Below are 57,671 nucleotides of genomic sequence, written 5' to 3' on the forward strand. Positions count from 1 at the left end.
CTGCGGCGTTCCTCGGACACGCCGGGCACGATGACGCTGAAGCCGGGTGAGGACACGGCGGCGGTGTCGATGAACGTTCTGCCGGTGCCGCGGGACCTCAAGGACACCAAGCCGTTCCTGGTGAGCAAGGTGGTCGTCACCCCGCCCGACGAGACCAGCCACGTCACCCTGGAGTGGCCCTACGGCGGTGCGGTCCTGGACCAGTCCGGCGCCACCCGCCCCGGCACCTTCGTCAACCCGGTCGGCATCGGCTGAGACCAGTACGCACCCGCCCGCGGTGCACAGAGGCGGTTCCGCCCGCGCAGGGGCGATCCGGACGTACTCCGGCGCAGACGGGTCCGGCGGGACCCGACAGGGACAATCCGTAGCAGCCCGTCCGGCGAGTGCTCCGTACCGGACAAGCGGCGGGCGGGCTCGTAGGTCCTACGGTGGACGCGGTAACCGAGCTACTCATCCGCATCCGGAAGGCGATCCGCAGTGACAGCGACTTCTCCTCACGCATTCTGGCTCGCCGGCCGCGAGGTCACCGGCGAGCACACGCTCGATGTCACCTCGCCCTGGGACGGCAGGCACGTCGGCACCGTCAGCATCCCCACGGCGGAGCAGGTGGAGGAGGCCGTGGCCGCAGCTGCCGCGGTCACCGACGAGTTCTCCGCCACGCCCGCCCACGTCCGGGCCGCTGCGCTCGACCACGTCACGCGCCGCCTGCAGGAGCGGACCGACGAGATCGCCGAGCTGATCTCGGCGGAGAACGGCAAGCCCATGAAGTGGGCCCGCGGCGAGGTCGGCCGCTGTGTCTCCGTCTTCCGCTGGGCCGCGGAGGAGGCGCGCCGCTTCAACGGCGGCGAGGCGCAGCGCCTCGACTCGGACGCGGGCGGCACGGGCCGGCTGGCCTTCACCCGCCGCTTCCCGTACGGCCCGGTCCTGGGAATCGCGCCGTTCAACTTCCCGCTGAACCTGTGCGCCCACAAGGTGGCCCCGGCGATCGCCGTGGGCACGCCGATCGTCCTCAAGCCGGCGCCGGCCACACCGCTGTCCGGGCTGCTGCTGGGTGAGCTGCTGGCCGAGACGGACCTGCCGGCCGGTTCCTGGTCGGTGCTGCCGGTGCCGAACGACCAGATGCCGGACCTGGTCCAGGACGAGCGGCTGCCGATCATCTCGTTCACGGGGTCGGCACCGGTCGGCTGGTCCATCCTGGACTCGGTGCCGCGCAAGCGGGTCACGCTGGAGCTGGGCGGCAACGGCGCGGCCGTCGTGCTGTCCGACTACGCCTCCGAGGCGGATCTCGACCACGCCGCGCAGCGCATCGCGACCTTCTCCAACTACCAGGCGGGGCAGTCCTGCATCTCGGTGCAGCGCGTCATCGCCGACGCCTCCGTCTACGACCGCCTGGTGCCCAAGGTCGTGGCCGCCGTCGAGGGGCTTACCACCGGTGACCCCGCGGACGAGGCCACGGACGTCGGTCCGCTGGTGAGCGAGGAGGCGGCACGGCGGGTCGAGTCGTGGGTCGGTGAGGCCGTCTCCCGCGGTGCGAAGGTGCTCACCGGCGGCAAGCGGGACGGTGCCAGCGTCGAGCCGACCGTGCTGGAGAACGTACCCGCGGACACACAGATCGGCTGCGAGGAGGTCTTCGGCCCCGTCATGTCGCTCGTGAAGGTGAACGGCGAGGACGAGGCGTTCGCCGCGGTCAACGACTCGCGGTACGGCCTGCAGGCGGGCCTGTTCACGCACGACGTGCAGGCCGCCTTCCGGGCGCACCGTGCGCTGGAGGTGGGCGGCGTCGTCGTCGGCGACGTGCCGTCCTACCGTGCCGACCAGATGCCGTACGGCGGCGTCAAGGACTCGGGCGTCGGCCGCGAGGGCGTGCGGTTCGCCATGGAGGACTACACCTACGAGCGGGTCATGGTGCTCACGGGGCTCGCCCTTTGAGGCACCTTCTCCCTCCCGGGCCCGAGGCCTCCCGGCCTCGGGCCCGTCCGTTTCCGGGGCGCTCACGGCCTCGGGGAATGTCCCTGCGGCCGTCGGGTCCCGGAGGTCGGCTGCCGGAGTGATCCGCTGCTGGACAGCTCCGGGGGCCGTTCCGACCGAGATCCCGTCGGCCGTGTTGCAGCGCTTTCGTGCCGTGGCGCCACTGCGTCGGACCGCGCGGAGTCATCCGGACCCGCCGGTCGTCCCCGCAGCGTCTGCGGCGGCAGCGACGAAGGAGGCAACCAGGCGGCGGCGGTCGTCCTGCGCCCAGGCGAGAACGAGTGCGCTGTGGGGGGCGTCGCTCACGGGCCGGTAGACGAGGTCGGGGTGCGGGGGATGGGCGAGCGAGCGGGGCAGTATCGCGACGGTGCGTCCGAGCCTGATCATGTGCAGGGCTTCGGCCGCGTCGGTGACCTCGGGCCCCTGCCCGGCCTCGGGCGCTCCGGTCCAGCGCACGCCCTTCCAGCGTGGCAGGGTCTCCTGGGCGAGGTCGGCAAGAGTGACCTGCGCACGTGAGGCGAGCCGGTGGCCCGGTGGCAGGATCGCGACACGCCCTTCGACCGCGAGGGTTTCGTGGTCCAGACCGGTCATGTCGTCGAACGGCGCGTACAGCAGGGCGACATCGGCGCGGCCTGCGCGGACGTAGTCGGCGCGGTCGGTGGCTCCGCCGAAGAGGATGTCCACCTGGCGGGCGTCGGGCCGGTCGGCGTAGGCGGCCAGGATGCCGGACAGAAGGTTCGCGTCACCGCCGGGTTTGATCACCAGGCGCAGGTGGGCTTGCTGATCGCCGGCCCGGCGCGCTTTCTCGGCAGCCGCGCCGACGGCGTTGAGGGCGTGCCGGCCATGGTGCAGGAGTGCTTCCCCGGCCGGGGTGAGAGCGACGCTCCTGCTGGAGCGCTCCAGCAGTTTGGCGCCGAGCCGGGATTCCAGACGCCGCACCGCCTTGGACAGGGCCGGCTGTGCGATCGCCAGGCGGGCCGCGGCGTGGCCGAAGTGGAGCTCCTCGGCGACGGCGACGAAGTACTCCAGTTCGCGGGTCTCCAGATCGGCCATGCCACAAGCCTACGGGGCCACCGATTCCTGTCAGGCATTGAACGAGAACGGACGGATCTTGGACGGATGCGGTAAATGCCTGTTCGCTGGAGGCATGTTGCACCACACGATGATCGTAGCGTTCGACAATCCGATTCCCGCGAGTGAGTTGGACCGGTACCTCAAGGAGTTCGAGGAGCTCGTGACGGGCTCCGGTCTGGTCGAGTCGTTCGCGGCCCGGCACCACATCCGCGTCCCGGGCGACGACCACGCCCCGGTAGCCGTCGCCAGCGCCGTTCTGCAGCTGCGCCTGGCCGACCTCGATGCCCTCGATGCGACCTTCACCATGCCCGGGGCCGTCGAGCTCATCAGGCGGTGGCAGAGCCGTCACCCGTACAAGGCGATCTGGGTCAACCACGAGCCGCTCGCATGAGCGGCTACGCGGACAGGGCCGGTCTGGTCACCGGCGCAGGCAGCGGAATCGGGCGCGCAGCCGCGCTCGGGTTCGCCCGGCGCGGAGCCGCGGTCGCTGTGCTCGACTTGGACGAGGACAGCGCCCGTCAGACCGTCGAGCTGATCGTCAAGGAGGGCGGCCGGGCTGAAGCCGTGGCCGTCGACATCGGTGACGAGCAGTCCGTGCAGCGGGCCGTGGCTCAGGTCGTGGCAGCGTTCGGCGGGCTCGACTTCGCGGTCAACAACGCCGGAACCCCGTCGTACAACCAGGTGCTGACGGAGATGTCGGTCCAGGAGTGGGAGCGGGTGCTGCGGGTCAACGTGATCGGCACCTGGCTGTGCATGAAGTACGAACTGCCCGCGATGAAGCAGCGCGGCGGCGGGGCGGTCGTCAACGTCGCCTCCAACGGCGGCCTGTACGCGATCCCCGGCGCCCCGGCGTACGTGGCCGGCAAGCACGGCGTCGTCGGCCTGTCCAAGGTGGCCGCCGTGGACTGCGGGTCGGACGGCATCCGGGTCAACGCACTGTGCCCGGCGCTGACGAAGACGGCCATGTTCGACGGCGTCGTCGCCTCGGCCGGTGCGCAGCTGGCCGAGCAGCAGGCAGCCGTGACCCCGCTGCGCAGACTCGCGGAGCCCGAGGAGGTGGCGGCCGCGGCCGTGTGGCTGTGCTCGCCGGATGCCTCTTACGTCACCGGCACCGCTTTGTCGGTCGACGGTGGCCGCCGGGCCTGAGCGCTGCAGGCGGACGGTGCGCGGGTCGGGTTCCTCGGCGCACTTCCGGAGGATCGTGCGCACCGGTGCCGTACGTACCAGTAGGTACAATGCTCTAGAGTGACCCCCATGAGCGGTGTCGACACGTCCCGGCGGTTGATCGAGGCCACCCAGGAGCTGCTGTGGGAGCGCGGCTACGTGGGGACCAGCCCTCGCGCCATCCAGCAGCGGGCCGGGGCCGGGCAGGGGAGTATGTACCACCACTTCGGCGGCAAGCCCGACCTGGCGCGGGCAGCGGTGCGCAGGAGTGCGGAGGAGCTGAAGGCGCTCGCGGACGCGGACCTGGCGCGCGAGGGGAGCGCACGGGAGCGCGTTGCGGCGTACTTGCGGCGCGAACGCGAGGTGCTGCGCGGGTGCCGCCTCGGCGGGCTGGCGCAGGACCCCGAGGTGGTGTCCGACCCCGGGTTGCGCGCTCCGCTCGACGAGACCTTCGCCTGGCTGCGCTCCCGCCTGACCGGCGTACTCGAACAGGGGCAGGAAGCGGGGGAGTTCGGAGCAGAATTCGACTCCGCAGGTACCGCCGCGGTGATCGTCGCCGTCGTCCAGGGCGGCTACGTCCTCGCCCGCTCGGCGGGCGGGCCGGAACCCTTCCGCGAGGCGACGGACGGCCTGCTGCACCTCCTGGACGTCCACGCCACCGGTCCGGCCGGTACCTCCGGCCCGACCTCCTCGGCAGCTCAGGGCGCCCGAGAAGCCGCCTCGTGATCCCCGAAGAGGGGGCGCTTGCGGGAGCCACCGGGAGCGCCCGCGCCGCCCCTGCCGTCCGCACCGTCCAAGGTGACGTACCCGGCGCGGAGTTGGGTGTCTGCGACAGTCATGACCACCTCTTCCTGCGCAGCCCGCGGTTGCCCGGTGAGGAGCTGGCCGACGCCGAGGCTGCCGAACGTCAACTGCGCGAGTACGCCGCGCACGGCGGGCGCAGCCTCGTGCAGTGGACGCCGTACGGGATGGGCCGCCGCGCGGGGGCACTGGTGGAGCTGGCCCGGCGTACCGGTGTCCGCCTCGTGGCCGCGACGGGCCTGCACCAGTCCGTGCACTACGCCGAGGAGCCGCCCGCCGACCTTGCGGAGCTCTTCGTCGAGGAGCTCACCCAGGGGGTGCGTGGCGGGGTGTGCGGCGAGGCGCCCCGGGCCGGGCTGATCAAGGTCGCGGGGGACTTCCACGGGGTCGGCGCCCACGCGCGCCGCACCATGACGGCGGCGGCCGAGGCACACCACGCGACGGGTGCCCCGGTCGCCGTCCACCTCGACATGGGAACCGGAGCGGCTGATGTGCTGACGCTGTTGTGCGAGCGTCTGGAAGTGCCGCCAGGGAGTGTGCTGCTGGGGCACCTGGGGCGTTGCCCGGACCTGCGGATGCAGGCGGAGGCGGCACGGTCCGGTGCCTGGCTGGTGTTCGACGGTCCCTCGCGTACGCACCATGCCACGGACTGGCGGCTGTTCGACAGCCTCGCCGACCTGGCCCGAAAGGGGTTCGGCGACCGCGTCCTCCTGGGAGGCGACACGGTCACCGCCACGGCACGCGCGGAGACCGGGGTGCCGTACGTCTCCCGTGTGCTGCGGCGGCGCGTGGCAGCCGAGCTCGGGGAGGACCTGGCGCGGAAGATCTTCCTGGCCAACCCCGCCCGCGCCTTCGCCGCCTTCTGGCGGATGTGACCGGAGCTCTCGGCGGGCGCGGGTCCGTGCTTCCGCGGCCGTGCCCCGAGGGCTTCGACGCGCCAGGTCGGACCCTGGCCCCCGATGACGACGACTGCACCCGGTCAGGAGCGCCCCGCATGTTCGCCTTCGCACAGATCAGCGACATCCACCTCGGCCAGGACAGGAACGACGAGGGGGCGCGAGCCCGCGCCCGCACAGAACGCGTGCTCGCCTACCTGGCCGGCCTCCCCGGGCAGCTCGATGCTGTCCTGCTCACCGGGGACGTCGCCGACCACGGAACGGAGCCCGAATACCGGCTGGCGCAGCAGTTGTTCGCCGACCACGGTGTCCTCCCGTTGGACTGCCCCGGCAACCACGATGTGCGCGGCCCCTACCGTTCGGTGCTGCTCGGTGGCGACGCGGCGGACGGTTCCCCCGTCGACCAGGTCCACCGGCTGCCCGGCGCGACCTTCCTGATGTGCGACTCCAGCGTGCCCGGCAAAGGCCACGGCTACCTCGACGACGCCACGCTCGCCTGGCTCGACGAAACCCTCGGAGCCGCTTCCGACGACGTCCCCGCGTTCGTCTGCTTCCACCATCCGCCCGTCCCGCTGCACGGCCAGTACGTCGACCCGATCCGGCAGTTCGGCGAGGACCGCCTCGCCGAGGTCGTCGGCAGGCACCGCCAGGTGGCCGGGCTGCTGTGCGGGCACAGCCACACCCCCGCGGTCACCACCTTCGCCGGGCTGCCGCTGGTTGCGGCGCCGGGCGTGGTCTCCACTCTGCGGATGACCTGGGAGGGTGAGGAGAACGGCCCGCTCGACTACGAGCTGCCGCCGATGATCGCCTTCCACATCCTCGACGACGAGGGCAGGCTGACGACGCACTTCCGCGTCGTCCCGTAGGAGGGAGCGCCCCCTGTCCGCTTGCCCGGCAGGCGGTCCTCGCCGTCCGGTAAGGAGCCAGGACGCATGCCTCCCCTTTCCTTTCCCGGCTACAGTGCTCAACAGCGCCCCGGGAACGCAGTTCCGCAGCACTCGCGTGCGAGAGGGCTCGCAGCCACAGGGGAGATGGAGACCGATGTCCTTGCGCCGACAGTGGCAGCGGCGGCGGATCGGCAGCACCCTGACCACCGCCGTGGCAGGCCTGGCCTTGCTGCTGTTGATCGTCGTCGTCGTCCTGATGCTGACGGGACACTACACGCCTCCGCACGACACGACGCCCTGAGCACCCCGTGGGGGAGCGGAGGCTCCGTCCGCCATCGCTGCGGTGGCCGAGGGGGACACCCTCTTCTCGCCGAGCGTCACCCGGCGCCTCATCGAGGTGTACGCGCCGCGGAGGGACGCGGCCACCCCGCCGCCCGGGACCCTGAACGTGCTCACCGGCCGGGAACTGGACGTCCTGCGTCTGGTCGCGGGCGGTCCGTCCAACCCTCAGATCGCCGAGACACTGGTGATCAGCGAGTCCACCGTCAAGACGCACCTCAACCGGACCATGGCCAAGCTGGACCTGGGCAGCCGTGCGCAGGCCGTCGTACTGGCGTACGAGTCCGGTCTGGTCGCCCCCGGTGGCGGTCACGCGGACGGCGGCCACCCGGCAGGTGCGGGGGCCTGACGCGGCGCGCGCGAGGCCGCGAGGCCACGAGGTCTGGTAGGGACAGAACGAAACGGGTACATACGACCGAGTAGCCCCGGCGCCCGGCGGGGTACCCGGAAGCAGCCGGCCCGCCCGTCACCCGTTCTCGTCGACCACCGCCACTCCTCATCACGCCACCACGCCACCACGGCGTCCGTCCGCCGTCACCTGTCAGCCATCCCCGTCACGCACCGCGAATCCGCTTCCCACACCGTTCCGAGGTGAGCGAGAGATGACCGTCTCCGAGCGTGAGGCCCGCGAAGTTGCCGAGGCGGCCCGGGAGAAGGACTGGCGCAAGCCCAGCTGCGCCAAGGAACTGTTCCTCGGCCGTTTCCGCCTCGACCTCATCCACCCGCACCCCGAACCGGCGGCCGGCGACGTCGCACGCGGTGAGGAATTCCTCGCCGGGCTCCGCGAGTTCGCCCGGACGACGATCGACGGGCCCCGCATCGAGCGTGAGTCCCGCATCCCCGACGAGGTGATCAGCGGGCTGAAGGAACTCGGCGCACTCGGCATGAAGGTGGGCACGGAGTACGGGGGCCTCGGGCTGACCCAGGTCTACTACAACAAGGCCCTCGCCCTGGTCAGCTCGGCCAGTCCCGCAGTGGGCGCGCTGCTGTCCGCGCACCAGTCCATCGGCGTACCGCAGCCGGTGAAGATGTTCGGTTCCCAGGAGCAGAAGGACACCTTCCTGCCGCGCTGCGCCCGCAGCGACATCTCCGCGTTCCTGCTGACCGAGCCCGACGTCGGTTCCGACCCCGCACGGCTGGCCACCACCGCCGAACCGGACGGCGACGGCTACCTCCTGGACGGGGTCAAGCTGTGGACCACCAACGGCGTGGTGGCCGACCTGCTGGTCGTCATGGCCCGGGTGCCCGAGCCCGCCGCCGACGACCCGCGCCGCGCCGAGGGCCACAAGGGAGGCATCTCCGCGTTCATCGTGGAGGGCGACTCCGAGGGCATCACCGTCGAGAACCGCAACGCCTTCATGGGGCTGCGCGGCATCGAGAACGGTGTCACCCGCTTCCACCGGGTGCGGGTACCGGCCGCCCACCGCATCGGCCCCGAGGGAGCCGGCCTCAAGATTGCGCTGACCACCCTCAACACCGGCCGCCTGTCCCTGCCCGCGACCTGCGTCGGCTCCGGGAAATGGTGCCTGAAGATCGCCCGGGAGTGGTCGAAGGAACGGGTCCAGTGGGGGCGGCCGGTCGCCGAGCACGAGGCCGTCGGCAGCAAGATCGCGTTCATCGCCGCGACGACGTTCGCGCTGGAGGCCGTCCTGGACCTCTCCTCGCAGATGGCCGACGAGGAGCGCAACGACATCCGGATCGAGGCGGCGCTGGCCAAGCTGTACGGCAGCGAGATGGCCTGGAAGATGGCCGACGAACTGGTGCAGATCCGCGGCGGCCGCGGCTTCGAGACCGCCGAGTCCCTCGCCGCCCGCGGCGAGCGCGGTGTCCCCGCCGAGCAGCTCCTGCGCGATCTGCGGATCAACCGCATCTTCGAGGGCTCGACGGAGATCATGCACCTGCTGATCGCCCGCGAGGCCGTGGACGCCCACCTCTCGGTCGCCGGCGACCTGATCGATCCGGACAAGACGCTGGCCGACAAGCGCAAGGCGGCCATCGCTGCGGGGACCTTCTACGCGAAGTGGCTGCCCCAGCTCGTCGCCGGTTCCGGCCAGTTGCCCGGCTCCTACGCGGAGTTCGGCACCCTCGCGCCGCACCTGCGCCACGTCGAGCGCACCTCGCGCAAGCTGGCCCGCTCGACGTTCTACGCCATGTCGCGCTGGCAGGGGCGCATGGAGACCAAGCAGGGCTTCCTCGGCCGGATCGTGGACATCGGTGCCGAGCTGTTCGCGATGAGCGCCGCCTGCGTGCGGGCCGAGAAGCTGCGCCGGGACGGCACCGCCGGCACCGACGGGCAGGCCGCGTACCAGTTGGCGGACGCGTTCTGCCGGCAGGCCCGCATCCGTGTCGACGAACTGTTCGGCCGCCTGTGGGCCAACACCGACGACCTCGACCGCAAGGTGGTGCGCGAAGCGCTCGAAGGCTCCTACGCCTGGCTGGAGGAGGGCGTCGTCGACCCCTCCACGGACGGGCCGTGGATCGCCGAGGCCGCCCCCGGGCCGTCGACCAAGGAGAACGTCCACCGGCGCATCCGGTGAGGCACGCGCCCGGCCCCCTCACCTGCCCGCTGCTCATCGCCGTGCCGGCCCCGGAGTTGAGGCGTGAGCGAGCGACAGACGCGCGCCGCCCCGGGCAGGCGGCCAGCCCGGGTGCCGCGCCCTCGTACGGCGACGGGAACGCTCGCAGCCGTGTGCAGCGTCGCCGCGTCGGCGCTGCACACCGCGCCCGGTATGAGGGCGACCTGCGGCCGTGTGCGCCGGTCACCGGCCGGTGCGGGAGCGGCGTCCGGCAGCCGGTGCACGGCCGTCGCCGTCCGCACCGCGAGGAGCACGCCCCCTCACCGACTCCGACGCCACCGGCGTTCCGGCGCAATGATGCGCGCCAGGTCTCCTCGCCGATCCTGTCCGCGGGTTCGCCCTTCGTTCGCCGGTTCGGGTGGCGTCCCGGAGCACTCGTGCGCCGGGAGGACCGTGCTCGTACCGGTACGGGTGGGGCGTCCGGGGCTTCGTGGGGCGGGCGAGGCGCTCCGCGGACGTGCCCCCGCGTACGCCCGCTCATCCGGGTGTGGGCTGTGAAACGCGGTGCGCTGTCCGGGTGTGCCCACGGAGCGGACACAATAGGGGCATGACCGACTCCCTCGCTGATCCGCATCTGCGCTACACCGGCACCGCGCCGGAGGCGGGCGCACCGCGTGACGTCGTGATCCTCGGCTCGACCGGGTCGATCGGCACCCAGGCCGTCGACGTGGTGCTGCAGCATCCGGGCCGGTTCCGGGTCACCGCGCTGGCGGCCTCGGGCGGCCGGGTGGAGCTGCTGGCCGAGCAGGCGCGGCAACTCGGCGTCCGGACCGTGGCCGTGGCCCGCACAGAGGCGGTGCCCGCGCTGCGGGAGGCGTTGCGCGAGGCATACGGGGCCGGGGAGCCGGTGCCCCAGGTGCTGGCGGGCCCGGACGCCGCGACAGAGCTGGCCGCCTCCCCCTGCCACACCGTGCTCAACGGCATCACCGGCTCCATCGGTCTGGCCCCCACCCTGGCGGCGCTGAAGGCCGGCAGAGTGCTGGCGCTGGCCAACAAGGAGTCCCTCATCGTCGGCGGGCCGCTGGTCAAGGAGCTCGCCGCGCCGGGACAGATCGTGCCCGTGGACTCGGAGCACTCGGCGCTCTTCCAGGCGCTGATGGGCGGCACCCGCGCGGAGGTGCGCAAGCTGCTGGTCACCGCTTCGGGCGGCCCGTTCCGGGGCCGGAGCAGGGCCGAGCTCGCCGAGGTGACGCCGCAGGAGGCGATGGCCCACCCCACCTGGGACATGGGGCCGGTCATCACCGTGAACTCGGCCACCCTGGTCAACAAGGGCCTGGAGGTCATCGAGGCTCATCTGCTCTACGACATCCCGTTCGAAAGCATCCAGGTGGTGGTGCACCCCCAGTCGGCGGTCCACTCCATGGTGGAGTTCACCGACGGCTCGACCCTCGCCCAGTGCGGCCCTCCGGACATGCGGCTGCCGATCGCGCTGGGCCTGGGATGGCCCGAACGGGTGCCCGACGCCGGTCCGGTCTTCTCCTGGACGGAGAAGATGTCCTGGGACTTCTACCCGCTGGATGCACAGGCGTTCCCTTCCGTCCCGCTGGCCTGCCACGTGGGCGCGCTGGGCGGTACGGCGCCGGCCGTCTTCAACGCGGCGAACGAGGAGTGCGTCGAGGCGTTTCTGGCGGGAAGGCTGCCGTTCACAGGCATCGTGGATACGGTGGCGGCTGTGGTCGAGGAGCACGGCACTCCGGACGGAACCGGTCTGAGCCTTCCCGATGTCCTCGCCGCAGAGACCTGGGCGCGCGCCCGCGCCCGTGAACTGGCGGCACGGTCCGCCACAGCACCAGCGGAGGCCCGCGCATGACGACGTTCATGACCATCCTCGGCATAGTCGTCTTCGTCGTCGGCCTGCTCTTCTCGATCGCATGGCACGAGCTGGGGCACTTCTCGACGGCCAAGATGTTCGGCGTGCGGGTGCCGCAGTTCATGGTGGGCTTCGGGCCCACGATCTGGTCCAAGCGCAAGGGCGAGACGGAGTACGGCGTCAAGGCGGTGCCGCTGGGCGGCTACATCCGGATGATCGGGATGTTCCCGCCGGGGGACGACGGCGCCGTCCGCCAGCGCTCGACCTCGCCGTTCCGCGGCATGATCGAGGATGCGCGCGCCGCGGCGTACGAGGAGCTGAAGCCCGGAGACGAGCACCGGATGCTCTACACGCGCAAGCCGTGGAAGCGCGTGATCGTGATGTTCGCCGGGCCGTTCCAGAATCTGATCCTGGCCGTGGTGATCTTTCTTACGGTGCTGATGACCTTCGGTATCAACACCCAGACGACCAGTGTCTCCACCGTCTCCGAGTGTGTGATCCCCGCCTCGGCGCAGACGGACAAGTGCCCGAAGGGCGCCAAGGACTCGCCGGCCAAGGCGGCGGGGCTGCGCCCGGGTGACAAGATCGTCTCCTTCGACGGCCAGCCGGTCGAGGAGTGGGACGATCTGCAGCAGCACATCCGGGACACGACGGGGCCCGCCAGCCTCACCGTGGAGCGGGACGGCACGCGGCACACGCTGCACGCCGACCTGATCGAGAACAAGGTCGCCAAGACCGACGGCAAGGGCGGCTACGTGCCCGACGAGTACGTCTCGGCGGGCTTCCTCGGCTTCACCCCGGCCAGCGGTGTGGTCCAGCAGTCGTTCCCGCAGGCCGTCGACCGGATGGGCGGCATGATGGTCAACGGGGTGCAGGCCCTGGTCGACCTGCCCGGCAAGCTGCCCGATCTGTGGAACGCGGCGTTCGACGGGGGAGAGCGCAAGCAGGACTCCCCGATGGGCGTGGTGGGCGCCGCCCGGGTGGGCGGCGAGGTCTTCTCCCTCGACATCCCGCCCAGCCAGCGGGTGGCCACGATGCTGCTGCTGGTGGCGGGCTTCAACCTGAGCCTGTTCCTGTTCAACATGCTCCCGCTGCTCCCGCTGGACGGGGGGCACATCGCCGGAGCCCTGTGGGAGTCGCTGCGCAGGAACGTGGCCAAGGTCTTCCGCCGTCCCGACCCCGGCCCGTTCGACGTCGCCAGGCTGATGCCGATCGCGTACGTGGTGGCGGGGGTCTTCCTGTGCTTCACCCTGCTGGTGCTGGTGGCGGACGTGGTGAATCCGGTCAAACTCACCGGGTAGCCGGACGGACGTTCGATCGTTGTGACGCCCGTGTGATTTCGGCACGGGCGTCAGCAATTGCGGCATTTCCCGGGGAACGATGTGCTCGGCGCGACGCCGGTGCCGTAATCTCGGATGCCTGGAGCCCGCCGAACCCGGGACTTGAACGACACCGTTGGGGTTGCACGCTGATGACAGCGATTTCGCTCGGAATGCCGGACGTTCCGGCCAAGCTCGCCGACCGCAGGGCCAGCCGGAAGATCCAGGTGGGAACGGTCGCCGTCGGGGGAGACGCGCCCGTGTCCGTGCAGTCCATGACCACGACCCGTACCTCGGACATCGGTGCGACGCTGCAGCAGATCGCCGAGCTGACCGCCTCCGGCTGCCAGATCGTCCGGGTGGCGTGCCCCACTCAGGACGACGCCGACGCGCTCGCCACGATCGCCCGCAAGTCGCAGATCCCCGTGATCGCGGACATCCACTTCCAGCCGAAGTACGTCTTCCAGGCCATCGACGCCGGCTGTGCCGCTGTCCGTGTCAACCCGGGCAACATCAAGCAGTTCGACGACAAGGTCAAGGAGATCGCCCACGCGGCCTCCGCGGCCGGCACTCCCATCCGCATCGGCGTCAACGCGGGCTCGCTGGACAAGCGGCTCCTGGAGAAGTACGGCAAGGCCACCCCCGAGGCGCTGGTCGAGTCCGCGATGTGGGAGTGCTCCCTGTTCGAGGAGCACGGCTTCCGCGACATCAAGATCTCGGTCAAGCACAACGACCCCGTGGTCATGGTGAACGCCTACCGGCTGCTCGCCCAGCGCTGCGACTACCCGCTGCACCTGGGTGTCACCGAGGCGGGGCCGGCGTTCCAGGGCACCATCAAGTCGTCCGTCGCCTTCGGCGCCCTGCTGTCCGAGGGCATCGGTGACACGATCCGGGTCTCCCTCTCGGCTCCGCCCGCCGAGGAGGTCAAGGTCGGTATCCAGATCCTGGAGTCCCTCGGGCTGCGCCAGCGCGGCCTGGAGATCGTCTCCTGCCCTTCCTGCGGCCGGGCCCAGGTGGATGTCTACAAGCTCGCCGACGAGGTCACCGCAGGTCTGGAGGGCATGGACGTCCCGCTGCGCGTCGCCGTCATGGGGTGTGTCGTCAACGGTCCCGGTGAGGCCCGCGAGGCCGACCTGGGTGTGGCCTCCGGCAACGGCAAGGGTCAGATCTTCGTCAAGGGCGAGGTCATCAAGACCGTGCCCGAGGCGAAGATCGTCGAGACGCTCATCGACGAGGCCATGAAGATCGCCGAGCAGATGGAGAAGGACGGCGTCACCTCGGGCGAGCCCGTGGTGACGACAGCGGGCTGACGGCGCCCGCCTTGCTGCTTCCCTGCGACCCGCCGTGCGGCCGACCAGGCCGCACGGCGGTGCCGTCTCCGGTCGCGGCGGCGTCAGGCTCTGGCCCCGGGTACAGTGCCAGCAGATCGTTCCTTCACGCCCACGGGCCGTACGGTGAGGCGCCGAAACGTTGCTGACCACCACCTCCACCAAGGTCGTCGAACCGGCCGAGCTGCCTCAGGTGCTCGCCGTGCTGCGCCGCGAGCCGGTCAACAACGCCTTCGTCACCGCCCGGGTGCTCGCCTCCGGCCTCGACCCGTGGCGGCTGGGCGGCGAGATGTGGGGCTGGTACCGGGACGGGAACCTGGAAGCCCTCTGTTACAACGGCGCCAACCTCGTCCCCCTGTGCGCGGGACCCGAGGCGGTCCGCGCCTTCGCCGACCGGGCCCGTCGCCAGGGCCGCCGCTGCTCCTCCCTCGTCGGCCCTGCGGGCCCCACCAGAGCGCTGTGGGCCGCCCTGGAGCCGTCCTGGGGACCGGCTCGGGAGGTACGGGCCAGCCAGCCGCTGCTGGTCGCCGACCGTACGCCGCGGCAGGTGGCGCCCGACCCGCTGGTGCGCCGCGTGGCCAAGAACGAGATGGACGTGGTGCTGCCCGCCTGCGTGGCGATGTTCACCGAGGAGGTCGGCGTCTCCCCGCTGGCCGGGGACGGCGGCCTCGTCTACCAGGCCCGGGTCGCCGAACTCGTCGGGACCGGACGCTCGTTCGCGCGGATCGAGGACGGGCAGGTCGTCTTCAAGGCCGAGATCGGCGCCGTCACCCCCGAGGCCTGCCAGATCCAGGGGGTGTGGGTGACCCCCGAGCGGCGCGGCGAAGGCCTCTCGGAGACCGGCATGGCCGCCGTCCTCGCCTACGCGCTGCGCGAGGTCTCCCCGCTGGTGAGCCTGTACGTCAACGACTACAACGCCCCCGCCCGCGCCGCCTACCGCCGGGTCGGCTTCCGGGAGGTCGGCACGTTCACCAGCGTGCTGTTCTGACGCCCGCGCGGCCTTGTGTGCGTGCTCCCGCGATGCCCGTGCTGTCCGGGCTGCGGCTTTCCGTACCTCCGCGGCGTGGCACGTCACCTTCCGCCGCTGTGCGGCCTCTTCGCGCTCGGGCGGTCGACGAAGTAGCCTCCCCGCCATGCCGCACACAGCCGGGCCCCAGTCCCCGGACCCACGGGACGTGGTCACCGGTCCGCTCGATTTGACCTCCCGCGTGGACGACGCGCTCGCCGTCCAGGCCGTCGCCTTCGGGCTCACCGACGAGGAGGTGGACGTACGCCGCCACATCGTGCTGCGCCACATGTCCTCCCCGGGTGCGCGGGCGCTGGGCGCGACCACGCGGGAGGGCCGTCTCGTCGGGTTCGTCTACGGGATGCCCAACGAGCCTACGCACTGGTGGTCCACCGTGGTGCAGCCGTATCTGCGCCAGGAGGGCAACGAAGGGTGGCTGCGGGACGCCTTCGTCATCACCGAGCTGCACGTGCACCCCGCGTTCCAGCACCGGGGGATCGGCCGGGAACTGATCGTCCGGCTCACCGACGGAGCCGCGGAGCCCCGCTCCGTGCTCTCCGCACTGGACCTGGAGACCCCGGCCCGCGCGCTCTACCACCGGCTCGGCTACCGCGACCTGGCACGGCGTGTGCAGTTCCCCTCGGCGCCGCAGCCGTACGCCGTGATGGGGGCGCCGCTGCCGCTGCGCAGGGCGTGAGATCCGGCGAGGCCCGGCTTCGGGCCCCTGTTGCGGCGGTCACGGCCGGGTTCCGCGCTGTCGGCCTGAGTTTCCGTGCTGTCGGTCCGGCCGGATAGGCTCCGCACCGACGAGTTCCGTCGATTCGCGAGTACCGCCCCGAGCAGGAGTCCCCATGGCAGCCCGTGTCCAGCGTTTGTCCCGGTCCATGCTGAAGACGCTGCGTGACGACCCGGCCGACGCCGAGACGCTCAGCCACAAGCTGCTGGTCCGCGCCGGATACGTCCGCCGTACCGCCGCCGGCATCTGGACGTGGCTGCCGCTGGGCAAGCAGGTGCTGGAGAACGTCACCCGCGTGGTGCGCGAGGAGATGGACGCCATCGGCGGCCAGGAGGTCCTGCTGCCGGCGCTGCTGCCCAAGGAGCCCTACGAGGTCTCGGGGCGCTACGAGGAGTACGGCGATCTGCTCTTCCGCCTCAAGGACCGCAAGGGCGGCGACTACCTGCTCGGTCCCACCCACGAGGAGATCTTCACGCAGGTCGTCAAGGACCAGTGCACCTCGTACAAGGACCTGCCCGTCACGATCTACCAGATCCAGACCAAGTACCGCGACGAGGCCCGCCCCCGCTCCGGCATCCTGCGCGGCCGCGAGTTCACGATGAAGGACTCCTACTCCTTCGACGTGTCCGACGAGGCGCTGGCCGAGTCCTACGCGGCGCACCGCGGCGCCTACACCCGTATCTTCGAGCGGCTGGGCCTGGACTACCGCATCGTCTCGGCGGTCTCCGGTGCCATGGGCGGTTCCGCCTCCGAGGAGTTCCTCGCTCCCGCGGCGGCCGGCGAGGACACCTACGTCCAGTGCCCGCAGTGCGGCTACGCGGCCAACACCGAGGCCGTCTCCGTGTCGGTCCAGCCGGCCCCCGTCGAGGGGCACGACCCCGTCGAGAAGCTGGACACCCCGGACACGCCCACCATCGAGACCCTGGCCGCGCACCTGGGCGTGCCCGCCTCCGCCACGCTGAAGAATCTGCTGGTCAAGGTCGACGGCGAGATCACCGCCGTCGGCGTCCCGGGCGACCGTGAGGTCGACATGGGCAAGCTCGCCGAGCACCTGGCGCCCGCCACGGTCGAGGTGGTCACCGCCGAGGACTTCGAGGGCCGCGACGACCTGGTGCGCGGCTACATCGGTCCGCAGGGCGGCATGGCGGGCAAGGCCTTCCGCTACCTGGCCGACCCGCGCGTCGCCCAGGGCACCTCCTGGATCACCGGCGCCAACGAGGAGGGCAAGCACGCCCGCAACGTCGTCTGCGGCCGTGATTTCGAGGTCGACCAGTACCTGGACGTGGCCGTGGTCGAGCCCGGCGACCCCTGCCCCCGGTGCGGTTCGGGCATCGAGCTGGACCGTGCCATCGAGATCGGCCACATCTTCCAGCTCGGCCGCAAGTACGCCGACGCCTTCGAGCTGGACGTCCTCGGGCAGGACGGCAAGCCGGTCCGCGTCACCATGGGCTCCTACGGCATCGGCGTCTCCCGCGCCGTCGCCGCGCTGGCCGAGCAGAGCGCCGACGACCAGGGCCTGTGCTGGCCCCGCGAGATCGCCCCGGCCGACGTGCACGTCGTCGCCGCCGGCAAGGCGCAGCAGACCGAGGCCGCCCTGGAGATCGCCGAGCGGCTCGGCGAGGCGGGCGTGCGGGTTCTGGTGGACGACCGGGCCGGCGTCTCCCCGGGCGTGAAGTTCACCGACGCCGAGCTGATCGGCGTGCCGACGATCCTGGTCGTCGGCCGGGGCATCAAGGACGGTCTGGTCGAGCTCAAGGACCGCCGCACGGGCGAGCGCGAGGAACTGCCCATCGGCGAGGCGGTCACCCGTCTCGCCGGCAACTGAGCCCTTCGCCGGTGGCCGCGCCCGGCCGGGGCCTGCGCGTCACCGCGTCCCGGCCGGAGCCGTCACCGGCGGACCGCCCGCACGGTCAGGCGACCCGGCTCGACCACGCGGTCCCGCTGAACCGTCCAGTCCCGTGCCGCCCCAAGCACCCATGCGGCCCCGCAGGACCGCGTGGCTCTCCTACAGCCAGGTGGCGAACTCCAGCAGCATCTCCGCGTCCGGGCGCTTGCCGGACGCGTGGTGGCGGCAGGCGGACTCGACGGCCCGGTAGAGGGCCCATTCGCGGACGCGCTCACGCGGAGCGTCCAAGGAGTCGGCGAGTTTGTTGACGCGGCGCCGGGTGGCGGCCGCGGAACCGGTGGAGGCCATCAGGTCGTGCAGCCGGTCCCGTACCAGTCGCGCCAGGTCGTAGGCGGGCTCCCCGACCAGCGGGTCGGGTCCCACGGTCAGCCAGCGGGACCGTTCCTCGGCGGCCGGGGTGGCCAGCACGGCACCCTGCCGGAAGTCGCCGTGCACCAGCACCCCCTCGGACTGCGGAGTCGGCTCGGCCAGCATCGCCTCGCGGGCTTCCAGGGCCTCGGCGACCAGCGGTTCGGCGTCCGGCGGTACATGGGCGCGCATCATGGCCGCCTCGGCCGCGGTGTGCTCTGCCACCGTCTCCAGGCTGTGTCCCGTGGGCGGGGGCACCCACAGGCGCCGCACCACGGAGACGGCCTCCAGCGTGGCCTTGGCCTCCGGCAGGGACCGCAGCGACACCTCGCACCGCAGGCGTTCCAGGAGCAGCGCGCCGTCCTCGGGCGCGGCCCGCAGCACGCGCACGGCGCCCAGCCCGTGCCAGGCGCGCAGCGTCTCCTCCTCACGTGCGGCGCGTACCGGCGCGGTCGCGCTCACGCCCTCGGGGGCGAGGAGTTTCAGCGCGGCCGGGCTGCCGTCGCCCTGCTGGACCAGGACCAGGAGGCTGCTGCGCCCACCGGGCGTCACCACCCGCTCGGGCACCAGCTCCCACTGCTCCAGCTTGCGCTCCAGGAGCGCGGGCAGCTCTCCCAGCCAGGCCCGCGCGGCCGCGGCCGCGTCCGGGTCCGGCAGCGAGGCCAGGGCGCGCGTGAGCCGCTGTGGGGGGTCGAGGGGCAGCACGGGTGCCATCCGGGGCGGACCTTTCGTCAGCTCTTCGCGTCGTAGCTCTGGGCATCGTCAGCTCGGGGCGTCGTCAGCTTCGCCCTGTCCGCCCCGGGGCTGTCAGCTTTCCGCGGCAGGTGGGCGCGGCGGTCACAGTGCACCGGGAGCGTGGGAGCCGCCCGGTTCGTCGGAAGGGGCGGCCGGTGCTTCCCCGGCGCCCAGCTCGGCGAGGCCGGGAAAGGCCACGCCACTGCCCTTCCAGCGCACCGACCGGACCGCGGCCTCGCGCAGCGCGTCGGCGGCCGCACGCCGCCGTGCTCCTTCACTTGCCCGGACGAGGTCCGCGTACACCCCCGCGAGGCGGTCCTCCAGTTGGGCGGCGAGGCGGACGGCGGCGTCGCTGTCGGGCACCGCGAACGGCAGCGTGTAGGCCGGTTCGGCCGGTTCCGGATCGCCGCCCAGGGAGTGGATGGTGCGGCGCAGTGCGTCCCGGCGCGAGCGGTGCGCGTCGTAGCACTCGCGTACCTCGGCCTTGCGGTCCTCGTCGATGCGTCCGCCGACCACCCCGTAGCCGTAGACGGCGGCGTGCTCGGCACGCAGTGCGGCCTGAAAGCCCGTCAGTTCCTTCATCATTCGGTGGCCCCCTTGCCGGAGTTGTCGGCGTTGTCGGCCTTGCCGCCCTCGATGCCCTTGTCCGCGTCGCTGCCGCTCTCGTCCCGCCCGTGGTCGAGGAGGTATCCGTGCGCCGATCCGCAGGCGGCCAGGGAGGCCAGCAGCCGGGCCAACTCGGGCGGCGACCCGGCCAGCGCCTTGGTCCGGGCGGCCGCGAGCTTGTGCTCGGCATCCGCCAGCGCGGTGAGTGCCGCCTTCTTGTCCTTGGGCACGGACGCGGTGTCCGGGCTGGGTGGCTTTGCCGTCGGGCTGCGGTCCGTCGGGCCGTCCGACTGCCGGCCGCGGGGCCCCTGCGACGAGGACGGAGAGGCGGACGGAGACCGTGTGGAACGGGAGCCGGACGGTGCGGGGGAGGGGGAACCGGACTCGCTGCCGCGCAGTACACGAACGTGGCGGGCGACCTCGTCACGGAGTGGACGCAGCCGCCCGGCCGTCGCCGGGTGCACCCGCGCGGTGCCCTCGTACCGGGCGAGCAGGTGCTCGCTGTCCCGGGCGGCGCTCTCGCGCAGCCGGCGGGAGCTGCCGGCGTCCTCCGCGTCGGTGCTGCCGTCCGCCGCGTCCGTGCAGCCCCCGACGAGTGGGAGGGCGAGCGACACCGAGGTGGCACCGAGCGCGCCGGTCAGCAGCGACCTGCGGCGCGGCCGGGGCGCTGCCGGTGACGGCGTGAGCGACATGTGCACTCCCTGGACGAGGACGGAGGGTCGGTGACTCGGCCGCGGGGGAACGAGGACGGGCCGGCGCGGACGGTCGAATGGGCGTCGAGTGGGCGGGGCGGACGGGCGGACGGCAGCTCCGGTGCCGAGGGCGGACCGGCGCACGAGCACTCCGGTGGGCTGCCGGACTGCCCGCGGGCTCGACCGGCGGACCGGACGCGCACCGACCCCTCATCCGACCCGCGCCCACCTCCGCGAGAGCGTGCGCCGCCCCGCGAGGGTACCCGGGGTCCTTCCCGGCTCTCCCGCTGGCCACCCCCGCCGGCCGGGCCCGCACCCGGACGCCGCACGCAGAGCCCGCCCCTTGTCAGCGGCGCCGGCTCCGTGCACGGGTGCACCCTCGCGCCCGGTGCGGCCGAGGCGTGTGGTGCCGTACCGTCGTCGGTCCGGCAACCGGGTCCGCGTGGCCCGGCACAGACGATAGGCTTGGGCGGCGATACGCGCCCCGTCACGAGGCCCCCCTACAACAGCACACGCGGCCGAGGAGTCACCCGGATGAGCACCACCCAGAGCGAGAGGCTGCGCGGACTGCTGGAACCGCTCGTCAGCAAGAGGGGGTTGGATCTCGAAGAGATCGCTGTGACCCCGGCCGGAAAGCGGCGCGTGCTGCGCGTCGTCGTGGATGCTGACGACGGGGTGCAGCTGGACACCTGCGCCGAGCTGAGCCGCGCCTTCTCCGAACTGCTCGACGAGAGCGACGCGATGGGCGGCGCCCCGTACGTGCTGGAGGTCACCTCGCCGGGGGCCGACCGCCCGCTGACCGGGCAGCGGCACTACCGCCGCGCCGTCGGACGGCTCGTCAAGGCGCAACTCACCCCGGAGGCCGGCGGCGGCGAGCTGACCGCTCGGATCACCGGGGTCGACGACGAGGGCATCGATCTGGAGGTGCCCGGCGTCAAGGGGCGCAAGCCCACCACCCGTCGCCTGGCGTTCGGCGAGATCGCCAAGGCGCGGGTCGAGATCGAGTTCAACCGCAAGGCCGCGGACGCCGCCGGCGCAGCGCGGGCCACGTCCGCGGCTGACGGCGCCGAGGCCGCCGAGGCCGCCGAGGCCGCCGAGGACAACGAGAAAGAGGAGGAGGCGTAGCCGTGGACATCGACATGAGTGCCCTGCGTGGGCTGGTCAGGGAGAAGGAGATCTCCCTCGATCTGCTGGTGGAGGCGATCGAGTCGGCCCTCCTCATCGCGTACCACCGCACCGAAGGCAGCCGGCGTGACGCCCGCGTCGAGCTGAACCAGAAGTCCGGGCACGTCACGGTCTGGGCCAAGGAGAGCTCCGACGAGCTCGAAGAGGGCGCCGAGCCGCGGGAGTTCGACGACACCCCCACCGGATTCGGCCGGATCGCCGCCACGACCGCCAAGCAGGTCATCCTGCAACGGCTGCGGGACGCCGAGGAGGAGGTCACCTTCGGCGAGTACGCGGGCCGCGAGGGCGATGTCGTCGCGGGCGTCGTCCAGCAGGGCAAGGACCCCAAGAGCGTGCTGGTGGACATCGGCAAGCTGGAGGCGATCCTGCCGCCCCAGGAGCAGGTGCCGGGGGAGGACTACGCGCACGGCACCCGGCTGCGCACCTATGTGGTCCGGGTGGCCAAGGGGGTGCGTGGCCCGTCGGTGACGCTTTCGCGAACCCACCCCAACCTCGTGAAGAAGCTTTTCGAGCTGGAGGTCCCGGAAATCGCGGACGGCTCCGTGGAGATCTCGGCCATCGCCCGGGAGGCCGGGCACCGCACCAAGATCGCCGTGAGGTCCACGCGGTCGGGTCTCAACGCCAAGGGCGCGTGCATCGGGCCGATGGGCGGCCGAGTACGGAACGTGATGGCGGAGCTGCACGGCGAGAAGATCGACATCGTCGACTGGTCCGAGGAGCCGGCCGAACTGGTGGCCAATGCCCTCTCCCCGGCGCGGGTCAGCAAGGTGGAGATCATCGACCTCGCCGCCCGTTCCGCGCGGGTCACCGTCCCCGATTACCAGCTTTCCCTGGCCATCGGCAAGGAAGGGCAGAACGCCCGGCTCGCCGCCCGCCTCACCGGCTGGCGCATCGACATCCGGCCCGACACGGCCGACGCGGGCGGTCCGGGCGAGGGCCAGGGCGCCGGCCGGGCGGCCGACGAGGACTGAGGCCGGTCACGGAGCGCAGCCGGTCGCTTGCTCACCGGTGGCGAATGAGTAACAACGTCCTCACCCCCCAGGGGGTGACGGGCTGCGGGGAGGTAGACTTCTTCAGTGTCTGGCCGGACGCGCGGTCGGGTGTGCCCTCAGCGGACCTGTGTGGGCTGCCGGGAGCGCACCGACAAGGGCGCACTGCTGCGAGTGGTGCTGACCGGGGGCAGCGTGATCCCCGATCTTCGCGGTAAACTGCCCGGTCGGGGTGCGTATCTGCACCCCGTTCCCTCCTGTCTTGAGCAGGCCGTCCGCCGCCGGGCGTTCAACCGGGCCTTCCGGGGTCCGGGTCCGTTCGACCTCGCACGACTGCGTGAGCACGTGGAGCGGAACGCACAGCAAGCACCGTGAACAGAAGCCCGTACGGAACCCCCGTACGGGAGAGGTACCTCGCGAGTGGGAAGTAGGTCGAGATTGCGATGAGCACTCGATGAGTACGCGATGAGTACGCCCATGCATCAGTAGCGAAGGTCCGGCGGACGATCTCCCCCGGGCCGTAAGGAGCGAAGTGGCTAAGGTCCGGGTATACGAACTCGCCAAGGAGCTCGGAGTCGAGAGCAAGGTCGTCATGGCCAAGCTCCAGGAGCTCGGTGAATTCGTCCGTTCGGCGTCCTCGACGATCGAGGCGCCGGTTGTCCGTAAACTGACTGACGCGTTCGACGCGGGCAGTGGTGGCGCGAAGAAGTCCGCCGCCAAGCCCGCAGCGCCCAAGAACACGGCGAAGCCCGCCGCGCCCAAGCCGGGTGCGAGCGCGCCCAAGCCGGGCGCCCCCAAGCCCAGCCCGAAGCCGGGTTCCGAGGGCGGTCCGGTCACCCCTGCCCCGGGCGACGCCCAGGGCGAGTCCGGTGCCGCAGAGGCACCGAAGCCGGCCCAGGCCGGCCCGAAGCCGGGCGCCCCGCGCCCCGGCGGCCAGGGCCCCAAGCCGGGTCCGCAGCCTGCCGCGCCGGCCAAGCCGGACTTCCAGGCGCCGCCGGCCCAGGCCGGTCCGAAGCCGGGCGCCCCGCGCCCCGGTGGCCAGGGCCCCAAGCCGGGTCAGGCGCCGAAGCCGGGCAGCCAGGGAAGGCCGCAGGGCGGCCAGGGCGCCAAGCCGGGCCAGGCCCCGAAGCCGGGCGGCCGTCCGGCGGGTCCGCGCCCGGGCAACAACCCCTTCACCTCCGGTGGCTCCACCGGTATGGCGCGCCCGCAGGCGCCCCGTCCGGGTGGCGCTCCCAAGCCGGGTCAGCCCCCGAAGCCGGGTGCGCCCAAGCCGGGTCCCGGCGGCGGCGCCCAGGGCGGTCCGCGTCCGCAGGCCCCGGGTGGGCCGCGCCCCTCGCCGGGCAACATGCCCCGTCCGCAGGCCCCGCAGGGCGGCGGCCCCCGGCCGGGCGGTAACCGGCCGAACCCCGGCATGATGCCGCAGCGTCCTGCCGCGGGTCCGCGTCCGGGTCCGGGCCGTGGCGGCCCCGGCGGCGGTGGCCGTCCGGGCGGTGGCGGCGGCGGTCGTCCCGGATTCGCCGGTCGTCCCGGTGGAGGCGGCGGCGGTCGTCCCGGTGGCGGCGGCGGTTTCGCCGGGCGTCCGGGCGGCGGTGGCCGTCCCGGGTTCGGCGGTCGTCCGGGTGGTCCCGGTGGCCGTGGTGGCACGCAGGGCGCGTTCGGCCGTCCCGGCGGTCCGGCGCGTCGTGGCCGTAAGTCGAAGCGGCAGCGGCGCCAGGAGTACGAGCAGATGCAGGCGCCGTCCGTCGGCGGTGTGATGCTGCCGCGCGGCAAGGGCGAGACCGTCCGGCTGTCGCGTGGTGCCTCGCTCACGGACTTCGCGGAGAAGATCAACGCCAACCCGGCGTCGCTCGTGCAGGTGATGTTCAACCTGGGCGAGATGGTCACCGCGACCCAGTCCGTCTCCGACGAGACGCTGAATCTCCTCGGCGAGGAGATGAACTACGTCGTCCAGATCGTCAGCCCGGAGGAGGAGGACCGCGAGCTGCTCGAGTCCTTCGACATCGAGTTCGGCGAGGACGAGGGCGGCGAGCAGGCTCTGATGCCGCGTCCGCCGGTGGTGACCGTCATGGGTCACGTCGACCACGGTAAGACGCGCCTGCTGGACGCGATCCGCAAGACGAACGTCATCGCGGGCGAGGCCGGCGGCATCACCCAGCACATCGGTGCCTACCAGGCGGCGACGGAGCTGAACGGCGAGGAGCGCCGGATCACCTTCATCGACACCCCGGGTCACGAGGCGTTCACCGCCATGCGTGCCCGCGGTGCCAAGTCGACCGACATCGCGATCCTCGTGGTCGCGGCCAACGACGGCGTGATGCCGCAGACCGTCGAGGCGCTCAACCACGCCAAGGCGGCCGACGTGCCGATCGTCGTCGCGGTCAACAAGATCGACGTCGAGGGTGCCGACCCGACCAAGGTCCGCGGCCAGCTCACCGAGTACGGGCTGGTTGCCGAGGAGTACGGCGGCGACACGATGTTCGTCGACATCTCCGCACGCGAGGGTCTGAACATCGAGGAGCTGCTGGAGGCCGTGGTCCTGACCGCGGACGCGGCGCTCGACCTGCGGGCCAACCCGGACCAGGACGCCCAGGGCATCGCGATCGAGGCCCACCTCGACCGCGGCCGCGGCGCCGTGGCCACCGTGCTGGTCCAGCGCGGCACGCTCAGGGTCGGCGAGACCATGGTTGTGGGCGACGCCTACGGCCGGGTCCGCGCGATGCTCGACGACAAGGGCGAGAACATCAAGGAAGCGGGTCCCTCGACCCCCGTCCTGGTGCTGGGCCTGACCAACGTCCCGGGCGCCGGCGACAACTTCCTGGTGGTCGACGAGGACCGTACGGCACGGCAGATCGCCGAGAAGCGCGCGGCGCGCGAGCGCAACGCGGCCTTCGCCAAGCGGACCCGCCGCGTCTCCCTGGAGGACCTGGACAAGGTGCTCAAGGCGGGCGAGGTGCAGCAGCTCAACCTCATCATCAAGGGCGACGCGTCCGGTTCGGTCGAGGCCCTGGAGTCCTCGCTGCTCCAGCTCGACGTCGGCGAAGAGGTCGACCTGCGCATCCTGCACCGCGGGGTGGGTGCGGTCACCGAGACCGACATCGACCTGGCGACCGGCTCCGACGCCATCGTCATCGGCTTCAACGTCCGCGCCGAGGGGCGTGCGACGCAGATGGCCGAGCGCGAGGGTGTGGACGTCCGTTACTACTCGGTCATCTACCAGGTGATCGAGGAGATCGAGGCGGCCCTCAAGGGCATGCTCAAGCCGGAGTACGAAGAGGTCGAGCTGGGTACGGCCGAGATCCGCGAGATCTTCCGCTCCTCCAAGCTCGGCAACATCGCCGGTGTCCTCATCCGGTCCGGCGAGGTGCGCAGGAACACCAAGGCCCGCGTTGTGCGCGACGGCAAGGTCGTGGCGGAGAACCTCAACATCGAGGGCCTGCGTCGCTTCAAGGACGACGTCACCGAGATCCGCGAAGGCTTCGAGGGCGGTATCAACCTCGGAAACTTCAACGACATCAAGGTGGACGACACCATCGCCACCTACGAGATGCGGGAGAAGCCCCGCGTCTGACCGCACCACGTACCGGGGCCGACCGGCGGGAAGTATTTCCGTCGATCGGCCCCGGCCGTTGCGTGTACGGTGCCTGTGATGCGCAGGCCGCCGGCTTCCGCCGGACGGCCCCCCAAGTGCCCCACGGGTGGCTTGACCCGCACTGTATGTACGTAGGGACGCTGTCCTTCGATCTGCTTCTCGGCGACGTGCGGTCGCTCAAGGAGAAGCGCTCCGTCGTCCGCCCCGTCGTCGCCGAGCTGCAGCGCAAGTACGCGGTCAGCGTGGCGGAGACGGGCGAGCAGGACCTCTACCGCAGGGCCCGTATCGGCCTCGCGGCGGTCTCCGGAGACGCGGGGCACCTCGGTGACGTGCTCGACCGCTGCGAGCGGCTGGTCGCGGCACGCCCGGAGGTGGAGCTGCTGTCCGTCCGACGGCGGTTGCACGGCGAAGACGATGACTGAGCGCGTGAGGCGACGACCACGCGCGCGCGTGAGCAAGGAGACGGACCAGTGGCCGACAACGCACGGGCCAAGAGGCTGGCGGACCTCATCCGTGAGGTGGTCGCGGAGAAGCTGCACCGGGGGATCAAGGACCCGCGGGTCGGCACACATGTGACCGTCACGGACACCCGGGTCACCGGCGACCTGAGGGAAGCGACGGTCTTCTACACCGTCTACGGTGACGACGAGGACCGCAAGGCGGCCGCGGCCGGACTGGAGAGCGCCAAGGGCGTGCTGCGTACCGCGGTCGGCAGGGCCGCGGGCATCAAGCACACGCCGAGTCTGACGTTCGTGGCGGACGCCCTCCCGGAGAACGCCAAGACGATCGACGAGGCGCTCGCCCGGGCCCGCGCCGCCGACGAGGAGGTCCGCAAGGTGTCCTCGGGCGCCGCCTACGCCGGCGAGGCGGACCCGTACCGCAAGCCGGGCGAGTCCGCCCTCGACGAGTCCGAGGAGCCCGACGACGGCGAGGACAGCGACGGTGCCCAGGGCCGCGGCGGCGCCGACGAGAGCGCCTGAGACGTGGCACGCAAGAGAGACAACGGCCCAGGCGGGCTGATCATCGTCGACAAGCCCGCCGGGTTCACCTCCCACGACGTGGTGGCCAAGCTCCGCGGCATGGCCCGCACCCGGCGCGTCGGTCACGCGGGCACCCTGGACCCGATGGCCACGGGTGTCCTCGTCATCGGCACCGAACGCGCCACCCGCCTGCTGGGCCACCTCGCCCTCACCGAGAAGGAGTATGTGGCGACCGTCCGGCTCGGCCAGGAGACGGTGACCGAGGACGCCGAGGGGGAGATGGTCGGCGCTGCGGGCGCCAAGGACGTGGCCAGGGACCGGCTGGACGCGGCTGTCGCTGCGCTGACCGGACAGATCGCCCAGGTGCCCTCGGCGGTCAGTGCGGTGAAGGTCGACGGCAAGCGCGCCTACGCACGGGTGCGCGAGGGCGAGGAGGTCGAGCTGGCGGCACGCCCGGTCACCGTCTCCGCCTTCGTGGTGCACGACGTGCGTGAGGAGAGCGCCGAGGACGGCACCCCGGTCACCGATGTGCTCGTCTCGGTGGTCTGCTCGTCCGGCACCTACGTGCGCGCGCTCGCCCGCGACCTGGGTGCCGCGCTCGGTACGGGCGGCCACCTGACGGCGCTGCGCCGTACCCGGGTCGGGCCCTACGGACTGGACGGCGCCCACACGCTCGCGCAGTTGCAGGAGCGGGTCGACGCCGAGGAGCCGTTGCCCGTCCTGCCGTTGGGGGAGGCCGCCGCTGCGGCGTTCCGGCGCTGGGACGTCGACGAGGACCAGGCGCGCCGCATCGGCAACGGTGTCCAACTGCGCATGCCTGCCGACGGGTTCGACGACGGGACGGTCGCGGTGTTCGCTCCCGGGGACCGGTTCGTCGCTCTCGTGGAGCAGCGGGACGGGCGGGCCAAGAGCCTGGCCGTCTTCGTGTGAGGGACGGCCGCGCTCGGGCGTGTCGCAGGCCGTCGGGTGTGCCGGGGCCGTCTGGCGTGTCGGGGGAGAGGACGCGGAGAACCCGGCGAAGCCGCGGGGCCGCCGACCGGGCCGCAGGTGGGTCCGTGCCGGGCGCGGCCACGGGGCATGGCACCCTTGGACCGGCGGGAACCATCGCCATCACCACCGGCTCGGACACCGACGACCGGTGACGGCCGCTGACGACCACTGACGAACTAGGTAGCGACGAGGAGCAGACGTGCAGCGCTGGCGTGGCTTGGAGGACATCCCCGAGGGCTGGGGGCGCAGCGTCGTCACCATCGGCTCGTACGACGGGGTGCACCGGGGGCACCAGCTCATCATCGGCAGGGCGGTGGAACGTGCCAGGGAGCTGGGCGTGCCCGCCGTCGTCGTCACCTTCGACCCGCACCCCAGCGAGGTGGTCAGGCCGGGCAGCCATCCCCCGCTCCTCGCCCCGCACCACCGCCGCGCCGAACTCATGGGCGAGCTGGGCGTGGACGCGGTCCTGGTGCTGCCGTTCACCTCCGAGTTCTCCCAGCTCTCGCCCGCCGACTTCGTGGTGAAGGTGCTCGTCGACAAGCTGCACGCCCGCAGCGTCGTGGAGGGGCCCAACTTCCGCTTCGGTCACAAGGCCGCCGGCACCGTCGAGTCGCTCGCCGAGCTGGGGGAGACCTACGACTACGACGTGATCGTCGTGGATCTCTTCGAGCGCGCCGTCAGCGGAGAGGCGTTCTCCTCGACGATGGCGCGCCGGCTGGTCGCCGAGGGCGAGGTGCGTGCGGCGGCCGAGGTGCTGGGCCGCCCGCACCGCGTCGAGGGGATCGTCGTCCGCGGGGCACAGCGCGGCCGGGACCTGGGCTACCCGACGGCGAACCTGGACACCCTGCCGCACACCGCCGTACCGGCCGACGGGGTGTACGCGGGCTGGCTGACAGTCGAGGGTGAGGCGATGCCGGCGGCGATCTCCGTGGGCACGAACCCCCAGTTCGAGGGCACGGAACGCACCGTCGAGGCCTACGCCATCGACCGCGTGGACCTCGACCTGTACGGCATGCACGTCGGCGTCGACTTCCTGGACTACATCCGCGGCCAGGAGAAGTTCGACACGCTCGACGCCCTCACGGCACGGATGGCGCAGGACGTCGACGATGCCCGCGCACGGGTCGCGGCTGCGACCCGGAGCGCCGAGGTCTGAGCGGCCCACTCACGGGCGACCGGTCGGTACGGACAGCCGGCTGACGGCACGGGCGAAGGGAGGGGCTCCGCGGAGCCCCTCCCTTCGCCCGTGCTCGAACGGTGACGCGTTCTCGTGGCTACTGCTGCCAGCCGCTGCCCGGCTGGGGCCTGCCCGGCTGACCGGGCGGCTGCTGCCCGGGATAACCGTAGCCGCCGCCCGCCCCGTACGGCGGGAACTGCTGCTGCGGCTGAGGCTGACCGGGCGGCGGGCCCGTACCTTCCTGGCCGGGTATGCCCCCCTGGCCGGGCATCGGCGGGGCGAGCTGCGGCGGTGGGTTGCCGCCGTCCGCCGTCCACAGCCCCTGCTCGCGCTGGGCACGCACGAAGTCCTCGGCGACCATCGCGGACAGGTTGAAGTAGGCCTCCCGGGTCCGTGGCCGCATCATGTCCAGATCGAGTTCGGCACCGGCCGACAAATGCTCGTCGAACGGGACGGTCACCACGCCGCGGCACCGGGTCTCGAAGTGCGACACGATGTCCTCGACCCGGATCATCTTTCCGGTCTCGCGGACCCCCGAGATGACGGTGAGGCTCCGCTGCACGAGGTCGGAGTACCCGTGCGCCGCCAGCCAGTCCAGCGTCGTGCTCGCGCTGCTCGCACCGTCCACCGACGGGGTCGAGATGATGATCAACTGGTCGGCCAGGTCCAGCACTCCGCGCATCGCCGAGTACAGCAGGCCCGTGCCCGAGTCCGTCAGGATGATCGGGTACTGCTTGCCCAGGACGTCGATGACGCGCCGGTAGTCGTCGTCGTTGAACGTCGTGGAGATCGCCGGGTCGACGTCGTTGGCCAGGATCTCCAGACCGGAGGTCGCCTGCGAGGTGAACCGGCGGATGTCCATGTAGCTGTTGATGTACGGAATGGCCGTCACCAGGTCGCGGATCGTCGCCCCCGTCTCGCGGCGCACCCGGCGGCCCAGTGTGCCCGCGTCCGGGTTCGCGTCGATGGCGATGACCTTGTCCTGGCGCTCGGTGGCGAGGGTCGAACCCAGTGCCGTGGTCGTCGTCGTCTTGCCGACGCCGCCCTTGAGGCTGATCACGGCGATCCGGTAGCACGACAGGACCGGCGTGCGGATCACGTCCAGCTTCCGCTGCCGCTCCGCCTCCTCCTTCTTGGCACCGAACCGGAACCGCGCGCTCTTGTTGCCCGCCTGGGGGCGAGGCTTCCTCTTGCTGTTGATCAGCCGGTCCGAGGACAGCTCGACCGCCGCCGTGTATCCCAGAGGCGAGCCGGACTGATCCACACGCCGCGGGTCGACGGCCCCCGGGTGCGGCTGGAGCGGCGTCTGGGGATTCGGCTGGGGCGGCGGGAACTGCCCCGGCGTCTGCGGCTGCACCGGCCCCTGTCCTTGCTGGCCGGCCTGGTCGAAGCCCTGAGCGGACGGCTGCCCTTGGGCCTGCGGCGCCGACGGCTGGTTCTGCGGCAACGACGGTTGCGGGGGCTGGGGTTGGGCCGGGTAGCCCTGGGGGAGCTGCTGCGGAGGGGCCTGGTGGCCCTGCGCAGCCTGCTGCTGGGCGCCCGGTTGTCCCTCGCCCGCACCCTGGGGCGGCACAGGCTGCTGCCCGGGGCCGTGCGGTGCTTGCGGGTAGCCGTAACGGCTCTCCTGACCGTACTGCGCCGCGGATTGCTGACCAGGGTGACCGTGCTGTGCCTGCTGCCCCTGTGGCGCCTGCTGAGGCTGTTGGGCCGGCGGCGCCGGTTGCTGCGGCTGCCCGTGCGGCGGCCACTGCTGCTCGGGCTGCTGGGCCCCGCCCTGGAGCGGCTGCTGCGGCTGCTGCGGCTGCTGCGGAGCGGACGGTGCGGCGGGACGGCCCTGCTGCGGAGCAGGAGGCTGCGACGACGCGTCCGTCCCGGGAGTGTGCTCGCTCCCGGCCCAGGGCGAGCCGGACGGTGGCGCCGACGCCGCGGGCTGGAAGTCCGGCGGCAGCGGCGGCAGTCCCTGCGCGCCCGGCGTGCCGTCGCCGCCCCCCGTGGAGGATGCGGCAGGCGCACCGGGGGTGCCCTCGTCGGCCTTCTGCCAGGACGCTGCTCCTGGCGGTGGGGCGGGGGAGAGGGGGTGAGGCGGTACCGCGTCCTGCGGTTCGGCTTCCCGGGGCTCGGCGGGGGCGGATGTAGCAGGGGCGTCGTAGCGGCGCTCCTCGGAGGGCTCCTGGAGGGCGAAGTCGTAGGAGGAGGGGATCGCGTCCTGCGGCTCCTGCCCGCGGTCTTCCGCACTGCCCAGGGAGCTCGGCGTCCCGCTGCGGCCGTCTGCCGCAGCACCGGCGGCGTCCTGCTGCGGCGCGTCGGCTGCCGTGGCAGCGGCCTCGTCGTGCTTGCGCTCCTCCTGGGCGGCGTACGCGGCGATCTCCTTGCGGAGTGCGGATGCCGAGAACCGCATGGTGGCGCCGTCCTCGGCCCCGAGACCGTTTCCGGACTCCTCCGTGCCGCCGTCGTCGGCTGTGTCTCCGGTGGTTCCCTCGCTGTCCCCGTCGAGAAATCGGTCCGCGCCCTCGTCCTCGGCCCGGTCCTCGGCCTCTCCCGCGGGGCGGATCGGGGTCTCCAGTGGGTCTGCGGGCCCGGAGGCCGACGCAGCGCGCCAACTCGGTGCGAGGTCGCCGGTATCGGCGTGACCGTCGGCACCGGACTGTTCGTCCGCTGCCGTGCCGGCGGAGCTCTCGGACCCTTCCCCGAGGTCCTCGTCCTGTGGGGAGGCGGCGTCCCGCGGGGAGTCCGCGTCGCCGCCGAAGTCCGGCACACCGGGGGCGGGTTCGGCGCCGAGGCCCGGATCCGCAGTTTCGGCCGTCGACGGCGGGGACGCGGGTGCGGGCGGGGCGGACGGGAGAGTCCCGAAGGAGTCGGGGCCCAGCCCCTCGTCCGTCCCGCCCGTACGGTCACTCTCCGCGTCGGCAACAGGGACGCCCTCGTCCAGGTCGGAGGCTCCGGTGAACGGCGTCGGCTCGTCCTCCTCCGAACTGTCCGTCTCCGCGTCGCTCTCCTTGCTGAAAGGCGTCAGGGAGGGGAAGGCCGGCGGGTCGGCGGCGGGAGGTGCAGTGCTTGCCCCGCTGTCCGCAGGGCCGTGGTCGGCACCATCCGAGCCGGAAGGTGCCGAAGACGCCGAAGATGCGGGAGGTGTCGGGGGCGCGGCAGGCGGAGGGGGAGGCGTCGGTGAACTCGTCCACCAGTCCGCGGCGTCGGAGCCCCCGGCGAACGCGGTGCCGCTGCCGTGCGGGGCCTCCTCGGCGCCGGCCCAGGGAGTGCTCTCCGGCGTCGGTCCGGCGTCGGGCTCGGGCTCCGGTTCCGGCCGCCCGGCCGCGTCCTGCGTGTACCAGGCGGGCGGTGTGTAGTCGATGGTGAACTGGCCCGTCGACTCGACCTCGCCCTCGGCATCCGCTTCCGCGTCGAGCTGGTCGGAGCCGGGCATGGTCCCGCGGACGCGGATCTCGTCCCGGTCGCTGCTCACAATGCCTCCTGCTGTGGTCATTCACCCCGGTTTGCCGCGCGCCCGCCCACGCGCGTTCATCCAGCCTAATCATCACAACTACCGTGCGGGCAGTGCGGTCCCGTACGGCTGTGGCTGTGAGGGTGCGAGCGGGCGGGTCAGTCGAGCCGTCGGGCCGTCCCCAGCAGCCCCGACTCGGCGTCCGTGGGCTGCGTCAGCGCGTACCGCCGCTCGCGGCGCGTACACCACAGGGTGACGCCGTCGCCCAGTGTGGACAGCGCGTCGACCTCCTGCGGCGGCAGTTGCATGATGCGGCCGATCTGCTGCGCCTCGTCCGGTGAGACCCGCTGGACCCCGACCAGCGCCGCGCCGCGCAACAGCCGGGGAGCCACCGGGCTCAGATACGGCAGCAGGGTCAGCACCGACTGCCACGGCATCGAGGCCACACGGCCACGCGGTGGCCGCATCCCGCAGTCGCGGACGACCAGCACCGGGCTGCTCACCGTCGGACCCATCGGCGGCACCCGGCCCACGTCGTAGAGCGTGATGCACTCCTGGCCCGCGCCGGCCGCCTGGACCAGGTTCGTCCACACCTGCGCCCGGCCGGTCTCCACGGCGACCCGGGCGCCGGTCCCGGCGAGCCGCAGCGCCAGCACCTGTGCCGTCCACAGGCCGCCGACGAGCACGACGTCGTACGGCGTCGGATGGTGGAAGCCGATCACTTGGGGCCGGCCCTCAGCGTCGTTGCCGACGACCACGCCGTCGTCCCCGATGGGCAGCGAGAGTGCCCCCAAGTGGTCCGCGGGCAGCGCGTGTCCGGTGCGCTGCGGGCCCAGCAGTCCCTGGCCGTAACGACTCGCCATCAGCGCGCGCCTCCCAGCGGCAGCGTTGCGAGAGCGCCCGGAAGCTGCTCGCGGTCCAGCCGCACCAGACCCACCCGGGCCGAGCGCGCCGCCCCTTCGAGCTGGCGGCGGCCCGCCGCCAGCTCGCTGTCCGAACGGCCGGTCAGCCGTACGTGTCCACTGACGGTGACGGCGCTGCGCCGCGCGGAGCGGCCCAGCGTCACGCTGAACGTCGTCGTCAGCGTCGGTACGGACGTCAGCGACGCCACCAGCCGCGGCAGCGGCGTCGCGGCCCGCCCGAGCTCCGGCCAGCGGCCCACCGCGTACGTCGTGTGCCAGCGGTCGTCACAGCGCCAGGCACGTGCGGACTCGGCGGTACGGCGGGCCGGTGCGGCGTCCGGCCGGCTGGCCCGGGCCGTGGCCGACGGGCTGACACATGCGGACGTCGCCAACGCGGCGACCAGCTCCTGCTCGTTGAGCACCGTGGCCACGAACCCGGCGCCCGTGATGCGGCTCGCCAGATGGTCTGCCGCGCGCACCAGGCAGCGCTGCGCCCCCTCCAGCCCACCGCCCCGTGCCCGGACCGCCTCCGGGCACAGTTCCGGATCGAACTTGAGCGCCACCCACGTCAGCCGCAGGGCGGGCGAACCGGTCTGCTCCTGCAGCGGTCCGTAACTGCGCCGCGCCACCGACTGTTCGGGCAGATGGGGGGCGGGGGCAGGCTGGACGTGCTGCACGACCTGGACCGACTCCAGCGCGATGCCGTCGACGTCGAGCGCGTCGTGGATCAGCGCCATCGGCAGTGCGCGGGACCCGAACGCCGGGCGCAGCGCGCTGGGTGCGGCCTCGATCCGCACCAACGCCGTCAGGAAGGTGCCGTCTCCCAGCATCCCTATGGTGCGCCGCTTCTTGTCGAGGTACGCGTACGTGCGCAGACCGGGGGCGCACTCCACCAGAGGCAGGAAACTCGCGTCGACCCGCTCACCCTCTGCGTCCAGCACCATGGCGGCGGTCAGCGGTTGTGCAGCGGCCCGCCGGCGGGCCCGCAACGCCAGCACCGTGCTGCACCAGTCGCGGAGGGACCGTTGATGGCGCCGCAGCACGGCGAACGCCACCAGTGCGGCTGCGACGACCGCGCCGGGCACCAGCAGCAGGCGGTCGACAGCGGCCGCGACCAGCAGCACGGCGACGGCGAGCTCCAGCAGGACGAGCTGCTGCGCCTGGAGCGGCCCGATCCGGTTGGTCCGCGACTCGGTGCGCAGCGTCGTGGAGGCGGGGATCCGCGGTGGGGACGGGGCTGCGCCGGCAGCGGACGCGTCGGCCCCCGGGCGCCGGGACGCTCCCGGCCCAGGGCGCCCCGCGGTGCCCGCCGCACCCCGCGCCCGCGTCGCAGATCCCATTCCGGAAGGCCCCCTCATGTCCGAATCGGCCCCACTCGTGAGGGGCGTTGGGCGGGCGATCACGATACCGGAGCGGCACGAGGCGATCCCCAACGGGCATAGTAGGGGGCCGGTCCGACAATCGGCAGCGCTCCCGGGCGCTGCCCGGGCCGTACGCCGTCCGACCGGACACGGTTCGTGCGGGTGCCGCACGACGGCGGCATGCGGGCTGAACGAGGCCCGTGAGCCGTGCGCGTGCGGTTGGTGCAGGGCCGGTGCCCGGCTCGTGCGCGGGCCGGGCGCGGTCGGTGCATGTGCCGTGTGCGGCGGGTGCGCGGGCTGCGTGCGGTCTCGTAGCGTTCTCCGCGGACGCGACTCGTACGCGGGCTCGTCCGTGCGCGCGTGCGCGTTCCGTATGTGTCCCGCACGCGCGCGGGACGGCACGTGGCACACGGGTGCGGGTGGCTACGAGCCGCGGCAGGGGGGGGGTACGGGAGGCGCGGACCGGCGAGCAGGGCCGTTCCGGACCGACGGGACCGTTGCGCACCGACGGGACTGTTCCGGACCGACCGGGACCCGGCAGGGCTCCGGCGGTGCGGGGGACAGCGGGGACAGCAGGGACTTCCAGGGAGCGTCTTTCACTCATGGCATCACGGCGCGACGAGCTCAACGCCTATACCTTCGCCAAGAAACGGCTGGTTGCGGCGTTCCTGCAGCCGTCACCGACAGGCACCGAGGAGGGCGCGCCCCGCCCCCTGCGCGGCATTCTGCCCGGGATCGTCGTCGGCGCCCTGATCCTCGCCGGTTTCGGGGCCTGGGGCATGTTCAAACCGAAGGCCCCGGACGGCTGGGACAAGCCCGAGGAAAAGGTCATCATCGGCTCCGAGTCGACCACCCGGTACGTCGTGCTGAAGACCGACGGCAAGGCACAGCTCCATCCCGTGCTCAACCTGGCCTCCGCCAAGCTGCTTCTCGACCCCGGCAAGGGCGAAGTCGTCAAAGTCGACGAGAAGGTGCTCGACAACGGCGACATCCCGCACGGGGCGACCCTCGGCATCCCCTACGCCCCCGACCGGCTGCCGGAGGCCAAGGAGGCCGGGGAGAAGAAGCGGTGGGCCGTGTGCGAGCGTCCTGGTGAGGGGGGCCGTGCCGTCCAGAAGGCCGCCTTCGTCCTGGCCGACCGCGACAAGGGCAAGGTCGGGGGCGCCAACCAGTTGCACGGCGGGGAACTCGTCTATGTCCAGGGCCCCGACAACCGGCTGTACATCGTCGACAAGAGCGGCACGAGATACCGCGTACCGAACGACGAGACGCTGCTGCGCGTCCTGGTGGAGAACCGCAGGCCCCAGCGGGTGTCGCGGCAGTGGCTGGCCACCCTGCACAGCGGTGACGCCATCGGCTTCCCGCAGATCGACGGAGGCGTCGGAGACGACGCCGGTATCCAGGGGCTGGGCAGAGAAGCCAACCGCGTCGGCGCGGTGATCGAGGCACCCGCAGGCACGCACTGGCAGAAGTACGTCGTGCTGCAAGGGAGGGTCATGCCCGTCTCCGACTTCACGGCGAAACTGCTGCTGTCCTCCAAGCAACTGCTGAGCCTCAAGCAGAGCGGCCAGCCCATCAAGGTCAGCGCGAGCGCCTTCTCCCCGCTCAAGCAGCACTACGGCGGGTCGCTGAAGTGGCCGGACGAGGAGGCGGACGCCGTCAACTCCGCGGGAACCGGCCACGGCAGCCGCAACGTCGCCTGCAACGTGCTCCACAAGGTGGACGGCAAGACCGGCAGGACCACCCTCAGCACCTGGTCCGGCGAAAACTTCCCCGCCCAGCTTCCCGCGGGCACCTCCAGCGCGTACGTCACGCCTGGCACCGGCCAGCTCTTCCGCCAGGTCAAGGGCCGCAGCACCGGGTCCGGCGGAGTCTTCCTGGTCACCGACACCGGGCTGCGGTACGCCATGCAGTCCAACTCCGACAGTGAGCACGACGGTTCCGGCATCGGTGAGGACGAGAAGAAGTCCGGAAAGGCCGAGAAGGGCCAGCCGCAAGAGGGCGAGCGGGCACAGCGCCGGCTCGGGTACGAGAAGGTGAAGCCCACGCCCGTCCCGGCGGAATGGGCCACCCTCTTGCCCACCGGGCCGCGGCTGTCCACCGGTGACGCCCACCAGCCGCAGGGTTCATAAGGGGTACGACGGATGCGCAGCTCCACTCCACCGTTCCAGCACTCCCCGCGGCCCCGGCAGCCGGGGCGGCGTCAGTTGTCTCAGCGGTTCCGGCGGGGCCATCGGCGGCCCCGTCGGTTGCGGATGAGCCACCGTCTGGCAGCAGGGGTGGCCGCCACAGCCACCGCCGCCGCCGCGCTCCTCGTCACGGTGGCACCTCCGGCGGCAGCGGACGCCTCCACCCAGTGCGAATGGCCCGCCAAGCCGTACGAGGGCCGCCCCTGGGCCCTCCAACGAGTGCTTCTCAACGAGCTGTGGCGGGACACCGACCAGGGCGCGGGCGTCCGTGTCGCCGTCATCGACACCGGCGTGGACGTCAAGAACGCGCAACTCACCGACGCCGTCGACGCCGGAGCGGGAAAGAACTATCTCCCCAAGAAGCGCAAGAAGGACGAGACCGGCCAGACCACCCCGCGGGGCAAGCCCACCACCGACGAGGTCGGTCACGGTACGAAGGTCGCGGGCATCATCGCCGCCCGCCCCGCGGACGGCACCGGGTTCGTCGGGCTGGCCCCCAAGGCGACGATCATCCCGATCAAGCAGAACGACGCCAACGGCAGCGGCACCGCCGGCAGCCTCGCCCAGTCGATCGACTACGCCGTCGAAGCCGGCGCCGATGTCATCAACATCTCCCAGGACACGGCCGAGGCCCTGAAACCGAACTCCTCGCTCGAACTGTCGGTCCAAAAGGCCCTGCGCCACGATGTCGTCGTCGTCGCCTCCGCGGGCAACGACGGGCTGGGCGGCAACGTCAAGAAGACCTACCCCGCGTCCTATCCCGGCGTTCTGGCCGTCGCCTCCTCCGACCGCAACAACGAGCGCGCGCCGTTCTCCCAGTCGGGCGACTTCGTGGACGTGGCGGCACCCGGAGTCGACATCGTCTCCACCGTCCCCAAGGGCGGCCACTGCGCCGACAACGGCACCAGCTTCTCCGCCCCCTACGTGGCGGGCGTCGCGGCCCTCCTGCGGGCCAAGCACGACAAGGGGTCCGGCCGTTGGTCGCAGCAGAACATCGTCGCGCAGATCGAGCAGACCGCCGAGCGTTCCATCCCCGGCCACGACAGCCACGTCGGCTGGGGCGTCGTCGACCCGGTGGCCGCCCTCACCGCTGACGACAAACGCCTCGACCACCCGGTCGCCAGGGAGGGCGTCGAAACCGGCAAGAAGCCGAAGCCCGCCGGACTCGTCCTCGGCGAGACCGAGCAGCAGCGGAACGAAAGACTCGGGACCTACGTCCTGGTCGGCGGCGGCACCCTGATCGCCATCGTCGCGGGCACGTCCTTCGTCCACCGCGACTGGCGCCGCCGACGGCACCCCTCGCCGAGCCGCTGACAAGGCAGCACGCACGGGGTGACGACGTGTCGGATGTCGGTGCGCCCTGGTACAAGGGAGGTGTGTCACGTGCGGGCAACAGCAGTGCTACGGCCCACCGCCCCGACGCTGATCTGCTGTGAGGACCGACGTAGGGTGCGGCTACAGTGACAGACAGCGCATGGCGAGCGACGTCAGGGCCTCACGCCGGGCCCGTCACGGGTGGACGACGCGCAGGGGGAGGGCGAGATGAGCGAGCCGAAAGGCACGCCCAAGAGCAGGCCGCAGGGCGTGAAGCCCGACCTGGAACGGCGTGCTGAAGCGCTCAAGATCTTGAAGAAGCGTATCGACGGTGCCCTCAAGAACATGGACTCGTCATCCGCCGCCCAGCACAACCTCTCGGCCAAGCGCATCCAACGCACCTCCTTCAGCGGCCAGGGTTCGCCCTTCGCCGAAGCGGACGACCTGTTCACCAAGTTCACCGAGGTCCATGACACGCTGGTCCTCCTCTCGCGGACACTCCGCGACCAGATCGACGCCACGTCCATCGCGGTCAAGGTCGCGGACGGCGGCTTCGACGCCATCGACGAGGAGGAGAAGCGGCGCTACTGGGAGATCTCCCGGAGAGCAGAGGTTCTGGAAGAGCAGGTCAGGCGTCACCACAAGGACGGCCACGACGGGCACGGGCACGGCCACGGTGACAAGGACGGTGGCGGCGCCGCCGATCAGCCGAAGGGCAAGACCAGGAAGACCGGCACCTGACCAGCACGTTGACGCCCGGAAGGGGAGGACACATGGGCGGCAAGGGCGACAACAGCGAGTCGCGCGACCCGTACACCGGCAGGGGTTACTCGGCGAAGGAGATGCCGAAGGACGCGCCTGTCGGATGGGACTACAACCCGCTGACGCAGCCGGGCATGAACCCGGCGTTCGGCATGTCCCCCGGCGCCCTGCTCATGTTGCCGAAGACGGCCTTCACCCCGGCGGCCACCAACTTCGACGACTACGAACTCAACGACATGGTGGACCTCGTCGACGCGGCCTCCCCGCAGGACCTGGACGACGTCGCCGAGGCCCTCTGGGACGCTGCCCGCGCCATCAAGTCGGCCGAGACGGAACTGCGGACCTACTGCACCGAGGCGGAGCGCGGCTGGCAGGGCGAGACGCAGCAGGCCTTCCACGACTGGGCCAAGAACCTGCAGGACAACACCGCGAAACTCAGCGAGTACGCCGCTGCCGTCGGAACTCACCTCAAGGGCGCCGGCATCGGCCTGGCCATGGTGCACGGCTCGATGCCGAAGCGGGAGTCGGAAGGAGAGAAGCACGCCAAGAAGGCCGGCGGCTCTCACAAGGGCGACGGCAAGAAGGACGAGGCCCACGATGCCGCCGTCATCCAGATGAACAGGCTGAGCTCCTACTACCAGGTCGCGCTCCAGAACATCCAGGCCGCGGAGAAGAACAGGCCCGTCTTCTCGGCACTGCCCGAAGTCGGCGTGCCACCGGCGCCTCCGGGGTTCGCCGATCCCAGCCCCAGTGGTGTCGGCGCAACAGGTGGTAGCCGAGCGGCATCAGTGGAGGGCTCACCGACGGAGAGAAGCGGAAACTACTCGTCAACCGGCCCCGCTCGCCCGGGTGATGCGCCCGCAGTCGACGTACACGACGGGGGCCATGTCGTCATTCCTCCTGGTGTTGCTGATGATCTGGTCCGACCGGGCAGGGCAGTCGCGACGAACATCGACACCACGGCGCCCCCGGTCACCACGCCTGTAGACGGTGGCTCACCTCCCCACTCGCCTCCTGTGGCGAGTCAGCCCAACCTTCCGAACGGCCCGGGGCCCATGACCGTGCCGCCGCCCGCAACCGGCCGGATGGGGCCGGGTGGCCAGGGGCCCGGCCGGTCGTTCGTGCCCCCTCTGCGAGCACCTGCTCCGCCGACGCAGACGGGACCAGGTGGCTCTGCCAACCGTCCGGGCAGGCCGGGACCGGTTACGGGGGCCTCCGGAACCAATGGCCGCACGGGCGGAACCGATGCCGCCAACGGTCTCCGCAGGCCGGGGATGATGGGGGTTCCTCCGGGCGCCGTCGGCTCAGGGGCCGCCCCGAACGGCCGGAGCGGGAACGCCGGTTCAGGCCGAGCCATGCCACGAGGGGGCATCGTGGGCGGTACACCGAACCAGGGGGACAACGCAAGGTCAACCGCTCCCAGGCTGCCAAGGGGCACGGTGATCGACAACCAGGGGACGACGCAGGGTCGCCGTCCGATGGGCATGGTGCCGCCTGTGGGGGCTGCAGGAGCCGGTACGAAGGGGGAAACGCGCGACACATCGAGTCGTAGAGTCGCCTCAAGCCCCGGCGGGGTGGTCGGGGAGCCGCGTTCGGGAGACGACACGCGAGTACGCGGTCTGACTCCGGGTTCCGCAGGACTTGTGGTGGGTGGGCACGCGTCCTCGGCGAAGCCGGACGCGGAGGAGTCGCCCTCCAGGCGCCACGCCGAGGGTGGAGAGCCCTCACCGCAAGTCGAGCGGCAACGTGGCGTTCCGCCGGTTGTCGAATGACTGCAGTGAGGCCCACTATGACCGCACATCCGTGGATACAGCGAACGCGACTCCAAATTCTCCCAGGAACCGCCGTTCTCGGGGCTCTGTCCGTTTGCCTGATCGGGCTGGCTCCGGCTGCTGAGGCCGCAGACGTTCAGCCTCAGCAGTGGTACCTGAAGGCGATGCAGGCCGAGAAGATGTGGAAGGTCAGCACCGGCAAGGACATCAAGGTGGCTGTTGTCGACTCAGGCGTTGACCCTTCCACCTCATCGCTGAAGGGGCGGGTAGTCCAGGGAGAGGATTTCTCACGCGCTCCTGGAGATGAAACGCGCGACGATCTCGGCCACGGAACCACGATGGCCGAGCTCATAGCAGGCACTGGTCACGGCGGGATCAAGGGATTGGCTCCGGGTGCCAAGATTGTGCCGTTCCGGATCAATGGCGAGGGCGTGAAGGGAGCCAGCTCGCAGAAGGATCTGAAGATCGGTGACGCCATCCGCGCTGCTGCCAATTCTGATGCCCGGATCATCAACTTGTCTTTCGGTGGTGATCCACTGCCGGACTTGAAGGAAGCAGTCAAGTATGCAGTGAAGAAGGGAAAGCTACTTTTCGCGGCCGCTGGAAACGATGCCAAAAAGGGGAATCTCCCCAACTTTCCTGCTGCGTACGCGGACGTGGTGGATGTTGCAGCGTTCGACAGGACCGGCACGGCCGCCGATTACTCCAACCACAGTCAGCGGACGATTCTCGCGGGACCGGGTGTAAGCGTTCCGGGCTGGTGCGACGGGCAAAAAAAGAAGTACTGCTCCCGGGGAGGCACCAGTGCTGCCACCGCCCTCGCGTCCGCTTCCGCGGCCCTGATCTGGTCCCACCACCCGAAGTGGACGTCCAACCAGGTGCTCCGGGTGCTGATCAAAACCGCCGGTCTGGAGGGCGAGGGCAAGGAGCCCAGCGAATATCTCGGTTTCGGGTCGGTTCGCCCGCGCATCAACCTCCTGGAGAACAAGGGTGATCCGGGCGACCCGGACATCAGCCCCTTGACGGGGGAGAAGACGCTCAGCGTGAAGAGGCCCGGTGCGGCCTCGGGCGCACAGGATTCCGGCAAAAAGACTGCCGAGGGGCCAACGAAGGTGGCAGACTCGACAGCAGGGGGCGGCGGCGCGAACTCAGTCCTCCCCGTGGTAGGCATCACGGCGGGGGTCGTGATCCTTGTGGCGTGCGGCTTCGCTTTTGTGCGGATCAGGCGGAACTGACGCTGTGACATTGGACGTCCCAACTGTGGACGAGACGAAGAGATCCGACCCGTGAAGGGGGCTCAGGTATGGCAGACCAGAAACTTACGGATGCCGAGGTCCAGAAGAAGGAGCAAAAGCTCGCTGGGCAGATCGAAAACATCAATGGGCAGGTCCGGAATCTCCAGAATGTCATCGACGAAGTCGAGACTCACTGGAAGGGTATCGGTGCAGGGGCTTACAACAGGGTCCAGCACGACATCAATGAGCGCATGAAGAAGCTGAACCGCCTCCTGGCCTATTTCCTGGAGGGAATCGAGGCTTCTCGGAAGTCTTCGACGAACAACGAGCACGACATCGCGCAGGCCCTCAAGGGAATTGACGTGGTCGGTGGCGGATACGGCGTGGGATCCGGCTCCAAGCTCGACATGTACTCGCCCCCTCCGGCCAACTGACGACCTGGCTGTTCGATGGAGGACGCTGTTCGAGAGGACGTTTCAGTGGCCTCTGCAATCGTCCAACGCTAATCTGCGGAAGGAAAAAAGATGTCAGGATCGGCGGGCGCTGACCCAGGTCACCTGGTAGTTACGTACGGGAACCTGGAAAAGACGGCAGGTGACATCGAGACGTTCGCAAAGCACCTGCGCCAGGAGTTCGACGACATCGCGACGGACGTGCGGCACCTGTGCGAAAGCTGGGAAGGTGAAGCGCAGCACGCCTACACGGTGGCGATGAAGTCGTGGGACAAGGAAGTTTCTGATCTCCACATCAACTTGCTGCAGATCGCAGAGGCAGTGCGGCGGGGCAAGGACGGTTATCAGGCGACAGACCTGAAGTCGGCCCGGTGGTTCGAGGATCACGGAAAGGTCTGATGGCCTGTAGCCGGCTTGGAGCGGAGGGGCGGCGTCTGGAGGCCCGCCCCTCGGCTTTCGGTTCCCGGAACCTGTGCACCCGGGGTCTTTGGCGGGTGCACCCAGCGTCGAATACCCGATGAGGCGGAAGCCTACGGGAGCGCCACGAGCAGGGCGCCGACTTCATGGTCGAAGGGGTGGAAGAGAGGAATTGCTGCATGGAGGCGCTTCGGCTCGGTGATCCATGCGCTCTGGGCCCCTACGAGCTCCTGAGCCGCCTCGACGACCCGATGGGGCTCGTTCCTGGTTCGTACCGTAGGTTTCTTGGCCGGAAAAAGGCCGACGGTGCGACGGCTGTTGTGACGAGCCCCTTGGATGCGACGACTGGCGATCTCGCGTACAGCGCCCGCTTCCGGGCCGAGGCCAGCGGTGCCCTACAGATCGCGGCCCGCGAATCCTTCGGGCTCGCACCCGTCACTGAGGTGTCGGGCCCCACTGAACAGCGGGTCTGGTATGCGTCCCGGTGCACACCCGGCATCGCCCTGCCCAGTGCCCTCGTCGCTCACAACGGGCCTCTTCCCGAGAGGACCGTGCGCCTCATGGGCGCGGCGCTCGCCGAGTGTCTTGGGCAGGTGCATGCCGCGGGCCACGCGCACGCGGGGGTGACCCCGCTTGCCGTCCTTCTGACTCCGAGCGGTCCCCGGCTGACGGACTTCGGCGCGGTACGCGCAGCCGGCCCGGACGGGGAGGGCCGGACGGAGGCGGTGGGTCTGCTCCAGGAGAGCACGGCGCCGGAGCAGTTGGCCGGTGGTCGGCCGCGCCCGTTGGGCGATGTCTACGGACTGGGTTGCGTCCTGGCCTTCGCCTCGACCGGCCGTCTCGCTCCGGATGACACGGAGATACCGGACTGGCTGCGGCCCATGACGACTGCATGCCTCGCCGCCGACGCGGCTGCACGCCCGCAACCAGCCGACCTCGTCGTGGCTTTGATGCGTGATGTGGGCGACGGGCCAGGTAGCACACTGCCCGCGGGCGTGCACGGCGCCGGCGGACCAGGCGCGGTCGGGCGCAGTCTTGCCGGCGGATGGCTGCCTCCGCTCGTGATCGCGGCTCTGGCGGAACAGACCGAGTTCGTGTTGTCCGCCGATCCCAAGCCGCATCCAGCAGGGGCTTCGGAGGCGCATGCGCTCTCCCCGGCGGAGTGGCACGTTGTCCCCACCGAGGTCTCCTCTCCGGATGGTGCAGAGCGGCCGGAAAGTTCCGAGGACGTCAGCTCTACGGGCACACACGCCACGGGTTCGGAGGCGAAACAGTCGCTGATCGCCTCACTCACCTCCGCCCGGCCCTCTCGCCGCCTGCTTCTCACGGGCCTTGCCGCGGGTACGACGGGTACAGCGATCGGCTTCGGGACGGTCGCGCTCACCGGATTCGGCGAGGAAGGGAAGAACTCGGGCCGTCGGCGGATGGAGGGCGTCGCGCCGCGTCCGCTGTGGCGGCGTCGCCTCAAGGACGACGCCCCGACCAAAGTAGCTCCCCTCGTATGGCGTGACCGGGTCGTCGTCATTGGTGAGGGGATCAGAACCGCGGGCTTCGATACGCGCAGTGGCGAGCGGCGATGGACGAACGACGAGGTGCTGTTGGACACCGCGCCCATGGATGTCGGGGCGGGCGCTCTCCTGCTGCCCGAGGAGCCCCCGACTTTCGTCTCCGCAAGCCGCGGCACGGTCCGGTGGCGGGAGGGCGAGTACGACGGGCTCAAGGTGAAACTGACCCGTCCACTCGGCAGGAAGGGCCGGTTGCTCTTCTGCCTTCTGTCGGTCCGGGACCCGGACGGCGGCGAGGGGCGGCCGTTCCTGGCAGCGTATGACGTGGGGAGGCGGCGTGAGACGTGGCGGACCGAGCTGCCCGAAGAGTTCGTCGGTGAGGATCCTTCGTCCCTCTCTCCACGGCAGGTCGCGGGCGACGACCTCATCTTTCTTGAGCACACAGTCGTTGTGGCGGAGCCCGCTGGACGGGACGACGGCGGGGCGGCGAAGCCGCGCAAGCGTTTCGTCGCGTTCGATGCGGATGACGGTGCGAAGCGGTGGTCCAAGACCTATGAAGGCGCTTCGTTGCCGGCGCGTGTGTACCCGTTGCCCGCACGTGCGGACACCGCTGTGCTGGTGGCGGAGGAAGGCGTGCTGCGGGTCGTCGACCTCTCCTCCGGCGAGACGGCATGGACGGCGCGGCTCGGAGGGATCGAGCACGCACCGTTCAGCACGCCGGTTCTCCACGGTGGCCGCGTGTACGTGGCCGATGGCCAATCGGTCGTCACGGCGCTCGATGCTCGTACCGGCGAAACCGTGTGGCGAAGGGATCCTCGGCTCGCTGTCGGCACCTCTCCGGACGAGACTCTGGAAGCCGCTGTATCAGCTTCCGGGCGCACATTGCTGGTCGCGGCGGGTACCGAGATCCTCGCCTTCTCCACGGAAGACGGCCGCCTGCTGTGGCGGTTGGCCGACGAGTCGGGTGCCCTGTCCGGGTTGGACTCGGCACCCCCGCCGCGGCACATAGCGGTGGCCGGAGACACGCTGCTGGTGGCTCACGGACGGACTCTGCTGGCTCTGCCGGTTTCATGAACAGTGCGCCGGGCGACAAGACGAAGGGCCGTGACGCGAAACGTGCTGCCCCGGAACGAAGGAGGGGAACGCGTATGGAGGCACCCCGGCGCATCGGCCCGTTCAGTGTCCTGCACACTTTCGGGACCGGCGACGAGGAAGCAGCGAATGGACACTTGGCGTTGCACGTCGCGCTGCGGTCGGACGCGAACGGGGCAGTCGAGCCTTCGTTGCTCTCCACCTTGTCCGCGCTCGCGGCGGACGACCCGGCCTGTCGGGTCCGGTTCCGTGCCGAGAGCGAGAAGTCACGGCGTTTCGCCGGCCCCGCCGCTCCCGTCGTCGTCGACACGGCTCCCGCCGATGCCGCGATGCCGTGGTCGGCTGCCCGGTATGTGCCGTCAGTGTCGCTGAGAGAGGCGTTGCGTGCACACGGGGGACCGCTTCCGGAGACGGCCGTGCGTGCGCTCGGCTCTGCGTTGGCGCACAGCCTGCTGCGTGCTCATGCTGACGGTCTCGTGCACACGGGGATCATGTCCGACAACGTACAGCTCACTGCGGATGGCGCGCTGGTGTTCGGATTCGGTGCGGCACGCATGACCGGCCGGGGCAACGGGTCTGCGGAAGGCAGCGCGAGAGGGCTGATGACCGGTGACGGTCGCACACGCTCGTACGCGCCCGCTGACGACATCCGTGCGTTCGGGAAGGTACTCGTCCATGCTGTTGCAGGCACACACCGGGTAGGACCGGAGACCAGGCAGGCACTGCTTGAGGTGTCGGCAGACCTCCGCACGTTGACGGAGAACTGCCTTGCCCAGTCCCCCTCGGCACGCCCGACAGCGTCGGCTCTGGCGCGGAACCTCGGTCCCCTGCCCGGGCCCGGGTGGCTGCCTGAAGCGGTCGGCAACGCGGTGTCCCACCAGGCGGAGAGGGTCGGTGCAACCGCCGACGAGATGCGGCGGCACCCCGCCTCGCCCCCTCCCGTCGCCGGCGACGCCGTCCGGCAACCGAAGACATCCTTGGCCCGGCGGACACTCCTCGTCGGCGGGATCACCGCGACTGCGGGGCTCGCACTGGGCGGCACGGTCGCCTACGCCCTGAATGCCGACGGCGCCCCGCCCGCGCGGCCGAGGCCACGTCAACCGATTCCCGGAGTAGCGCCCCGACCCCTGTGGCAGTACGACCTGCCGGGTTCTGCGAAGGCGTCCGCCGAGGCGCTGGTGTGGCGGGAACGAGTGGTCGTCCTGCCACACGCCGAAGGCGCAACCGGTCTCGATCCGCACACCGGGAAGAAGCTGTGGGAGGACACCGGCGCGCCTGTGACCGGCACGCCTTTGGACCTCGGACGCGAGCTGGTGCTGCTCCCCGGCCAGACTTTCAAAGCCGTCTCGGCTCGGACCGGTGAGACGGCGTGGTCGGCCGGTGACTTCGGCTCAAGCGACGTTTTCCACACGCCTCTCGCAGCGGCGGCCGACACGCTGTGGATCCTGGCGCGCGCGGAGAAAGGCTACGAAGTGATCGCGTTCGACATACCCGCGCGTGAACGGATCTGGCACAGCCCCGTTCCCCGGGCTCCGGAGCGGACGGCGCTGCTGCTGCCCGGTGCTCTGCTCCTGGCCGAGGGGAAGAGCACGTACCGGGCTCTGGACCGCAAGAACGGCCGGGAACTGTGGAAGCGCACCTTCGAGAAGATACCGAAGGGCGAAACTCTCAGACACGTGGTCACTCCTGGCGGGCGGCTGGTCGTGGCGGGCACCGGAAGCGTGTGTGCCTACCGGACCGATGCCGACAGCGGTAGGAAACCTGTATGGACGTGTGAGGCCGGAACCGAGGAGACGGTACTCGGCACGCCTGCTCTGCCGCCCCGTTCCTCAACGGGCACTCTCTATGTCACGGACAGTTCCGGCGAGACGCTCTCCCTCGCAGAGGCAACAGGGGACACACGATGGGATGGAACCAGCCCCTACCAGTTCACCGACAATCCTCATGTTCCCTCCACCGTTCTGAGCTCCTCGGGACGAACCGTCCTGGCGTCCTGCGGTGCTTCGGTGGACGCCTACCGGGCACGTGACGGGCGGGCTCTGTGGCACTTCACACCCGTCGGCAGCGGCCGTGACAAGGGTTACTCGGGGCAACTCGCCGGGCGGGCGCCGGGAGTGGTGCTGGTGCGGAGCCACCGGCGCCTCCACGCTCTTCCGGTGGTGTGACATGGCGATTTCACCCCTGCTGGCGGAGGACCCGCCGAAACTGGGACCGTACCTCTTGGTGGGGCGCCTCGGCAGTGGCGGCATGGGAGCGGTGTTCCTTGCCCGCTCGGAAACCGGCCGGACCGTCGCGATCAAGACCATGCACGCACGGCTGGCAGCCGATCCCGAATTCCGCACCCGCTTCCGGCTGGAGACCGATGCGGCACGCGTACTGGGCGGTCGTCACGGGGCAGCCGTCGTGGCAGCAGATCCGCAGGCGGAGACCCCCTGGCTGGCGACCGAGTACGTTCTCGGACCGTCACTCGACGAGGCCGTTGAACAGCACGGCGTTCTCCCCGAGGACTGTGTGCGGGCGGTCGGCAGTCAGCTGTGCGCGGCGCTGGAGCAGTTGCACAGCTCGGGAGTGGTCCACCGGGACGTCAAGCCGTCCAACATCCTGCTGACGGTGCACGGGCCGAGAGTCATCGACTTCGGCATCGCGCGCGCCGTCGGTGACGCCCGGCTGACCCGCACAGGAGCTGCCGCCGGGACGCCCGCCTTCATGTCCCCGGAGCAAGCCACAGGGGGCGAACACGGACTGCCGGGGGAGGTCTTCGCCCTCGCGGGGGTGCTGGTTTTCGCCCTTACCGGAAGAGGGCCTTTCGGCTCTGGACAGGCCGCTGACCTGCTCTACCGCGTCCGATACGCGGAGCCTGACCTGATCGGCGCACCGAAGGGCCTGGTGGAGGTGCTGTCCTCGTGCCTCGCGAAGGAGCCGGAGAAGCGTCCTACCATAGGCGCCCTGCGTTCGGCTCTGGACGGTTCCGACAGCCGTTCGGCTCTGGGCGGTTCCGGCAGCGAGACCGGGGTGGACGGGCGGCACAGCGACCGCACTTCGTTCGCAACCCTGCTGCCCCGCGCTGTATTGCACGACATCGCCCTCCGGTGCGAGCAGGCCTGCGCTCCGGCGCCCGCATTGTCGGTCAGGAACGTGCCGACGGATGTGTCCACAGCCACTGCTTCGGGCGGACAGAAGGCGCGCAGCGTGTCACGCCGCCGGGCGCTGGCCCTCTCCGCCGTCGGAACGGCTGCCGTAGCCGGCGGAGCATACGGTGTCCACCACGTCCTGAGCGGTCGGGGCAGCGGAAGGACGAAGCAGGCGGCCGGTGCGGACGGTTCCTCGCGGAGTTCGCGCCGGCCAGGTACCCCGCCCCGCCCGGTCTGGCGGCAGACGATTTCGACTGAAGGGTCGGACTCGTTCCCGTACGCCGCGGGGGACACGGTTCTCGTCCCCGTCTCGCTGCGTGGACTCATCGCTTTCGACGCCAAGAACGGCAAGCAGCGGTGGATGCTGGAAGGGACCGACGCGGCTTCACAGCTGGCTGTCGAGGGCGACCGTCTCTTCGTGGTCCGCGATGCGTTGGGCGGCTCTCTTGGCATCGCGCAAGTCGATCTCGCGCGTGGGGACTTCGCCCGTACGGTGACGAAAGGTACCGATTTCGAGGGCTTCAAGGCGATACTGCTCGGCGCTCGCGATGACGACCTCTGTGTCATCGCGCAGACGGCGAAGTCCTCCCTGTCGGAGCACGCCGACTGGCGGTTGCTGCGCTACGACGTCCGTACCGGGAGGGAACGTTGGCGCCGCCGCCTGCCCGCACGGTGGGCCCCGGCGGACACCACGGGCGGAGTGGCCGGAGCGCTGGCGGGAAGACATCTCGTCCTCCTCCGGAACGGCAGAGCAGCCGTCAGGGACATCCGTACGGGGAAGACGGTGTGGGAGAAGGAGATCCCTACGACGGACATCGAGCGCAGTGGCGGGCCGCGAGCCGGGCAACTCGCCTACTCCTCCACGCACCTGTTCGTGGGCTCCGACGAGGTCCTCGCTCTGCGGCTGCGAGACGGCCATGTCTCCTGGCGCTTCGGAAAGGGACGCACGAAAGAACTGGGCGACGGCTTCGAGAGGAAGCACGACCGCAGATACGGGCCACCGACACTCAAGGACGGTGTCGTCTACGCCATGGAGGGTCAACGGGGGTGGGTCGCCCTGGACGCGGGCAACGGGCGGCTGTTGTGGGAGGAGAAGCAGTCGGGCCAGCCGGCCGAGCTCGACAGCCCGCCGGTGATCGGGAGGAAGAACGTGTACGGAACGGTCGACTCCAGCCGTCTCGTCGCGGCCGTGGGGCGACGGTCCCACTCCGCGGCCTGGACCTACAGCACCTCCGGGGCGTCCGGCCTCGCGCGGGGGATGGCCGCACATCCCGGGAGGAACCTCCTCGTCCTCGTCTCCGGCAGCACGGTCGTCGCGCTGCCGTTGGAATGATCGGCACCGGCGCCTCCGTGGCGCACCAGTGACCCTGCTCCTCTGTCGAACCGACGCCTCTCAGGAGACCGATCCATGCGACCTCTAGGCCCGGGGGATCCCCTCCGTCTCGGCCCGTACCGCCTCGTCGGCGTACTCGGCGCCGGGGGAATGGGGCAGGTCTTCCTCGCCCGGGACGCCGTCGGAGCACTGGTGGCTGTCAAAGTCCTCAGACCGGAATTCGCCGACGACGCCGACATGGCGCGCAGGTTCGTCCGCGAGGCCGAGGTGGCGCGGACCGTCACAGGCGAGGGGGTCGCCCGTGTGCTGGGCACGAACATCGAGGGCGGGCGGTTGTGGATCGCTTCCGAGTTCCTCGCGGGACCCACCCTCGACGACGCGGTGCCGCGCCACGGCCCGTTGGCCGCGCCGGCGCTGGCGCTCCTGGGCGCGGCTCTGGCCCGCACCCTGGCGGACATCCATGCCGCCGGGCTGGTGCATCGTGACCTGAAGCCGTCGAACATCGTGCTCACCTCCTCCGGCCCCCGGGTCATCGACTTCGGTATCGCTCGCCCAGAACACGGACTCACCCTCACAGCAACTGGCCAGGCGCCGGTGACGCCCGGATACGGTCCGCCCGAGCAGGCCCTGGGACGACGTACGGGACCGAAGGCCGATGTCTTCTCCCTCGGCTCCGTTCTCGCCTTCGCCGCCCGAGGCCGACCGGCTTTCGAGGGGGCCCATGTGGCCGCGGTGCAGTACGAGGTCGTCCACGGAGAACCGGAACTGCTCGGAGTGCCGGCGCAGTACCGGCCGCTGCTCGCGGCCTGCCTTGCGAAAGCGCCGGAGCAGCGGCCCGCCCCCGAGGAGATCGTCAGCGGGCTGGCGCCGCCTCGCCGCGCCACGCCGCCCTGGGAGACGGACCCGTGGGCGCACGAGATCGCCGCACGTGAGGAGGCAGCCAGACGAACGGCCGCCTTCCCCGGCGACGCATCCGGTGCTGCCGCGGGTGCGAGCCGTCGCCGGGCCTTGCTGCTGATGGGCGGTGGGGGAGTGCTCCTGGCGGCGCTGGGCGGTGGCGCCTACTGGCTCGGTACCGGGGGCGACCAACCGCAGGACGCAGCCTCGGCGACCCGCGGTCCTGTCTGGCGGGCCAAGGTGCGGCCCGAGCCGACGGGCGAGGAGCAGGATCCTCAACCGCTGTGGGGCCCGGTACGAGGAACGACGGGCGGCAGCACCGACGCGGCGTCGGTCCAGTGCGCGCGGGATGTGGTCGTCGTGGCCGCCGCAGCGGGCGGTCTGCGTGCCTTCGCGGTGACTGACGGCAAGCCTCGCTGGCAGGACGGCGCTGTCGGCCCGTCCTGCTTGGCCGTCTCCGATGCCTTGATACTCGGCACGGACAGGCGGGGCAACGTGCGGGGGATCCGGCCTGCGGACGGCGACCGGCTGTGGTCCCTGGCTGTGGACGCCGACCACCTGCTGGCCTGCGACGGGACGACGGTCTACCTGGCGACCAGGGAGGGAAAGGTGAGCGCCGTGCGCCTGGACGGCCCTGAGACGGCGTGGACGGTGCCCATGCCCGTTCGTTCGACCGGCAAGGCACCGGCGCGGGCGGTCGTGTCACACGGTCGGCTGGTGCTGTGTGGCTCCGACGGGGCGGTGACCGCACTGCGCACCCGGGACGGTGGACGTGCGTGGCCGAAGGAGGTGCGACAGTCCGGCGCGGCTCTGCTGCCGGCTGTTCACGGCAGCACCGTCATCCTGGGCGGCAGGTCGTTGACCGCGCTCGCTCTCACGGACGGTGCCCAGAAATGGTCGCACCCTTCCGACTCGCTCGAACGCCAGGGCTCGACCGGTTGGTCGGCGCCCCTGGTCGCAGGAGACGCTGTGTACGCCGCCGACGGTCTTGAGCTGCGCAGGCGTGCCGTCGGCGAGGGGGGCCAGACATGGACGCATCGCCTGCCGGTGGACCTTCCTCCCACCGACGCGCCTGTGGCGCAGGGCCACAGCATCTGGATCGCTGCCGATCGCACGGGGCAGGCCGGAGTGACGGCAGTGCGTGCGCGGGACGGCAGCGGCGCGTGGCAGTACGGCGCCGGCCCCGTGGGCAAGCCCTTGCTGACCGGCGCCGACAACCGCGTCCTGGTGCTGCGTGGCGACCAGTTGACCGCCTTGCCCGTCTTCTGACGGGCGGCAGTCTGCGCCACGCGGAGCTTCGCTCGACAGCCCCGCCGCCCGCTCACTCCGCAGGCACGCCCCCGTTGCGCTCCGTCGGCTCCAGGTCGAACTCCCCGTCCCGTGCGCCGAGGACGAAGGCGTGCCATTCGGCAGCCGTGTAGCGCAGGACGACGTCCGGCTCCTTTGAGTTGCGCATGGCGACGGCGCCGCCGGGGAGGTGGGCGATCTCGACGCGTTCGTCCTCCGGGCTGCCGGGAGCGCTCTCCCACACGGCGTCGGAGATGTCCATCGCGTACAGCTCTTCTTTTTCCTGCTGGGTACCCACCGGCAGTTCTCCTCTCGGGCCCTTCGTGCCGTGCCGGTAGTCAGCGTACGTGGCGCCGCGACGCGGCAAGCACGTTCTGGTCACCCGTCAGCCTGACCGGTTCAGGGGCGCGCCGGGCCGGTCACTGTTCGTCCGGCAGCCATCCCGTCTGCACCAGGGGGATTCCCCGCTTGCGCGAGACGAAGAAGCCCCGGCCTGTGGGCATGGGGCGCGGACGGACGTTGCCGAGGAGGTCGCCTTCGGAGGGGTCGCCGGAAAGGACGACGCCCTGGGCGCCCAGTTCCTTGATGCGGGTCATGAAGCTCTCGAACATCGATCGGGAGGCCCCCGCCGAGCTGCGGGCGATCAGGAACCGGACGCCGACGTCCCGGGAGAAGGGCAGGTGTTCGGTGAGGACGCTCAGCGGGTTGCCGCTGGAGGTGGCGACGAGTTCGTAGTCGTCGACGACGATGAAGATCTGCGGGCCGCTCCACCAACTGCGGTCGCGCAGCTGCTGCGGTGTCACGTCGGGTGAGGGCGCGCGCCGGTCCATCAGGTCGCGGAGCGCGTTCATGTGCGTCTCCATGGTGTTGGACATGGGCGCGTACTCCAGCAGATGCGAGTCGGGGATCGCACCGAGCAGCGAGCGCCGGTAGTCGCCGACGACGATCTTCGCCTCGTCGCCGGAGTACCGCGCGCAGATCTGCCTGACCAGGAGCCGCAGCAGTGCGGTCTTTCCCGACTCGCTCTCGCCGAAGACGAGGAAGAACGGGTCGGTCTCGAAGTCGACGAAGACCGGTTCCAGGTTGTTCTCGTCGATGGCGAAGGCGACGCCGCGCTCGGGATGGTCGCCGCCGCCGGGGAGGCGGGAGGCGGGGAGTTCGCGGGGGAGCAGGCGGACCTGCGGGGCGGGATCGCCCTGCCAGTGCGCGGTGACGGTGCGGCACATCTCCGCCACGGCGTCGGCGAGGTCGTGGTCGGAGCTGACACCGTCGAGGCGGGGGACGGCTGCCATGAAGTGGAGGGCGTCCATGGTCTGGCCGCGGCCGGGAACGCCGGCCGGGACGTTGGCGGCGACCTTGCGGTTGAACTCGGAGTCCATGGTGTCGCCGAGCCGCAGTTCGAGGCGGTTCATCAGCAGGTCCTTGAGGGCGGCCCGTACCTCCATGTTGCGGGAGGCTGTGATGACCAGGTGGATGCCGTAGCCGAGGCCCCGCCCCGCGATGTCGCCGACGACGTCGGTGAGGCCCTCGTAGTCGTTGCGGAAGTTGCCCCAGCCGTCGATGACGAGGAAGACATCGCCCCAGGCCTGGTCGGTGATCTCGCCGCGGGCGCGGCGCCGCCGGTAGGTGGTGATGGAGTCGATGCTGTTGGCGCGGAAGTACTCCTCGCGGCGGTTGAGGATGCCGTAGACCTCGGCGACGGTGCGCCGTACCCGTTCGGGGTCGAGGCGGGAGGCGGTACCGCCGACGTGGGGCAGGTCGGCGACCGCGGACATGCCGCCGCCGCCGAAGTCGAGCCCGTAGAACTGGACCTCGGTGGGGGTGTGGGTGAGGGCGAACGACGAGATGAGTGTCCGCATCAGCGTGGACTTGCCGGACTGGGGGCCGCCGACGACGAGCATGTGGCCCGCGGCACCCGAGAAGTCGAGGTACAGCGGATCACGGCGCTGCTCGAACGGCTTGTCGACGAGGCCGACCGGCACCACGAGCTGTCCGAGCCGGGGGTAGTCGGGGACGGTCAGCCCGCGGCCCTCGACGGGCGCCAGCCCGGGCAGGAGCTCGTCCAGAGGGGCGGCGTCGTCCAGCGGGGGCAGCCACACCTGGTGCGCCGGCGTGCCCTGGCCCTCCAGGCGCCGGACGACGACGTCCAGCACGGTGTCGGCCAGCGCGTCGTCCTCGGTACCACCGACGGGCTGTGCGGGCACGGGGACGATCTCGTCGGGCGCGGGCCGCTGCACCGGCACCTCGGCAGCCGTGAACAGCACCGGGCGCCGGTTCGCGGTGACGGGCCCCGTCAGGAGACCTTCCCCGCCGCTGCCTGCGCGGTAGACGCCGGAGACGTAGGCGGCCTTGAAGCGGGTCATCTCGTCGGTGCCGAACTTCAGGTAGCCGGACCCGGGTACGGACGGCAGGTGGTAGGCGTCCGGGACACCGAGCGCGGCCCGCGACTCGGCGGCGGAGAAGGTGCGCAGGCCGACGCGGTAGGACAGGTAGGTCTCCAGGCCGCGCAGCCGCCCCTCCTCCAGCCGCTGCGAGGCGAGCAGCAGGTGGACACCCAGGGAGCGGCCGATCCGGCCGATCTGGATGAACATGTCGATGAAGTCGGGTTTGGCGGTCAGCAGCTCGCTGAACTCGTCGATGACCAGGACGAGGGAGGGGATGGGGGAGAGCGGGGCGCCGGCGGCGCGCGCCTTCTCGTAGTCGCGGATGTTGGCGTAGTTGCCGGCGTCGCGCAGCATCTCCTGACGCCGGTTGAGCTCGCCGCGGATGGAGTCGCCCATGCGGTCGACCAGGGTGAGGTCGTCGGCCAGGTTGGTGATGACGGCGGCGACGTGCGGCATCTGTGCCATCCCCGCGAAGGTGGCGCCGCCCTTGAAGTCGGCCAGGACGAAGTTGAGGGTCTCCGAGGAGTGGGTGACCGCCAGGCCCAGCACCAGGGTGCGCAGCAGCTCCGACTTGCCGGAACCGGTGGCGCCCACGCACAGTCCGTGCGGCCCCATACCGTCCTGGGCGGCCTCCTTGAGGTCCAGCATCACCGGCTGGCCGTCCTCGCCGACCCCGATGGGTACCCGGAGCCGCTCCGCCTGGGAGCGGGGCCGCCAGGTGCGGGAGACGTCCACGGACGCGGCGTCACCGAGGTTGAGCAGGTCGGTGAACTCCAGCTTTGCCAGCAGGGGTTCGTCACCGTCGTCGCCGGAGCCGGCCCGCAGGGGCGCGAGCTGCCGGGCCACGGCCTCGGCGGCGGGGTAGGAGAGGGTGTCGGGTGTTCCGTCGTAGACGAGCCCGTGACCCGACTCCAGGCGCAGGGTGCGCGGCTGGACGACGACGGACAGGCCGCCCCGGGCCACGTCCACGTCGCCGGGGACGATCTCGACGATGGTGACGCCCTGCAGCCCCTCGGGAGCGGCCAGCAGCGAGTTGGGCAGCAGCGTCGTCCCGTCCAGGACGACGACGAGGTGCGGCTGCTCCAGCAGCGGTTCAGCGGACCCGCTGAACCGGGTCCGCCCCTCCAGCCGCGCGGCCAGCAGCTCCTCCAGCGCGAGGTTGTCGGAGACGATGAGCCGCCGGGTGCCGGCGCCGTCGGCGAGGTCCTTGGCCTGGCAGTGGGGGAGCCACTTGGCCCAGTCCCAGTGCGCATAGGAGTCGCGTCCGGCGGCGACGGCGACGACGAGTTCCTCGGGGGAGTGCAGCGCGGCCAGCGAGCAGAGCATGGCGCGTGCGGACCCGTACACCGCCTCGGGGTCGCCGCTGAGCGTCACGTGGTAGAAGGCCCGCAGCGAGACGGCCATGGGCAGGCCTTCGAGGGTGCCGTGGGTGTTGAGGAACTGGTGCATGGCGCCGACCGTCAGCGGCTCCAGCTCGTCCACGGGTGCGGTGTCGGGCGCGACCAGGGGGGTGGCCAGCTGCTGGGCGCCGAGGCCGACGCGGACCTGCCCGAAGTCGCCGTCGGAGGGGCGCCGCTCCCAGACCCTGCTGCCCTCGGCCACCAGCGACCACAGCTGTTCGGGGGCGGGGTGCAGATAGAACTGGGCGTCGCGCTGCTTGAGCGCCGTCCTGCGGACGGTGCGGCGGGTCTGCGCCAGGTACTTGAGGTAGTCGCGACGGGACCGGGCCATCTCCCCCTGGGTGCCCCGGCGCAGCCTCACGACCATGGCGATGACCATGGTGACCGTCGAGAACAGCATCATGACGCCCATGATCTTCATCATGGGGTGCGAGTTCATGCCGGGCATGAGGAAGTACAGGCTGGACCCGCCCATGCCGAGCATGGGGAGGACCTGCATCCACATGCCCTCCTGCTGGCCCCTCGGCAGCTCCGGTGGCGGCTGCAACTGCACCTGCTCGCCGGGTACTTCCGCGGGCAGCGCCCGAGGGGGACGCTTCACGACGATCTGGGTCACTCGCGCACCAATTTCCCTTGCGTTCCCTGGTGTCCCTGTCGCGGAAGGGACGTCTTCGGTGCGGCGCCTGTGGCGATGGTCCCCCCTCCGCGCCTGGCGATCCTAGTGGCACGCCGAGTTGACCGGGACCGGTAGGGTGGCGCGCGCTGCCGCCGCGAACGCAGCGGTCGCCCGTGCAGGTGTGGGCAGCCCGACACACCTTCACGCACAGGTGCCCCGCGCGACGACGCAACGGCACCCACGCGCGCGGGCGCCGCACGGGTACCCGCGCGTGCGGAGATTGCAGCAACGTGGCAGCACAGCAGCACAGCACAGCAGCACTACGGACGGGCCGTACCGCAGCACCCCGCGGATGCGGCGGCACGGGCAGAGTGTGCAGCACCGCGACAGCGCGGCGACAGGGCAGCGGCGCAGCAGTACGGACAGGTGCTCAGCAGGTTTTCGAGGGGGACACACAGGTGAGTACGACGGCTTCCGCCGCCACCGGACCCGGCGGTCAGCCGGGCGTCGGCGGTGCCCGAGGAGCGTCCGGCGCCCCCGGCCCGGCAGCCGGAGCGGCCCAGGGCACGGGTTTCTGCCGGGTGACCATCGTGGCGCCCGACAGCCGGATCGACGTCGCGCTTCCCGAGGACATCGCGGTCGCCGATCTTTACCCCGAGATCCAGCGCCTGTCCGGGCAGAGCCCGGCGCAGAGCGCCCCCGTCGGGTACCACCTGGTGCGCCGCGACGGCACGGTGCTCGACAGCGCCCGCTCGTTCGCCGCGCAGCGCATCCTCGACGGCGAGGTGCTCAGTCTGCGCCCGTTCGCCGAGTCGCTGCCGCCCGCCGTCTTCGACGACGTCTCCGACGCCGTGGCCTCCGCCGTGACCAAGGACCGCAGGCTCTGGGGCGACGGCATGATGCGGGCGGCCGGGCTGGTCGGCGGCGGCGTGCTGCTGGCCCTCATGGCGGTGGTCCTGTGGTTCTCCGACCCGGCCCGCCACGACATGCACGGCCTCGCCGGCGTGCTGGCCGCCGTCGCCGGTGTGCTGCTGCTGGCGCTGTCCGCCGTGCGGGCCCGTGTCTACGCGGACCGGCTCACC

Annotated in this window: 43 protein-coding genes and 2 pseudogenes (1 of these 45 running past the window's edge); 36 read left to right on the forward strand and 9 right to left on the reverse strand. The window is 71.3% G+C overall.

The annotated features are described in order from the left end of the window. Both H297_RS0124725 and H297_RS0124730 read left to right on the forward strand, forming a co-directional pair. Nucleotides 1-255 (forward strand): annotated as a pseudogene (locus H297_RS0124725) (DUF4232 domain-containing protein); the annotation flags it as partial. A 222-nt stretch (nucleotides 256-477) separates the two neighbouring features. Further along, nucleotides 478-1,929, forward strand: a complete 1,452-nt coding sequence (locus tag H297_RS0124730) for an aldehyde dehydrogenase family protein (RefSeq protein ID WP_027739257.1) — start codon at nucleotides 478-480, stop codon at nucleotides 1,927-1,929. Between the two features lie 222 nt (nucleotides 1,930-2,151). Here the strand turns inward: H297_RS0124730 and H297_RS0124735 are convergent, their stop codons facing one another. After that, nucleotides 2,152-3,021, reverse strand: coding sequence for a LysR substrate-binding domain-containing protein (locus H297_RS0124735; protein WP_027739258.1), 870 nt, complete (start codon nucleotides 3,019-3,021; stop codon nucleotides 2,152-2,154). A 94-nt stretch (nucleotides 3,022-3,115) separates the two neighbouring features. Between H297_RS0124735 and H297_RS0124740 the strand changes: the two genes are divergently transcribed. From H297_RS0124740 to H297_RS0124805, 14 genes and pseudogenes are all read left to right on the forward strand, one after another. Continuing rightward, on the forward strand, nucleotides 3,116-3,433 hold the full coding sequence (locus H297_RS0124740; RefSeq protein ID WP_027739259.1) for a hypothetical protein: 318 nt from the start codon (nucleotides 3,116-3,118) through the stop codon (nucleotides 3,431-3,433). After that, complete coding sequence (locus H297_RS0124745; protein ID WP_027739260.1) at nucleotides 3,430-4,188, forward strand: glucose 1-dehydrogenase; 759 nt, start codon at nucleotides 3,430-3,432, stop codon at nucleotides 4,186-4,188. Before H297_RS0124740 ends, H297_RS0124745 begins: the two co-directional genes overlap by 4 nt. A 108-nt stretch (nucleotides 4,189-4,296) precedes the next feature. Next, nucleotides 4,297-4,932 (forward strand): TetR/AcrR family transcriptional regulator, encoded by a 636-nt coding sequence (locus H297_RS38180; RefSeq protein WP_051352151.1) that lies wholly within the window; start codon nucleotides 4,297-4,299, stop codon nucleotides 4,930-4,932. After that, nucleotides 4,929-5,882, forward strand: a complete 954-nt coding sequence (locus tag H297_RS38185; RefSeq protein WP_486589652.1) for a phosphotriesterase family protein — start codon at nucleotides 4,929-4,931, stop codon at nucleotides 5,880-5,882. Before H297_RS38180 ends, H297_RS38185 begins: the two co-directional genes overlap by 4 nt. A 119-nt stretch (nucleotides 5,883-6,001) precedes the next feature. Continuing rightward, nucleotides 6,002-6,769, forward strand: coding sequence for a metallophosphoesterase (locus H297_RS0124760; protein ID WP_027739261.1), 768 nt, complete (start codon nucleotides 6,002-6,004; stop codon nucleotides 6,767-6,769). 175 nt (nucleotides 6,770-6,944) lie between these two features. Continuing rightward, nucleotides 6,945-7,091: a hypothetical protein gene (locus H297_RS43370; RefSeq protein ID WP_158693731.1), complete on the forward strand. Its 147-nt coding sequence runs from the start codon at nucleotides 6,945-6,947 to the stop codon at nucleotides 7,089-7,091. A gap of 27 nt (nucleotides 7,092-7,118) precedes the next feature. Beyond that, nucleotides 7,119-7,478: pseudogene (locus tag H297_RS38190) on the forward strand (response regulator transcription factor); the annotation flags it as partial. 253 nt (nucleotides 7,479-7,731) lie between these two features. Then, complete coding sequence (locus tag H297_RS0124775; protein WP_027739262.1) at nucleotides 7,732-9,666, forward strand: acyl-CoA dehydrogenase family protein; 1,935 nt, start codon at nucleotides 7,732-7,734, stop codon at nucleotides 9,664-9,666. Between the two features lie 586 nt (nucleotides 9,667-10,252). Continuing rightward, a complete protein-coding gene (gene dxr, locus H297_RS0124780) occupies nucleotides 10,253-11,515 on the forward strand; it encodes a 1-deoxy-D-xylulose-5-phosphate reductoisomerase (RefSeq protein WP_027739263.1) in 1,263 nt (420 codons plus the stop codon). After that, nucleotides 11,512-12,816 (forward strand): site-2 protease family protein, encoded by a 1,305-nt coding sequence (locus H297_RS0124785; protein WP_027739264.1) that lies wholly within the window; start codon nucleotides 11,512-11,514, stop codon nucleotides 12,814-12,816. The genes dxr and H297_RS0124785 overlap by 4 nt, the downstream gene beginning before the upstream one ends. Nucleotides 12,817-12,986: 170 nt before the next feature. After that, nucleotides 12,987-14,144 (forward strand): flavodoxin-dependent (E)-4-hydroxy-3-methylbut-2-enyl-diphosphate synthase, encoded by a 1,158-nt coding sequence (ispG, locus tag H297_RS0124790; protein ID WP_027739265.1) that lies wholly within the window; start codon nucleotides 12,987-12,989, stop codon nucleotides 14,142-14,144. A 160-nt stretch (nucleotides 14,145-14,304) separates the two neighbouring features. After that, nucleotides 14,305-15,150, forward strand: coding sequence for a GNAT family N-acetyltransferase (locus tag H297_RS0124795; protein WP_027739266.1), 846 nt, complete (start codon nucleotides 14,305-14,307; stop codon nucleotides 15,148-15,150). Nucleotides 15,151-15,295: 145 nt separating this feature from the next. Continuing rightward, complete coding sequence (locus tag H297_RS0124800) at nucleotides 15,296-15,865, forward strand: GNAT family N-acetyltransferase (RefSeq protein WP_027739267.1); 570 nt, start codon at nucleotides 15,296-15,298, stop codon at nucleotides 15,863-15,865. Nucleotides 15,866-16,019: 154 nt separating this feature from the next. Further along, the gene (locus H297_RS0124805) at nucleotides 16,020-17,729 is read left to right on the forward strand and encodes a proline--tRNA ligase (protein WP_027739268.1); all 1,710 of its coding nucleotides are present in this window, start codon (nucleotides 16,020-16,022) and stop codon (nucleotides 17,727-17,729) included. Nucleotides 17,730-17,909: 180 nt separating this feature from the next. Here the strand turns inward: H297_RS0124805 and H297_RS0124810 are convergent, their stop codons facing one another. From H297_RS0124810 to H297_RS0124820, 3 genes are all read right to left on the reverse strand, one after another. Then, the gene (locus H297_RS0124810; protein ID WP_027739269.1) at nucleotides 17,910-18,872 is read right to left on the reverse strand and encodes an aminoglycoside phosphotransferase family protein; all 963 of its coding nucleotides are present in this window, start codon (nucleotides 18,870-18,872) and stop codon (nucleotides 17,910-17,912) included. 123 nt (nucleotides 18,873-18,995) lie between these two features. After that, nucleotides 18,996-19,475, reverse strand: coding sequence for a ferritin-like domain-containing protein (locus tag H297_RS0124815; RefSeq protein ID WP_027739270.1), 480 nt, complete (start codon nucleotides 19,473-19,475; stop codon nucleotides 18,996-18,998). After that, on the reverse strand, nucleotides 19,475-20,191 hold the full coding sequence (locus H297_RS0124820; protein ID WP_027739271.1) for a hypothetical protein: 717 nt from the start codon (nucleotides 20,189-20,191) through the stop codon (nucleotides 19,475-19,477). Before H297_RS0124820 ends, H297_RS0124815 begins: the two co-directional genes overlap by 1 nt. Nucleotides 20,192-20,725: 534 nt before the next feature. Between H297_RS0124820 and rimP the strand changes: the two genes are divergently transcribed. The 8 genes from rimP to H297_RS0124855 all read left to right on the forward strand — a co-directional run bounded on the left by rimP (nucleotide 20,726) and on the right by H297_RS0124855 (nucleotide 29,080). Beyond that, nucleotides 20,726-21,316, forward strand: coding sequence for a ribosome maturation factor RimP (rimP, locus tag H297_RS0124825; protein WP_027739272.1), 591 nt, complete (start codon nucleotides 20,726-20,728; stop codon nucleotides 21,314-21,316). A gap of 2 nt (nucleotides 21,317-21,318) precedes the next feature. After that, complete coding sequence (nusA, locus tag H297_RS0124830) at nucleotides 21,319-22,347, forward strand: transcription termination factor NusA (RefSeq protein ID WP_027739273.1); 1,029 nt, start codon at nucleotides 21,319-21,321, stop codon at nucleotides 22,345-22,347. A gap of 105 nt (nucleotides 22,348-22,452) precedes the next feature. Next, entirely contained in the window at nucleotides 22,453-22,740 is a 288-nt protein-coding gene (locus tag H297_RS42065; RefSeq protein ID WP_078514566.1) for a YlxR family protein, read from the forward strand. Between the two features lie 157 nt (nucleotides 22,741-22,897). Next, nucleotides 22,898-25,933 carry a translation initiation factor IF-2 gene (gene infB / locus H297_RS0124835; protein WP_027739274.1) on the forward strand — a complete coding sequence of 1,012 codons (3,036 nt, stop codon included), beginning with the start codon at nucleotides 22,898-22,900 and terminating at the stop codon, nucleotides 25,931-25,933. 146 nt (nucleotides 25,934-26,079) lie between these two features. Beyond that, entirely contained in the window at nucleotides 26,080-26,376 is a 297-nt protein-coding gene (locus H297_RS0124840) for a DUF503 domain-containing protein (RefSeq protein ID WP_027739275.1), read from the forward strand. 48 nt (nucleotides 26,377-26,424) lie between these two features. Continuing rightward, nucleotides 26,425-26,934, forward strand: a complete 510-nt coding sequence (rbfA, locus tag H297_RS0124845; RefSeq protein WP_027739276.1) for a 30S ribosome-binding factor RbfA — start codon at nucleotides 26,425-26,427, stop codon at nucleotides 26,932-26,934. A 3-nt stretch (nucleotides 26,935-26,937) separates the two neighbouring features. Continuing rightward, nucleotides 26,938-27,864 (forward strand): tRNA pseudouridine(55) synthase TruB, encoded by a 927-nt coding sequence (gene truB / locus H297_RS0124850; RefSeq protein ID WP_027739277.1) that lies wholly within the window; start codon nucleotides 26,938-26,940, stop codon nucleotides 27,862-27,864. 259 nt (nucleotides 27,865-28,123) lie between these two features. Next, entirely contained in the window at nucleotides 28,124-29,080 is a 957-nt protein-coding gene (locus H297_RS0124855) for a bifunctional riboflavin kinase/FAD synthetase (protein ID WP_027739278.1), read from the forward strand. A gap of 118 nt (nucleotides 29,081-29,198) precedes the next feature. On the opposite strand, the gene H297_RS38195 is transcribed toward H297_RS0124855, so the two are convergent. From H297_RS38195 to eccE, 3 genes are all read right to left on the reverse strand, one after another. Then, on the reverse strand, nucleotides 29,199-32,561 hold the full coding sequence (locus H297_RS38195; protein ID WP_037795357.1) for an SCO5717 family growth-regulating ATPase: 3,363 nt from the start codon (nucleotides 32,559-32,561) through the stop codon (nucleotides 29,199-29,201). Nucleotides 32,562-32,698: 137 nt separating this feature from the next. Beyond that, nucleotides 32,699-33,403, reverse strand: a complete 705-nt coding sequence (locus H297_RS0124865; protein WP_027739279.1) for a hypothetical protein — start codon at nucleotides 33,401-33,403, stop codon at nucleotides 32,699-32,701. Continuing rightward, complete coding sequence (eccE, locus tag H297_RS0124870; protein WP_027739280.1) at nucleotides 33,403-34,782, reverse strand: type VII secretion protein EccE; 1,380 nt, start codon at nucleotides 34,780-34,782, stop codon at nucleotides 33,403-33,405. The genes H297_RS0124865 and eccE overlap by 1 nt, the downstream gene beginning before the upstream one ends. A gap of 623 nt (nucleotides 34,783-35,405) precedes the next feature. Between eccE and eccB the strand changes: the two genes are divergently transcribed. The 11 genes from eccB to H297_RS38215 all read left to right on the forward strand — a co-directional run bounded on the left by eccB (nucleotide 35,406) and on the right by H297_RS38215 (nucleotide 52,171). Further along, nucleotides 35,406-36,935, forward strand: coding sequence for a type VII secretion protein EccB (gene eccB, locus H297_RS0124875; protein WP_027739281.1), 1,530 nt, complete (start codon nucleotides 35,406-35,408; stop codon nucleotides 36,933-36,935). Between the two features lie 123 nt (nucleotides 36,936-37,058). Further along, entirely contained in the window at nucleotides 37,059-38,306 is a 1,248-nt protein-coding gene (gene mycP / locus H297_RS0124880) for a type VII secretion-associated serine protease mycosin (RefSeq protein ID WP_027739282.1), read from the forward strand. 228 nt (nucleotides 38,307-38,534) lie between these two features. Beyond that, nucleotides 38,535-39,047 carry a hypothetical protein gene (locus tag H297_RS40480; protein WP_158693732.1) on the forward strand — a complete coding sequence of 171 codons (513 nt, stop codon included), beginning with the start codon at nucleotides 38,535-38,537 and terminating at the stop codon, nucleotides 39,045-39,047. A 32-nt stretch (nucleotides 39,048-39,079) separates the two neighbouring features. Then, nucleotides 39,080-40,840 carry a hypothetical protein gene (locus H297_RS43375; RefSeq protein ID WP_158693733.1) on the forward strand — a complete coding sequence of 587 codons (1,761 nt, stop codon included), beginning with the start codon at nucleotides 39,080-39,082 and terminating at the stop codon, nucleotides 40,838-40,840. Nucleotides 40,841-40,857: 17 nt separating this feature from the next. Then, nucleotides 40,858-42,075, forward strand: coding sequence for a S8 family serine peptidase (locus H297_RS38205; RefSeq protein ID WP_064744875.1), 1,218 nt, complete (start codon nucleotides 40,858-40,860; stop codon nucleotides 42,073-42,075). Between the two features lie 68 nt (nucleotides 42,076-42,143). Further along, a complete protein-coding gene (locus H297_RS0124900; RefSeq protein WP_027739284.1) occupies nucleotides 42,144-42,509 on the forward strand; it encodes a WXG100 family type VII secretion target in 366 nt (121 codons plus the stop codon). 90 nt (nucleotides 42,510-42,599) lie between these two features. Next, entirely contained in the window at nucleotides 42,600-42,926 is a 327-nt protein-coding gene (locus H297_RS0124905; protein ID WP_027739285.1) for a WXG100 family type VII secretion target, read from the forward strand. A gap of 164 nt (nucleotides 42,927-43,090) precedes the next feature. Continuing rightward, nucleotides 43,091-45,523 carry an outer membrane protein assembly factor BamB family protein gene (locus H297_RS40485; protein ID WP_158693734.1) on the forward strand — a complete coding sequence of 811 codons (2,433 nt, stop codon included), beginning with the start codon at nucleotides 43,091-43,093 and terminating at the stop codon, nucleotides 45,521-45,523. 995 nt (nucleotides 45,524-46,518) lie between these two features. After that, a complete protein-coding gene (locus H297_RS43380; RefSeq protein ID WP_158693735.1) occupies nucleotides 46,519-47,706 on the forward strand; it encodes an outer membrane protein assembly factor BamB family protein in 1,188 nt (395 codons plus the stop codon). A gap of 1 nt (nucleotide 47,707) precedes the next feature. Beyond that, on the forward strand, nucleotides 47,708-50,005 hold the full coding sequence (locus tag H297_RS0124920; RefSeq protein WP_027739287.1) for a protein kinase domain-containing protein: 2,298 nt from the start codon (nucleotides 47,708-47,710) through the stop codon (nucleotides 50,003-50,005). 75 nt (nucleotides 50,006-50,080) lie between these two features. Next, a complete protein-coding gene (locus H297_RS38215) occupies nucleotides 50,081-52,171 on the forward strand; it encodes a serine/threonine-protein kinase (RefSeq protein ID WP_037795351.1) in 2,091 nt (696 codons plus the stop codon). Between the two features lie 52 nt (nucleotides 52,172-52,223). Here H297_RS38215 and H297_RS0124930 read toward each other — a convergent pair whose 3' ends face one another. Both H297_RS0124930 and H297_RS0124935 read right to left on the reverse strand, forming a co-directional pair. Further along, the gene (locus H297_RS0124930) at nucleotides 52,224-52,487 is read right to left on the reverse strand and encodes a DUF397 domain-containing protein (protein ID WP_027739288.1); all 264 of its coding nucleotides are present in this window, start codon (nucleotides 52,485-52,487) and stop codon (nucleotides 52,224-52,226) included. 121 nt (nucleotides 52,488-52,608) lie between these two features. Beyond that, nucleotides 52,609-56,589 carry a type VII secretion protein EccC gene (locus H297_RS0124935; RefSeq protein WP_027739289.1) on the reverse strand — a complete coding sequence of 1,327 codons (3,981 nt, stop codon included), beginning with the start codon at nucleotides 56,587-56,589 and terminating at the stop codon, nucleotides 52,609-52,611. A gap of 458 nt (nucleotides 56,590-57,047) precedes the next feature. On the opposite strand from H297_RS0124935, the gene eccD reads away from it, so the two are divergent. Continuing rightward, on the forward strand, nucleotides 57,048-57,671 hold the start of the coding sequence (gene eccD / locus H297_RS0124940; RefSeq protein WP_027739290.1) for a type VII secretion integral membrane protein EccD. It continues 900 nt past the right edge of the window; 624 of the gene's 1,524 nt are visible here — the first part of the coding sequence; the start codon lies at nucleotides 57,048-57,050; its stop codon lies beyond the right edge, outside the window.

This window comes from Streptomyces sp. CNT360 (assembly GCF_000424785.1).

Coding starts and splice junctions, on each gene's coding strand:
- H297_RS0124735 (WP_027739258.1), bottom strand. CDS start 3,021: ATGGCCGATCTGGAGACCCGCGAACTGGAGTACTTCGTCGCCGTCGCC.
- H297_RS0124740 (WP_027739259.1), top strand. CDS start 3,116: ATGTTGCACCACACGATGATCGTAGCGTTCGACAATCCGATTCCCGCG.
- H297_RS0124745 (WP_027739260.1), top strand. CDS start 3,430: ATGAGCGGCTACGCGGACAGGGCCGGTCTGGTCACCGGCGCAGGCAGC.
- H297_RS38180 (WP_051352151.1), top strand. CDS start 4,297: ATGAGCGGTGTCGACACGTCCCGGCGGTTGATCGAGGCCACCCAGGAG.
- H297_RS0124760 (WP_027739261.1), top strand. CDS start 6,002: ATGTTCGCCTTCGCACAGATCAGCGACATCCACCTCGGCCAGGACAGG.
- H297_RS43370 (WP_158693731.1), top strand. CDS start 6,945: ATGTCCTTGCGCCGACAGTGGCAGCGGCGGCGGATCGGCAGCACCCTG.
- H297_RS0124775 (WP_027739262.1), top strand. CDS start 7,732: ATGACCGTCTCCGAGCGTGAGGCCCGCGAAGTTGCCGAGGCGGCCCGG.
- dxr (WP_027739263.1), top strand. CDS start 10,253: ATGACCGACTCCCTCGCTGATCCGCATCTGCGCTACACCGGCACCGCG.
- H297_RS0124785 (WP_027739264.1), top strand. CDS start 11,512: ATGACGACGTTCATGACCATCCTCGGCATAGTCGTCTTCGTCGTCGGC.
- ispG (WP_027739265.1), top strand. CDS start 12,987: ATGACAGCGATTTCGCTCGGAATGCCGGACGTTCCGGCCAAGCTCGCC.
- H297_RS0124800 (WP_027739267.1), top strand. CDS start 15,296: ATGCCGCACACAGCCGGGCCCCAGTCCCCGGACCCACGGGACGTGGTC.
- H297_RS0124805 (WP_027739268.1), top strand. CDS start 16,020: ATGGCAGCCCGTGTCCAGCGTTTGTCCCGGTCCATGCTGAAGACGCTG.
- H297_RS0124810 (WP_027739269.1), bottom strand. CDS start 18,872: ATGGCACCCGTGCTGCCCCTCGACCCCCCACAGCGGCTCACGCGCGCC.
- H297_RS0124815 (WP_027739270.1), bottom strand. CDS start 19,475: ATGAAGGAACTGACGGGCTTTCAGGCCGCACTGCGTGCCGAGCACGCC.
- H297_RS0124820 (WP_027739271.1), bottom strand. CDS start 20,191: ATGTCGCTCACGCCGTCACCGGCAGCGCCCCGGCCGCGCCGCAGGTCG.
- rimP (WP_027739272.1), top strand. CDS start 20,726: ATGAGCACCACCCAGAGCGAGAGGCTGCGCGGACTGCTGGAACCGCTC.
- H297_RS0124840 (WP_027739275.1), top strand. CDS start 26,080: ATGTACGTAGGGACGCTGTCCTTCGATCTGCTTCTCGGCGACGTGCGG.
- H297_RS0124865 (WP_027739279.1), bottom strand. CDS start 33,403: ATGGCGAGTCGTTACGGCCAGGGACTGCTGGGCCCGCAGCGCACCGGA.
- eccE (WP_027739280.1), bottom strand. CDS start 34,782: ATGGGATCTGCGACGCGGGCGCGGGGTGCGGCGGGCACCGCGGGGCGC.
- eccB (WP_027739281.1), top strand. CDS start 35,406: ATGGCATCACGGCGCGACGAGCTCAACGCCTATACCTTCGCCAAGAAA.
- mycP (WP_027739282.1), top strand. CDS start 37,059: ATGAGCCACCGTCTGGCAGCAGGGGTGGCCGCCACAGCCACCGCCGCC.
- H297_RS40480 (WP_158693732.1), top strand. CDS start 38,535: ATGAGCGAGCCGAAAGGCACGCCCAAGAGCAGGCCGCAGGGCGTGAAG.
- H297_RS43375 (WP_158693733.1), top strand. CDS start 39,080: ATGGGCGGCAAGGGCGACAACAGCGAGTCGCGCGACCCGTACACCGGC.
- H297_RS38205 (WP_064744875.1), top strand. CDS start 40,858: ATGACCGCACATCCGTGGATACAGCGAACGCGACTCCAAATTCTCCCA.
- H297_RS0124900 (WP_027739284.1), top strand. CDS start 42,144: ATGGCAGACCAGAAACTTACGGATGCCGAGGTCCAGAAGAAGGAGCAA.
- H297_RS0124905 (WP_027739285.1), top strand. CDS start 42,600: ATGTCAGGATCGGCGGGCGCTGACCCAGGTCACCTGGTAGTTACGTAC.
- H297_RS40485 (WP_158693734.1), top strand. CDS start 43,091: ATGGTCGAAGGGGTGGAAGAGAGGAATTGCTGCATGGAGGCGCTTCGG.
- H297_RS0124920 (WP_027739287.1), top strand. CDS start 47,708: ATGGCGATTTCACCCCTGCTGGCGGAGGACCCGCCGAAACTGGGACCG.
- H297_RS38215 (WP_037795351.1), top strand. CDS start 50,081: ATGCGACCTCTAGGCCCGGGGGATCCCCTCCGTCTCGGCCCGTACCGC.